Origin of the sequence: Bradyrhizobium manausense (genome assembly GCF_018131105.1) — a bacterium.
GTDB classification, from domain to species: domain Bacteria; phylum Pseudomonadota; class Alphaproteobacteria; order Rhizobiales; family Xanthobacteraceae; genus Bradyrhizobium; species Bradyrhizobium manausense_B.
Map to the genome: position 1 here is coordinate 4,106,528 of NZ_JAFCJI010000001.1, position 54,483 is coordinate 4,161,010.

Sequence of the window (54,483 nt, forward strand, 5' to 3'; positions counted from 1 at the left end):
CGCGTGTGCATCGGCGCGCCATTCGCGCAGGCCGAATCCGTTCTGGCGCTGGCGCGGCTGATCGGCGCGTTCCGCGTCGAGCTGGCGGAGACAACACCTGTCATCCCGTATGGCGTCGTCACGACCCAGCCGGACCACTCACCCATGTTCCGTATCACGCGCCGGTGACGGACGGTCGTCTGGCCTTCGGCGTGATCCACCCCACATAGAGTTGCGCCATGAGCGATATCCAGGCCCAGTTTTCCGTTCTGAAGCAGACCGCCGATGCGAAAGTGGTCGATGCGATCGCGCGTCTCATCAGGGATGGTGAGGATCACGAGCTCAACCGCGTCAATGTCCTCGACTTCGCGACGCGGAATGGGGTCGATGAAGAGCGCGCCATCTCGGCCTTCCTGCATTCGGCGCGGCTCGGGCTGTTCGATCTCGGCTGGAACGTGCTGTGCCCGGGCTGCGGCGGCGTGCTCGGCGCTCATACGACGCTGAAGGCGCTCAAGCCGGACGATTATCACTGCGCGCTCTGTGCCTGCGGCTACAAGGCCTCGGTCGACGATCAGGTCGAAGTCTCCTTCACCGTCAATCCGCGCGTCCGGCGCATCGCCGCCCACGATCCCGATACGCTTCCGGTGTGGGAGTATTTCAAGCAAGTGTTCTGGAGCTCCGGCGTCGACTTCAACAAGGAGTCGTTCGCAACGCTCGCCAACGAGGTGACGCTGGACACGATGGAGCTGCCGGCCGGCGAGAAGGCGACCATGTCGCTGCAGTTGCCGAACGATTTCATCATCATCTTCGAGCCGGTGACCCACGCTGCCCAGTTCATCGACGTCCAGGGCGAGCCGACCAAGGATCGGCAGCAGCTCGCGATCATGTACAACAAGGTCCATGCGCCGACGGGGACCACGACGCTGCGGCCGGGTCCGCTGCGGCTGTCGCTGGAGAACCAGGCCGGCGTGCGCGTGCTGCCGTCGGTGTTCATCGCGGCCGAGGCACTCCATCATCTGATCGGCCAGCGCAAGCCGTTCCTCACCGCCAAGCGGATGCTGTCGAACCAGACCTTTCGCGACGTCTTCAAGGCGGACAATCTCAGCCTCGACCAGCGGCTCCAGATCACCTCGCTGACCTTCCTGTTCACGGACCTCAAGGGCTCGACAGCGCTCTATGAGCGCGTCGGCGATCTCGCCGCCTTCGATCTCGTGCGCGCGCATTTCCACGCGCTGCTGGAGATCATCTCGTCCGAGAAAGGCGCCGTGGTGAAGACCATCGGCGATGCCGTGATGGCGACCTTCGTCCGTCCCGAGCATGCGATCGTCGCGGGTCTGCGGATGCGCGCGGCCATGGACGCGCTCAACAAGCAGCGCGGCACCACGGATCTGATCGTCAAGATCGGCATCCACGAAGGTCCGTGCCTTGCCGTGATGCTCAACGAGCGGCAGGATTATTTCGGCCAGACCGTCAACATCGCCGCGCGCGTGCAAAGCCTGTCGACCGCGCAGGAGATCCACATCACCGGGCCGGTGCTGGATGCGCCGGCGGTTGCCGAGATCCTTCAGCGGCGTGAGATCACGCCGATCCAGAAGCAGGCGGCCTTGCGCGGCATCGCCGACAAGATGGTGGTGTACGAGATACCGTGAGTGATCGCGACGGCCGCCATATTCTTCGTCGTCAAGCCCGGCCGTGACGGCGAGGCAGATTGCCGAAACGTAATGCAGCGCGCGGAACTGACGCACGTTGCGTCGGTTGAGATTCCCACTCATATAATGCTGGTAGCGGCCGCGCTTCTTGCGGCTTCATCGATTTCGGTAGGATCTTATGCTCGACGGCCTGCGCCAATTCATCGCCGACATGGTTGCCCCCCAAGCCCAGGACCGCGCCTTTGGCGACAGCGATTACCGGCTGGCGGCAACCGCGCTGCTGGTCCACGTGGTTTCGCTGGACGGGCAGCCGACGGCAGCCGAGCGGAGCAAGTTGCACAGCCTGATCGAAAGTCATTTCAAGCTCGATCCCGGTACCGCGGATCGGCTGATCGCGGACGCGACCCAGGTCGAGGGCGAGGCGGTCGACCTCTACCATTTCACCAGCGTCATCATGCGCTCGCTCGACGAAGAGAGCCGCAAGCGCATCGTCCAGATGATGTGGGAGCTGGTCTATGCCGATGGCCAGGTGACCGAGTTCGAGGATAATGTCGTCTGGCGCGCCTCCGACCTGCTCGGGATTTCCCAGCGCGACCGGATTGATCTCAAGCACGCCGTCGCGGATCGCGCCGGCGGCCAGGTCAAGGATAGCGCTGTCGGCGGTTGAGCGATCGCCGGCGCGGCATGATTGCCGGTTGTATCGATCACATGACAAAACTTTAATGTAGCTGCCAAATTTCCCGGTTCCGAATTCCTCTGTAAATACGCGGTTTTTCCGCTTACCCCTGTCACCCGCTCAGGCTGCCATGCTGCCGGCGCCGCTTGCTTGTCGCGAGCGGCCTATGCTCCAGTTCCATCATTACGGGGCAAAAAACTTCATACAAGAGATAGCGATCGTGACTGAGCGGGTAACGTTGATCACCGGTGCCTCGGCGGGTATTGGCACGGAGCTGGCGCGTGTATTTGCCGCGAACGGGCACCGGCTCGCGCTGACGGCGCGACGTGCCGACCGGCTCGAGGCGCTCGCCGACGAGCTCACCTCCAGATGCGGCAAGAAGCCGATCGTGATCGCCTGCGATCTCCAGCAAGCCGATGCCGGCGAGCGGATTGCCGCCGCGCTCGCTGCCGAAGAGGTCGAGCTCGACAATCTCGTCAACAATGCCGGCTTCGGCGTGTTCGGTGACGCGATCGAGCGCGACCGCGACGAACAGGTCGGCATCGTCGATGTCAACGTCCGGGCACTGACCGACCTGTCGCTGCGCTTTGCCGATCAGCTCATCAGGAACAAGGGCGGCCTGCTCAATGTCGGCTCCGTCGCGGGCTTTCTGCCGGGTCCCGGTATGGCCGTCTATTACGCATCGAAGGCCTATGTGATCTCGCTCACCGAGGCGTTGCGGGCGGAGCTCGCGCCGCGCGGTGTTCGTGTCACCGTGCTCTGCCCGGGACCGGTGCAAACCGAATTCCAGGGGCGCGCCGGCGTTGGCTCCGGGCATGATACCGCGATGCTCAACGTCCCGGCCGCCGACGTCGCGCGGCAGGCTTATCGCGGCTTGATGGCGAACAAGCGGGCGGTGCTGCCGGGTCTCGGCATCAAGATTGTGCCGTTCGCACTCCGTTTCTTCCCGCGCGGCTTCATCCTGTCCGCCACCAGCCGGTTCCAGCGGCAGCGACACTGAGGAAAGCTGGCGGCATCCGTAGTGGCCCGGAGTGTGCTTCAGCATTGGCGCGTGTGTGCGCAAACTCACACGATGTTAACCACCGTTTAGCTATGCTGTCGGCTTGAACCGATAGCACTCGCAGAGACCATGTCGTTTCGGACGAACAGGTTTGGTGGCGCAAAATTGGTGCCCTTCCCCGGAAGGACGCCGAGCGCGACCGCCCCTGAACCTCAGCTGCCGGTTCTGATCGTCCTGCACCAGGAATCCTCCACACCAGGCCGCGTCGGCAATGCGCTGCGCGCTCTCGGCCATCGACTCGACATTCGCAGGCCACGCTTCGGCGATCCCTTGCCGGATACACTCGACCGGCACGCCGGTGCCGTCATCTTCGGTGGCCCGATGAGCGCCAATGATCCCGACGATTACATCCGCCGCGAGATCGACTGGATCGAAATTCCGCTCCGCGAACAGCGGCCGTTGCTCGGCATCTGCCTCGGCGCGCAGATGCTGGCGATGCAGCTCGGCGCGCGCGTCGCGCCGCATCCGGAGGCGCTGACCCAGATCGGCTATTACCCGGTCCGCCCGACGGCGGCGGGTCATGCGCTCTGCCCGTCCTGGCCGGCGCAGGTCTATCACTGGCATCGCGAAGGGTTTGAGTTGCCGCGCGGCGCGGAATTGCTGGCGGAAGGCGATGATTTCCCGATCCAGGCCTTCCGTGCCGGCAATGCCTTCGGCGTACAGTTTCATCCTGATGTGACCTACGCCATGATGCATTGCTGGACCACGCGCGGCTATGACGGCCTCAGCGCGCCCGGCGCGCGCGAGCGGCATCATCATTTTGCGGACCGCGCCGTTTACGACACCGCGGAACGCGCCTGGCTCGATCATTTCATCGGCGGCTGGCTGGCGCGCCGGCCAGTGCTGGCACAAGCCGCCGAGTGATCGCGCCTTCGCGCAAGTCGTTGCTCCATTCCCGGATATGCTAGGCTCGCTGCCAACGAGCGCGCGCGAACGCGTGCCGGCAAACAGGGAGAGCGCGATGGCTTACGAGCATATTCTCTATGAGGTGAGCGACAAGATCGCGACCATCACGCTCAATCGCCCCGATCGCATGAATGCGTGGACGCCGACGATGGAGCGCGACGTGCGCCATGCGATGGAGGCGTCGAGCGCCGATGACAATGTTCGCGTCATCGTGCTGACCGGCGCGGGCCGCGCCTTCTGCGCCGGCGCCGACATGGATGCACTGAAAGGGCTCGATCCCAACGACGTCAGGCGCGCTTCGAACCTGCCGCCCTTCGACATGAATCGCCGCCCGGACTGGCAGACGCGCTACGGCTTCTATCCGTCGATCGGCAAGCCTGTCATCGCGATGCTCAACGGCGCAACCGCCGGCATCGGTCTTGTCCACGCGCTCTATTGCGACCTGCGCTTTGCCGCCGACAACACCGTATTTACGACGGCCTTCGCGCGACGCGGCCTGATTGCCGAGCACGGCATCAGCTGGATGCTGCCGCGCATCGTGGGGCACGCCAACGCGATGGACCTGCTGCTCTCGGCGCGTCGCGTTTCGAGCGACGAGGCGCTGCGAATCGGCTTGGTCAACCGGCTTTGTTCACCTGAAAAGCTGCGCGAGGAAACCTACGCCTATGCGCGCGACCTCGCCGATTTCGTCTCGCCGAGCGCGATGGCCACGATCAAGCGGCAGCTCTACGACGTGCCGTTCCAGACGCTGGCCGAGGCCACGATCGAGGCCAACAGGGAAATGATGGTGGCACTCAACGGGAGTGATTTCCGGGAGGGGGTCGCGAGCTTCATGGAGAAGCGGCCGCCGAGGTTTACGGGGAAGTAGGGGATCTAAGTCCGTCTTCGCCCTCTGGGCTTCGCCGGATGCCACGCTTCGTCCTTCGGGCTCTGCGCGACTGCGCCACGCGTAGCCCGAAGGGTGAAGCGTGGTGGAGCCAGGCGGGATCGAACCGCCGACCTCGTCATTGCGAACGACGCGCTCTCCCAGCTGAGCTATGGCCCCTTTGCTGGCCGCTCTGGTAAACGCGGCCGACAACCGGGCGCCATTTAAGTCCCCGCCAAGGTCAAGTCAAGGACGGGTGTAAGGGGGTTTTAGCCATCCGGGCACCGACTTCCCTTGTTTGGGCCGGGGGGAACCGATATCTAGCGATAATCATCCCACGACACAGGCTCAGAGAGTGTTTCGCTGATGCGCCCGATAGTCTTCATCCTGATCCAGATCATCAATCTGTACATCTACCTGCTGATCGCATCGGCAATTCTGTCCTGGTTGATCGCATTCAACGTCGTGAACACCCGCAACCAGTTCGTCGGTGCGGTCGCGGAGTTCCTCTATCGAATTACCGAGCCGGTCCTGGGGCCGATCCGGCGCAGGCTGCCCAGCATGGGCGGGCTGGATATGTCTCCGATCGTTGCGTTCTTCGTGCTTTGGTTGATCCAGCTTTATCTCGCCGAGTACGTTTATCCGAACGTGCCTTAGGCCAGAGGAACCGCGGCGGAGCCTTGATCGAGCCTTGGCGAACCTCCATCACGGGCGTCACCATTGCATTGCGGGTGACGCCGCGTGGCGGGCGTGACGGCATCGACGGGATCGAGCAACTGTCCGACGGCCGCAGCGTGTTGAAGCTGCGCGTGCGAGCCATTGCCGATGGTGGCGAGGCCAATCGCGCGGTTCTGGCGTTGCTGGCCAAATCGCTCGGTGTGCCCAAGGCCAGCGTCAGCCTCCTCTCAGGGGCGACGTCGCGGTTGAAGCAGGTCGCCGTCGCGGGCGATCCGGCGCGACTTGCCGAATCGTTGCGCGAGTTAGCACCGGCGAAATCGACAGACTAAGGGAACCGATATGACGGCCAAGATCATCGACGGAAAAATCATTGCCGCAGAACTTCGCGCTCGCGTCGCCGACGAAGTCGCCCGTGTCAAGCGCGAGCACGGTCTGGTGCCTGGCCTCGCAGTGGTCCTGGTCGGCCATGATCCGGCCAGCGAAGTCTATGTCCGCTCGAAGCATACGCAGACCCAGGCTGCGGGCATGGCCTCGTTCGAGCACAAGCTGCCCGCGGACGTCTCGCAGGCTGACCTGCTGGCGGTGGTTGCGAAGCTCAACCGCGATCCCGCCGTACACGGCATTCTCGTGCAGTTGCCGTTGCCCAAGGGCTTGAACACCGAGGCCGTGATCAACGCCATCGATCCCGCCAAGGATGTCGACGGCCTGCATCCGAACAATGCCGGACGGCTCGCCGGCGGCTTCGAGGCGCTGTCGCCCTGCACGCCGCTCGGCTGCATCATCCTGACCAAGAGCGTGCACGGCTCGCTGGAGGGCATGAACGCCGTCGTGATCGGCCGCTCCAATCTGGTCGGGCGCCCGCTGGTGCAATTGCTGCTGAACGAGAACGCCACGGTGACGATCGCCCATTCGCGCTCGCGCGACCTGCCCGGGATCGTGAAGCAGGCCGACCTCGTCTACGCCGCAGTCGGCAGGCCCGAGATGGTGCGCGGCGATTGGCTGAAGCCGGGTGCGACCGTGATCGACATCGGCATCAACCGCATTCCGAAGGCCGATGGAAAGACCCGTCTCGTCGGCGATGTCGCCTACCAGGAAGCGCTTGGCGTTGCCGGTGCGATCACGCCGGTGCCGGGAGGCGTCGGCCAGATGACGGTCGCCTGCCTGCTCGTGAATACGCTGCGTGCGGCTTGCGCGATCGCCGGCATGCCGAAGCCGGCGGTGTAGCCGCGCTCCGTGCCCCGGACGCAACGCAGCGCAGCGCTTCTTCAGCGGTGCGCGGCTGAGCCGGCCAAGTCGCGGCATGGGTCCCGGCTCAGCGTCGCGTCATTTCATGCCGCGCCGCGTCCGGGACACGGATGCCTCACACCTTCTTTTTCTTCTCGCGCTCGATGCCTTCGAGGATCAGCTTCTGCGCTTCCTCGGGACCGCCCCAGCGCGTGATCTTCACCCACTTGCCCTTCTCGAGATCCTTGTAGTGCTCGAAGAAGTGCTGGATCTGCTGGAGCGTGATGTCGGGCAGGTCGGAATACGACCTCACCTTGTCGTAGCGCTGCGTCAGCTTTGACGACGGCACCGCCAGAATCTTCTCGTCGCCGCCGGCCTCGTCTTCCATGAACAGCACCCCGACCGGGCGCACGCTCATGACCGCGCCGGGAATGATCGCGCGGGTGTTCACGATCAGCACGTCGCAGGGGTCGCCGTCGTCGGACAGGGTGTGCGGAATGAAGCCGTAGTTACCGGGGTAACGCATCGGCGTGTAGAGGAAGCGATCGACCACCAGCGTGCCGGCCTCCTTGTCCATCTCGTATTTGATCGGTTCGCCGCCCACGGGGACTTCGATGATGACGTTGACATCCTGGGGGACGTTTTTTCCGATCGAGATCGCATCGATACGCATTAGAAAGGCTCCGTTATTGCCGAAATTAGCTCTCGCCCGGCAGCGATTTTCGGCGCTGTCATACGCGGGCTTGTGCCGCCGATCCATGGTGTTTTTGTGAAAAAATGAATCCGGCGACCACCGGAGCAAGCGCCTGGTGGTATTGACGGATGGGAAGCGGTGCCGATTAAGGTTTCAGCAGCTCAATGGGTCCGAACTTAGTTCGTCCAGGCGAAGGCAACCTTGTCGAGCGCCTTCGGCCCGAAGCGCTCCGAGGAGCGGGCCACCATGCGGCCGCCCAGGGCGCGGTAGAACTCGGTCGCCGGATCGTTGTCCGAGAGCGCCCACACCACCATGCTCTTCAAATTGCTCTGCATGAGGTCGCGGCGGGCGGCGGCGAACAGGCGGCGGCCGAAGCCGAGGCCCTGGAATTCCGGACGCAGGTAGAGCTCGTAGATTTCGCCGTCGAAATGCAGGCTGCGGGCGCGGTTGCGGCCGTAATTCGCATAGCCCGCGATCTTGTCGCCGAATACGAGCACACTGACACGGCTGCCCTTGCGGATCGCGCTATCCCACCACTGCGGACCGCGGCGGTTGATCAGCTTCTCCAGCTCGGCACCGGGAATGATCCCCTGATAGGCGGAGCGCCAGGCTTCGTCATGGGTGGACGCCACCGCAGTTGCATCTGCAGCTTTGGCCGGCCGGACCTCGATCAGGGTTGTGCTCATGAACGCGATCAAACCAAGTCGCCGCGCCGGCGGCAAGACCTATCGTTAATTATCGGTTAACGTGTGGATTTTCTGCATCAGTTTTTTAACCATGTTGTGCCGAAAAAAGACAAGGCGCCATTTCGGACGGCACCGACATGCCATGCGTCGGTGCAAAACTGCTTTGCGACAACGAATGAACGGTCATGGCAGCGCAGAAAGTCCGCCCCAAATGATTCGTTCCTACTAGTGTGACCGTCGCCATCCGTGCTCGCCCCGGCAAATCATGCGGCTCCCTGACACTCTTGCAGTCCTGTTTCTGCTGGTCCTGCTGACCGCGTCGCCTGTGTGCGCGCAGGTCACGTTTGGGCCATCGGGACCGGAGGGCGAGCCGTTGCGCCGCCAGGAATGGCGCGTTCCGTCGCCGGATACCGACATTGCCGCGCGCGCACTGTTGTTTCGTCCAGTCGGCGCCGGTCCATTCCGGCTTGCGGTGATCGCACATGCGTCGACGCAGAACGTGCTCCGTCGTACGCAAATGCCGCAGCCGGAATATCGCGCACTCGCCGCGTTTCTCGTCGCACGCGGTTTTGCCGTGCTGGTGCCCGAAAGGCTCGGCCATGGCGCGACCGGTGGCCGCTATGTCGAGGATCAGGGCGGCTGCGACGAAGCCGATTATGCACGCGCTGGCCGCGCCACCGCGGAGGAAATTTCACGCGCTCTGGATTATCTGCAAAAGCAGGATTTTATTCGCAAGGATGCTGCCGCCGTGATCGGTCATTCGGCGGGCGACTGGGGCGCACTTGCGCTTGCGAACGGTGATCCGAAGGTTATTTCCGCGATCATCGCGTTTGCGCCGGGGCGCGGCGGCCACGCCAATGACGAACCGAACAAGGTCTGCGCGCCACATACGCTTCTTGCCGCCGCTGCCGAATTCGGCAAGACGGCGCGCATTCCCGTCACTTCGCTGGTCGCGGCCAATGACAGCTATTTTGCGCCGGCGTTCTCCAAGGCTTTGGCGGACGCGTTTCGCGGCGGCGGCGGCAGGGACGATTTGCGCACGCTGCCGGCGGTGGGCAGCGAGGGCCATTGGATGATCGAGACCGAGGCTGGCGTCCAGGCCGCAGGCAGCGAACTCGCGCGCGCGCTGAATCTGCCGAAACCTGCCGCGCCCAGGAAGCCATGACGCTGTATTTCGTGGTCAAATATCTGCACGTGCTCGGCGCCATCGTCATTCTCGGCACCGGGACCGGCATCGCGTTCTTCATGCTGATGGCGCATCGCACCGATAACGCGGAGTTCATCGCACGCACGGCGTCGATCGTGGTGATTGCGGATGCGATCTTCACGCTCTCGGCGGTGATCCTGCAGCCGGTCACGGGCGGCCTGCTGATGATGCTTTCTGCAACGGCCATCACCGAACATTGGGTCCTCGCCTCGCTCGCGCTTTACGCAGTCGCTGGCCTGTTCTGGATTCCCGTCGTCGTCATGCAGATCGAGATGCGCGATCTCGCGCGCAAGGCTGCCGAGCAGCACGCCGCGCTGCCGGAGCGCTACTTCATCCTGTTCCGCCGCTGGTTCGCGTTCGGCTTTCCCGGCTTCGGTGCCACCATGCTCATCCTCTGGCTGATGATCGCAAAACCGTTTTGAAAGACGCGATGACCCAGCGAACCATTCTGGTACTCGGCGCCTCCGGTCTGATCGGCCGCTTCGTGACTGACGATCTGCGCGCGCGCGGTTTGCGCGTGGTCGGTCTCGCGCGCAGCCTGTCACCGGCGCAGCAGCTGAGCGCACTCGATCTCGAGCTTCCAATCTTGTCGCTCGATACGACCGCATTGACGCGCCTGTTGAGTGAGCATGCGGTGGATGTCGTCGTGAACTGCCTCGGCGTGCTCCAGGATGGCCCCGGCAGCGACACCAACGCAGTTCATCGCGACTTTGTCATGCGCCTGCTTCAGGCCATCGCCACCAGCAGCCGCGCGATCCGGCTGGTTCACATCTCGATTCCCGGAGCCGCCGAAGCCGATCGCACCGCGTTCGCCATGACCAAGCGCCAGGCCGAGCACCTGATCGCGGAATCAGGCGTTCCTCATGCGATCCTGCGACCCGGTTTTGTGGTCGCACCCTCGGCTTATGGCGGCAGCGCCATGCTGCGCGCGCTCGCCGCCTTCCCGCTCGACTTGCCGGGCAAGGAGATGGCGACGCCATTCCAGCCCGTCGCAGTCGAGGATATCTCCGCGACCATCGCTTGGCTCGCGGCGCGCGAGATCGGCGATGCGTCCGTGAAGGCGGTGAGCTGGGACCTCATGCAATCCGAGCCGATCACGATGGCCGGGGTCATCAAGCAGTTCCGCTTCGCGTTCGGCACGGCCGGCTGGCCGTGTGTCACGATGCCGTCTTTCATGCTCGATCTCGGCGCGAAGGTCGGCGATCTCGCGAACTATCTCGGCTGGATGCCGCCGATGCGCTCCACCGCGATCGCCGAGCTCCGCCGCGGCGTGCAAGGCGATCCCTCGGCATGGGTCGCCGCCACGGGCATCGTCCCGAAGACGTTGACGGAAACGGTCGGGCGCCACCCCGCCACCATCCAGGACAAATGGTTCGCCCGGCTGTTCCTGATCAAGGCGCTGATTGTCGCGAGCCTGGTCACATTCTGGCTCATCTCCGGCTTGATCGCCCTGGTCGTGTCCTACCGGGCCGCCGCCGGCATCTTGACCGCGCACAACTTCCCGCCCGCGCTGGTCGATCCCGTCACCATCGGCACCAGCCTGATGGATATGAGTATCGGCGTGCTGATCGCCTTCCGTCGCACGGCTGCGATCGGGCTAGTGGCAGGCATCGTCGCCTCGCTCGGCTACATGTTCGGCGCGGCGATCCTGACGCCCGACCTCTGGATCGAACCGCTCGGTGCGCTGGTCAAAACGGGACCGGCAATCGTGCTGATGCTGGTCGCGCTGCTGATTCTGGACAATCGCTGATGAGTAAATGGCCCGATGATGACGTGATCCTGTTCGACGGCGTCTGCATCTTCTGCTCGCGCTGGGTGAGGTTCGTCGCACGGCGCGACGCTGCAAAACGGTTTCGCTTCACGCCGATCCAGTCGGATTATGGTGCGAGGCTGGCGCGAACATTCGGCATCGACCCGGATGATCCCGATACGAACGCTGTCGTCCATGGCGGGGAAGTGTTCATGAAGTCGGATGCGGCGCTGACCGTACTGTCGCTGCTTCCGGGGTGGGGCTGGGTACGCGCATTGTTCGCCGTACCAAAGCCGCTGCGAGATCCGGTCTACAGCCTCATCGCGCGCAATCGCTATCGCATCTTTGGCAAGTACGATGCGTGCTTCGTGCCGGATGCCGATCTGCGGGCACGGGTGATTGAATAGTATCTCCTCGTCATTGCGAGGAGCGAAGCGACGAAGCAATCCAGACTACCTCCGCGGAAAGATTCTGGATTGCTTCGCGGCGCTCGCAATGACAGAGCATGGGGCTTATCGTTTGCCCCAAACCGCCAGCACTTCCTTCGCCGCCCGCTCGCCGCTGTCCCGCGCCCCATGCGCCGTCGTGAAGAAATTCGGCGACGTCGCTTCGCCGGCGAAGAACAACCGTCCATCCACCGGCGCTGCCAGCACGGCGCGGTCTCCTGCATGCCCCGGCAGCGCGTGCGAGTAGGAGCCGCGGGCAAATGGGTCTTGTCCCCAGCGAGACTCACGCAGCGGCTTCAGCTTGCGGCGGATGTCGTTGCCGAGGAAGCCTGCGATCTCGTCGATGCTGTGCGCGGCGATGGCGCCGTCGCCGGCGGCTTCCAATTGGCGGGCAAAGCTGCCGCCGAAGAAGCCTTCGATGCAGGGTTGGCCGAAAGGACGGATGTGGTAGGTGCCCATCTCGGTGCGCATGGTGGCACCGCGCAGATTGCCTTCCTTCGGGAAGGTTTCGGCGCCGTCGAGCGCCAGCGTCACCTTGTCGTCGACGCCGAGCGGCAGGCCGGCTGCGGCATCGACCTTGGCGGGAAGCGGCGGGGAGAAGCGGATCGCTTCGTCGGCGATCAGATTGGTCGGCACGGTGACGATCACCTTGTTCGTGGTCAGCTTGCCCCGCGATGTCTCGATGCGGATGCGCTTGTCTGAATGATCGATCAGCGTGACGTTGCAGTTCAACGCGACAGGACATGCCGTCCCATAGGCCGCGACCAGTGCGCCATAGCCGCGGCGGACGCGCCAGTTGAGCTCGCTGTCCTCATAGGCGTCCCAGTCCAGCGTCGACATGTCCTTGAGTTCGCAGCCGTTGATATAGGTCGAGATCGCGTCGATCATCGGATTCCAGCGATTGCCGGGCTCGAGGCTGCGGCTCGCGGGCTCGTCCTTGCCCTTCTGCGCGGTGTGCCACAGGCGTTCATAGAACGCGTCCATCGCGCGCATGAAATCGTCGCGCTCGCTCTGCGGAAACGCATTGCCGTAGGCGCGTTCGCGCCAGGGCGGCAGATCCTTGTTGAGCTCGAAATCGAGTTTTCGCGCGATCGGGACGAAGGAGTTCTTGTCCGCCGAATGCAGCCAGCCGCAGCCGACGTCGAAGGTCACTTCAGGAGAGGCCTGCACGGTCCAGGCGCGGCCGCCGAGGCGGTTGCGCGCCTCCAGCACGATCACGGAGAGGCCGGAGCCTGCCAGCGCATGCGCCGCGCCGAGGCCGGCTGCACCGGCACCGATGATTGCGACGTCGACGGAGGAGGGGAAGGACATGGGTGGGCTCTAGCACGTCTCTGATACGCGCTAAAGGCACCACAAAGTGAGTGTCGTAGGGTGGGCAAAGGCGCTCTTGCGCCGTGCCCACCATCGTCTATTGGGAATTCAAAGTGGTGGGCACGCTTGCGCTTTGCCCACCCTACGGCGCTGTGGCGTGCGGCAGCCTTACGCCACCGCTTCCTTGGACTTTTCCGCGCGCTTGCGCTCGTTCGGGTCGAGGTGCTTCTTGCGCAGGCGGATCGACTTCGGCGTGACCTCGACGAGCTCGTCGTCCTCGATATAGGCGAGCGCCTTTTCCAGGGTCATGCGGATCGGCGGGGTCAGGCGCACCGCTTCGTCCTTCGACGTCGTGCGGATGTTGGTGAGCTGCTTGCCCTTGAGCACGTTGATCTCGAGATCGTTGTCGCGGGTGTGCTCGCCGACGATCATGCCCTTGTAGACCTTCCAGCCCGGCTCGATCATCATCGGGCCGCGGTCTTCCAGCTTGAACATGGCGTACGCCACCGCTTCGCCCTGGTCGTTGGAGATCAGCACGCCGTTGCGACGGCCCTGGATCTCGCCCTTGTACGGGGCGTAGCCGTGGAACAGGCGGTTCATGATCGCGGTGCCGCGGGTGTCGGTCAGCAGTTCGCCCTGGTAGCCGATCAGGCCGCGGGTCGGCGAGTAGAACACCAGGCGCTGACGATTGCCGCCCGAGGGCTTCATCTCGATCAGCTCGGACTTGCGCTCGCTCATCTTCTGCACGACGACGCCGGAATGCTCCTCGTCGACGTCGATCACGACTTCCTCGATCGGCTCCATGGTGGCGCCGGTCGCTTCGTCCTTCTGGTACACGACGCGCGGGCGCGACACCGAGAGCTCAAAGCCCTCGCGGCGCATGGTCTCGATCAGGATCGCGAGCTGCAATTCACCGCGGCCGGACACTTCCATCGCGTCCTTGTCGGCGGCTTCGACGACGCGCAGCGCGACGTTGCCTTCGGCTTCGCGCAGCAGACGGTCGCGGATCATGCGGCTGGTCACCTTGTCGCCTTCAGTGCCGGCGAGCGGTGAGTTGTTGACGATGAACGACATCGACACGGTCGGCGGATCGATCGGCTGTGCCGGCAGCGGCACCTCGACGGTCGGATCGCAGAAGGTGTCGGCGACGGTGCCCTTGGTCAGGCCCGCGATGGCGACGATGTCGCCGGCTTCGGCTTCATCGAGCGGGGTGCGCTCGAGACCGCGGAACGCCAGGATCTTGGTGATACGGCCCGTCTCGACCAGCTTGCCGTCGGCATGCAGCACCTTGACCTGCTGGTTCGGCTTGAGCACGCCGGACGAGATGCGGCCGGTGATGATGCGGCCGAGATAGGGGTTGGCTTCCAGGATGGTGCCGATCATCTTGAACGGACCTTCCTCGACCGTCGGCGGCGCGACGTGACGCAGGATCAGGTCGAACAGCGGCTCCATGCCCTTGTCCTGCGGACCCTCGGGGCTTTCCGCCATCCAGCCCTGCTTGGCCGACCCGTACAGGATCGGGAAGTCGAGTTGCTCCTCGCTGGCGTCGAGCGCCGCGAACAGGTCGAACACTTCGTTGATGACTTCGGTCGGGCGCGCGTCGGGACGGTCGACCTTGTTGATGACGACGATCGGCTTCAGGCCGACCTTGAGCGCCTTGGAGACCACGAACTTGGTCTGCGGCAGCGGGCCTTCGGCAGCGTCCACCAGCACCAGCGCGCCGTCCACCATGTTCAGGATGCGCTCGACCTCACCGCCGAAATCGGCGTGGCCGGGGGTGTCGACGATGTTGACGCGGGTGTCCTTCCACTGCACCGAGGCCGCCTTGGCCAGAATGGTGATGCCGCGCTCGCGCTCCAGATCGTTGGAGTCCATGGCGCGATCCGTCACCTTCTGGTTCTCGCGGAACGTGCCGGACTGCTGGAGGAGCTTGTCGACGAGGGTCGTCTTGCCGTGGTCGACGTGGGCGATGATGGCGACGTTACGAAGATTCATGGGTGAGCTTCTTTTGCGGTCGGACAATGGGTTAAGCGCGATCTCGCCGGTCGAGCCGGGACCTCTTCACGGACAACGCTGAAACGTGGAAAACGGGGCCTAGTACACCCAAAAAGGAAACCCGGCCATCTCGACCGGGTAGCCTATGCGTTTGCGGCGCAATATAGGGAAAAAACGCCAAAAAACAATGCGTTCTTTCGAGGTTGGTTGATTGATTTTTGCCCGGGAATCCCCGGGGCTTAGCGGTATCCCGGGCCAAACCGGCCCTTTATTCGCGGGACAGCGGCTCCTTCTAGCCCTGAGCGGAGCTGAGGTCCGGCTCCTCGGTCGGATAGACCCCGCGCAGCACCTCCTCGAAATGCATCTTCACGGCGTCGTTGCAGAGACAGGCGCGCAGGCGCAGGCCGTCATGGTTGCGGACCAGGATCGAGCCGCGCCGCGTGTCGAGCACGCCTTCGGCCTTGAACGATTGCAGCACGCGGCTCGCATAGCTTCGTCCCACGCCGAGCAATGTGGCGAGTTGCTCATGCGTCAGCGGCACGCTGCGTTCGTCGCCGGTCCGCTCCATCGCGGCGATGATCCATTTCGCCGTGCGTTGCTCGATCGAGTGGATCGCGTTGCAGGCGGTCGACTGGAAAATCTGCGCCAGCATGCAGTCGGCATAGCGGGCGAAGATGTTGCGCAACGATGGCGAGCGCGCTTTGGCCGTTTCCAATTTGCCGACGTGAATGCGGGCAAACGGTCCGCCGAATTTCACGCAGATGCGGGTATAGGCCGGGAGAAATCCTTCACTGACGATGCCACCCACGGCGCCTTCGCGGCCGACCAGAATGGTCTCGACGTCGCGGCCGTCTTCGTTGGGCACGAGAAATGTCGCGAGTGACGGCCCGCAGGGAAAATGCACGACCTGGACATCGTCGCCGGGACTGTAGAGCAGATGGTTGGCGCCGACGTCGTCGACGGCAACATACGGTGCGAGCAGCGCATAGTCCGCCGGGTTCAGCCGCCGCAGCAGATTATTGGCGGGGCGGCTCTCGATCTCGTTGGTCTTGCTGATCCGCGCATCCATCGTGAACTCCCCATCCTCCTCCCCACATTAGCGAGTTCCGTTCGTTGGCTGTGTGCACATGTGGACAGACGTCAAAACTGTTCTGTGGTGAGTTTCGTTCCGGGAACCCTCCGATGCGCTGGGCGCAGGCGTCGGCCTGAGGCCACCCTGATCGGTGACACCATGCAGCCCTCGATAACCAGGATCATGATACCTGCCTCCCCGGACGGCTCGGCCGATATCCCTGTCGATGTTCTGATCGTCGAGGACGATCCGATCATCGCCATCGATTTCGAGGATCGTCTGCTCGGCTTCGGCGTGAGAAAGGTGCGGACCGTGGGCTCCGTGGCGCAGGCGCTGAATGCGATCAATGCGCGCGCGCCCGATTTCGCGCTGCTCGACGTCGAGCTGATCCGGGAGAAGAGCTTTGCGATCGCCGAACGGCTCGCGGCGCTCGAAATCCCCTTCGTCTTCGTCACCGGCTACGGCGCGGAGACCAGCATTCCCGCGCAGTTTGCCGCACGGCCGCGGCTGCAGAAGCCGTGCTCCAGCGATGCGCTGGAGATGGCGCTGCAGGCGCGCAGCCGCTAAGTCAGCTCAGGCGAATTTCGGATCGAGTGTGGTCGACCACAGCGCGACGTCGGCGCGGTCGCGCAGCGTCACCGTCATCTGGCCCGAGGCACCGTCGATCCTGACGTGGCCGAAGAACTGCATGCCGGCGGACGGGGGCAGGTTCTGCTTGTCGCTGCCCGGTGCTTTGACGAAGCGCACCTCGGGACCGAACGTGTTGTCGAGCTCGTTCGGGCCGAACGTGCCGGCGTGCAGCGGCCCCGAGACGAATTCCCAGAACGGTTCGAAATCCTGGAAATGCGCCTTGTTCGGATCGTAGTAGTGCGCGGCGGCGTAGTGCACGTCCGCCGTCAGCCACACCGTGTTCTTGATCGGCGCCATCTTGATGAAGCGCAGGATGTCGGCGATCTCGAGCTCACGGCCACGCGCCGGGCCATCGCCTTGCGCGAACGCTTCCGAGCCCTTTTTGTTGGCGCCATCGTCATAGACGATCAGGCTGAGTGGCATGTCGGAGGCGATCACCTTCCAGGTCGCGCGCGAATTGAGCAGTTCGCGCTTCAGCCACGCCATCTGCTCCGGGCCGAGGAAGTAGCTGGCCGGGCCGTAGTCGGTCTCGAGATTGGCTCCGTTCGGGCCGCGATAGCTGCGCTCGTCGAGCACGAACACGTCGAGATGCGGGCCGTAGGAGATCTTGCGATAGACCCGGCCCGGCTCGACGATGCTCTCGCGCATCGGATACATCTCGTGGAAGGCGCGCCCCGCGCGGGCCGCAAGCATCGAGATGTCGCGCACCTTGTAGGTCGACGGCAGGTCCTTCGACAGCGACCAATTGTTGGTCACTTCGTGATCGTCCCACTGCACGAAAACAGGCACCTCGGCATTGAAGGCGCGGACGTTGTCGTCGGTGAAATTGTATTTGTGCGCGGCGCGATACTCGTCCAGCGTCTCCGCAACCTTGGCCTTCTCCGGGATCGTGACGTTCTTCCATATCCTGCCGTCGGCAAGCTTGACCTCGGCGGGGATCACGCCGTCGGCGTAGATGGTGTCGCCGGAATGCAGCAGGAAATCCGGCCGGTGCTTGCGCATGGCTTCGAACGTGACCATGCCGCCGTCATCGGGATTGATGCCCCAGCCTTGGCCAGCGACGTCGCCGCCCCAGACGAAGCTGACGTCGCGGCGGTCGGCGGGCGCAGTGCGGAAGCGGCCGACCACCGGCTCGCCTTCGATCGCGGTGTGGGAGAGATCGCGGAAGCGGACGCGGTAGAAGATGTCCTGGCTCGCCGGCAGATTCGCGACCAGCATCTTCGCGGTGAAATCGCTCTCGGGCAGCGCCGCGATCGGCGGCAGCGCGCGGGCGTCCTTGAATGACTCGGTCGTCGCCACCTCGACCAGCATCTGCGCGGGCCGGTCGGCACGCGCCCAGACCACGCCGCCGTCGACAGTGACGTCGCCGGATTGCACGCCATGGGTGACTGCAGGCCGGTCGGCCGCGCGCGACAGATGCGGCATCGCGATCGCGCCGAGCGCGCCGGCACTCGTGCTGAGGAATTTGCGGCGGGAGAATTTGATCTTCATGGCGATTGCTCTCGATATCGCGCAGGCGCCCGCCGAGGCGGCGGTCGCGAGGATGAAGTCGACGCTATATTGAGACAATGTGACGCGGCAATTACGCGCGCACGCGTTTATGCGTTGCCGGCAGCCCGGAATTGCGCGCCTGTCCGTTGCAGGCTCTGCGGCAGGGCGAACAGCACGGCCTTGCGGTCGGCGACTGCGGCGTGGAATTGCTCGAGCGCGATGTTGAAGGCAGTCAAGGCACCTTCCTCAATCGCCCCGTGATCGTAGCAGCGTAGCGTATCTCGCAAGATATCGTCGGCCTCCGCCTGCATCTGGTCGAGCTCGTCGATCGTCTCGCTCTTGCGGGCCGCGGCGAGCATGTCGAGCAGGCGTTCGCGCAGATGGCTGTTGGTGTCGCGCTCGTCCTTCTTCAGGTAGCCCGCGAACCATGCGCCGAGCGAGCCCGTGGCCGAGAGCGCCATCAGGCTCCACCAGATGTAGTCGCTGTATTTGTCGAGGAAGGTCTTCTCCTCGCCGTCGACGAAGGCGGCCGCGCCCGGATGCACGGGGATCACGGCGTCCTTGTCGGTATCGGGCGTTTCGATCTTCGCAGCCTGCGGGAAGTCGGCCAGCAATTGCTGGCGTACTGCGAAGAGCTGACGGGTGAAGGCCGCGACGGTGGTCTCGGACAGGCCTTTGCGCGCCACGACGTGGTGCGAGAAGCTGATGGTCTTGACCTCGTCGTCGGGACGATCGGGCGAACCGCCATAGGTGCCGGCGGGAATCTCCGAGGCTTCATAGACCGGATGATTCTGCGCGATGGCATCGGCCGAATCGATTGCGAGGAAGGTCGGCGCGCCGCCATCCTTGGCGGAGGCTGCGATCGCGTCGGCGGTGATCTTGCTATTGACGGGGCCGGCCGCGAGATAGACGTCGGCCTTCTGAGCCTTGATCGCTTCGGCGACTTCGCTCGCGGGGAATTGCACGATCTCGACCTTTGCGGGATCGACGCCGTATTGCTGCAGGATCACCTTGAGCAAATTGACGTTGGCCTGCGTCTTGCCGACCACGCCGACACGATGGCCGGCGAGTTGCGCGATCTTGGTGATCTTCGCGCCCTTCTTCTTACCCTTGCCGGGTACCGACCACAGCACCACGACGTTCTTGCGCAACGTCGCGACGGCTTGCGCGTTCTTGGGAACATCGAGATCGCCGCGCACGATGGCGAGGTCGGCCTTGCCTTCGGCGATCAGCGCCGCGCTGGCGGTGGCACCCTCGGTCTGGATCGGGCGCAGCCGCACGATGCCTTTGCTCTGCGCGAAGGCCTGCGTCAGTGTCTGCACGATCTTGAGGTCGTCGCTGTTGGCAGGGCCGACCGCGATCTTCAGCGTCACCGGCCGCATCGCGAAATAATAGCCGCCTGCGAGCGCGCCGATGATGGCAAGCACCAGCGCCAGAGTCACGAGTGCCGTCTTCCGCGCCGCGGATCGCGGCGAAGGCGGAGAGGGCGTTTCGGCCAGGTTCGATCCCCCGGTCATCGATCTCCCAAACAGGCGCTTCAGGCTCAGTTTCATCTTGGCCGGCGATTTACGCCCGCAATTGTAGCAAATTTCTTGTCCGACAGGGTTACATCTCCGTCATGGTTAGCGGATCGGCGCAATCCCGGATGAACCTCGGCCGTATGCACGGTGTTAAGGTAAAGTTCCCCTCGGAAATGGAGGCCATCATGGCAGAACGGCTATCGGCAGACGCACGCAAGCAGGCGCTGGGTGGTATTCCGGGCTGGACCGACGTTCAGGGCCGCGACGCCGTCGGCAAGACCTTTGTCTTCAAGGACTTCAACGAGGCCTTCGGCTTCATGACCCGGGCCGCGCTGGTCGCCGAGAAGATGGATCACCACCCCGAATGGCGCAATGTCTACAAGACGGTCGAGGTTGTGCTGTCGACCCATGACGCCGGCGGCGTCACCAAGCTCGATATCGAGCTCGCCACCGCGATGAACGCCATCGCCAGGCTGACATCAGGCTGACACCTTGCAGGCCGAATGCGCATCCCCATGTTGTGATCGGCACCGGATGCGGCGATCCGCCGCGCCGGCTCAACGGGAGTTTGCTAGACATGGCTGCCGAACACAGCGTCGGCTTCGAACCGGCCGATCGGCTCGCGGAAGATCGTGACAGCGTGCGCCGTCGCTTCTGGCGCAAGCTGAAGCGCGTCGCCGCGTATCTGCCGTTCACGGAGGATCTGCTCGCCGCCTATTACTGCGCGTTCGACCGGCAGACCCCGCGCCACGTCCAGGCATCGCTGCTGGGCGCGATCGCTTACTTCATCCTGCCGTTCGACTTCATCCCCGACGTGATGCCGGTGCTCGGCTTCACGGATGACGCCGCCATTCTCGCCACCGCCATTCGCATGGTCGCCAGCCATATCACGTCGGAGCATCGCGAAGCCGCGCGTGCCGCGCTGAAGCGCGGGGTGGATGAGGCGGAAGCGGCGTAGCGCCTCCGCACGCATCTCTACGGATGCAGGATCACCTTGCCCATGGCCTGGCGTCCTGCCAGCACCTTCAGTGCGTCGGCGGTCTGCGCCAGGGGGAAGGTGCGGTCGACATGCGAGGAGATTTTTCCTTCCGCGGTCCACTTCACCAGCTTCTCGAGATTGGCGCGGTTCTTCTCCGGGTTGAGCCGTGTCCAGGCGCCCCAGAACACGCCTCTGATATCGCAGCCCTTCAGCAGCGCGAGGTTCAGCGGCATCTTCGGAATGTCGCCGGCGGCAAAGCCGATGACGAGGAAGCGGCCTTCCCAGGCGATCGAGCGCAGCGCCTGCTCGGCATAGGTGCCACCCACGGGATCGAAGATGATGTCGACGCCCTTGCCGCCGGTGAGTTTGCGCAGACCCTCCTTGAGGTCTTCGTTGCTGTAGTTCAGCGTCAGCTCGGCGCCGTGAGCCTTGGCGAATTCGAGCTTCTCGTCTGACGAGGCGCAAGCGATCACCTTCAGGCCCATCAGCTTGCCGAGTTCACAGGCAGCGAGACCGGTGCCGCCGGCCGCGCCGAGCACTGCGAGCGTCTCGCCGGGCTTCGGGCTGGCGCGATCTTCCAGCGCATGCAGCGCGGTGCCGTAGATGATGATGATGCCGGCCGCGCGGTCGTAATCGAGATTGTCAGGGATCTTCACGATTCCTGCCGCCGGCAACGCGATCTTTTCGCGCGCGCCGTTGTGGCCGCACGAAGCGACGACGCGATCGCCGACCTTGAGGTCGGTCACGCCAGGCCCGATGCTTTCGATCACGCCCGCGACTTCGGCTGCCGGCGAGAACGGGAACGGCGGCTTGATCTGGTACTTGCCCTGGATCATCAGGATGTCGAAGAAGTTCAGCGCCGCCGCCTTGATCGCGATCACGGCTTCGCCGGGACCTGCCACCGGATCCGGCACGTCTGCGAGCACGAGGTCGTCGGGCTGGCAATATTGCGAGCAGAGAATGGCTTTCATGGCGGCACCTTGAGGCGTTTCGAGTGGAGTTATGGTTGAGGTCGGTTTTGCCGGATTTACTGCAGCCGGACAATCCGGATTCTTTGCGAGAAGCTACGTTCGGCCTATCCTCGTCATTGCGAGCGCAGCGAAGCCATCCAGACTATTTCCGCAGGACGGATTCTGGATTGCTTGGCTGCGCTCGCAATGACGGAGTGTGGGGAAACAGCGAGGATTCAAACGATGTTTGAAACAGGTCTGCTCAGGAACAAGCGCATTCTCGTCACCGGCGGCGGCTCGGGCCTCGGTGCTGCGATGGGGCGCCGCTTCCTCGCGCTCGGCGCAGAGCTCGTGATTTGCGGTCGCAAGATTGACCGGCTCGAAGCCACTGCGAGCGAAATGCGTGCGCAGATCGGCGGCAAGGTCACGACGATCGGATGCGATGTTCGCGACGGCGCGGCGGTCGACGAGATGATGGACGCGATCTGGCGCGAGGCGCCGCTCGACGTCCTCGTCAACAACGCTGCTGCGACCTTCATCGCGCAGAGTGAGCATCTGTCGTTCCGCGCGGCTGATGCGATCCTGGCGCCGACACTGCACGGTGCAATGTATTGCACGCTCGCTGCCGGCAAGCGCTGGATCGACGGCAAGCACAATGGCGTCGTGCTCTCGATCCTGTCGACCTCGACCATCACCGGCCGTGCCTTCACCGTTCCCTCCGCGATGGCGAAATCGGCGGTGCTGGCGATGACTAAGAGCCTCGCGGTGGAGTGGGGCCCGAAGGGCATCCGCACGGTCGCGATCGCGCCGGGCCCGTTCCCGACGCCGGGTGCTTCCGGGCAGTTGCGGATCCAGGGGCGGGATGACAGCCTGACGCGCAACCCGATGGGCCGCAACGGCGAGCACGGCGAGCTCGCCGACCTCGCCAGCTTTCTGGTCTCGGACCGCGCCGGCTACATCAATGGCGAGATGGTCGTGATTGACGGCGGCGCGCATTTGCGCAGTTCCGGCGCCGAGGACCTGTTGCGGTGGACCGACGCGCAATGGGCCGAGCAGCGCGCTGGACGCACCAAAAGCTAGTCGCGCTCACCCGCTAACTGCCTTCCCAAATTGGACTTTCCCGGCTATCCCTGACTCGGGGACAAAGCGCGACCGGGCCATCTTCCAGTCACAATATTGAGGGAACCACTCCGGCATGTGGCGGGTGCTGATTTTAGCTTTGATGACTGGCGTGGCGGCCGGCGGAATCGCTGATTCTGCACGGGCACAGACGGCGCAACCGGCGCCCAAAGCCGCACCGAAGGCGGCTGCGCCGGCCCATGCAACTGCAAAGACGGCAGCCAAGCCCGAGGGTAAGCCGGTCGCCCCGCCCGCGGCGGTGGCGGGCGGCGCGGAGCCGACCTTGATCGGTCAGTTCGGCACCTGGGGCGCCTATTCGGCGATGCCCAACGGCAAGAAAGTCTGCTTTGCGCTGGCCAAGCCGTCGTCGTCGAAGACCAATCCGCCGAACCGGCCGCGTGATCCGGCCTATGCCTTCGTCTCGACCCGCCCGGCCGAGAAGGTGAACAACGAAGTCTCCGTCATGATCGGCTATGCGCTGAAGCCGGGGTCGGAATCGACCGTCGAGGTAGGTGGCGCCTCCTTCGCGATGTACACGCAGGGCGACGGCCTCTGGATCAAGAATGCGGCCGAGGAGGATCGGATGGTCGAGGCCATGCGCAAATCCGCCGATCTCGTGGTCAAGGGCGTCTCGGCCAAGGGCACGGAGACGACCGACACCTTCTCGCTGAAGGGCCTCGCCCAGGCGCTGGACCGGATTTCGCAGGATTGCAGGCGTTAAGGCTGCGGGCGCGATCACGGTCGCAATCGGCGATTCCAGTTGCTATATAGGGGCATCCCTAAGGTGTAGCCGTCATGGCCGGGCTTGTCCCGGCCATCCACGCGCTGGCAGCGGGCGGAACAGAACGTGGATGCCCGGGACGAGCCCGGCATGACGAGAGATTTCAGGCAGCCAATGCAACCGACGACCGAGCCGCGCGACGCAATCCTGGTGGAGAAGACTCCGCTTGAAACCTATGTGCCGCCGGCCAAGCCGTCGCTCATCGGGCTGTCGCGCACCGAGCTGGCCGATCGCCTCGGCGAGATCGGCGTCGCACCGGCGCAGCGCAAGATGCGTGTGCAGCAGCTCTGGCACTGGCTCTATTTCCGCGGCGCCCAGAGCTTCGACGATATGACGTCGATTTCGAAGGGCATTCGCGCCGAACTCGCGCAGCACTTCACAGTCGACCGACCCGAAGTCGTGGCCGAGCAGATCTCGAACGACGGCACCCGCAAATGGCTGCTGCGCCTGCCGAGCGGCGACAACGTCGAGCGCGCCCATGAAGTCGAGTGCGTCTACATCCCCGAGACCGATCGCGGCACGCTCTGCGTCTCCTCGCAGGTCGGCTGCACGCTCAACTGTTCCTTCTGCCACACCGGCACGCAGCGACTTGTGCGCAACCTCACTGCCGGCGAGATCGTTGGCCAGATCATGGTCGCGCGCGACCGCTTGAACGATTGGGCCGATCGCGAGGACGGCACGCGCCGCGTCACCAACATCGTGATGATGGGGATGGGCGAGCCGCTCTACAATTTCGACGCGGTGCGCGATGCGCTTTTGATCGTCGGCGACAATGAAGGCATCGGCATTTCCCGCCGCCGCATCACGCTGTCGACCTCGGGCGTGGTGCCGAACATCGTGCGCGCCGGCGAGGAGATCGGCGTCATGCTCGCGATCTCCCTGCATGCGGTGCGCGACGAGCTGCGCAACGAGCTGGTGCCGCTCAACCGCAAATATCCGATCAAGGAGCTGCTGCAGGCCTGCCGCGACTATCCCGGCGCCTCCAATGCGCGCCGCATCACCTTCGAGTACGTGATGCTCAAGGGCGTCAACGATTCGCTCGATGATGCCAAGCTGCTGGTGAAGATGCTCAAGGGCATTCACGCCAAGATCAATCTGATCCCGTTCAATCCCTGGCCCGGCACGGCCTACGAATGCTCGGACTGGGACCAGATCGAAAAGTTCTCCGAATACATCTTCAATGCCGGCTATTCCTCGCCGGTGCGTACCCCGCGCGGCCGCGACATTCTCGCCGCCTGCGGCCAGCTCAAGTCGGAGACGGAGAAGCTCAGCGCGCGCGAACGCCAGGCGCTACGCGCCATGGCGATGACGGATTGAGGATCATGTCTGCCCTCTCGCGACTTCGTCATTGCGAGGAGCGCAGCGACGAAGCAATCGAGATTGTCTCCACGGACGCATTTCCGGATCGCTTCGCTGCGCCCGCAATGACGGTGAGGGCGCCATGTCCCTGATCGGCCGCCTCATCGTCATCTTCATCGGCTTTCTCGCCGCCTGCTTTGTCGGCGGCATGATCGTCGTCGGTGCGCTGCTGTTTCCGGAATTTTCCGATCTTGGCGCCGGTCCCGTCGATCAGGGCACGATCGACATCCTGCTCGGCTTCGGCTTCATCTTCGTCTCCGGTTTTGCGCTGGTGCCGGCGATGCTGATCGCCGCGATCACCGAGGCGCTCTATATCCGCAGCGCGCTGGCCTATGCCGTCGGTGGCGGCCTGGTCGGGCTCGCCTGCTATCTAGGTCTTGTCCCGTTCCATCCTGATACGTTTCAATTCGAAGGCATCGTGCGGCGTCACCTCGAAATCATGACCGGTGCGGGCATCGTTGCCGGCGTCGTCTACTGGCTGGTCGCCGGCCGCAACGCCGGCGCCTGGCGCATCCCGCCGCCCCCGCGCAAGCCGCCTCCGCCGCTGCCGTCGAATTCAAGGCCGGATGCACGGTAATTCGTGTTGCCTTCCAGGGTTTCCATCCCCGTCCCACTCCGCTAAACCGCGCGCCATGAACCGGACTGGACTCTTCATCGCCCTGGCGCTGTGGCTCGTGATCGGCGTCGTTTTCGGCCTCTATCCCGAGCTCGATCTCAAGCTCGCCGCGCTGTTCTTCGATCCCGCGACAAAAACCTTTCCACTCAAGCTGAACGAATGGGCCGGAATCGCGCGCGACGCTGCAATGTGGGTCTCCTGGGCGTTCGTGCTGCCGGCGCTGGTCGCGCTCGTGGTCAAGATGATCAGGCCCGACCGGCCCTTGATGGTGTCGGGCCGCGCGATCGTGTTCCTGCTGGTCACGGTCATCCTGTCGGCCGGCATTCTCACCAACCTCACCTTCAAGACCTACTGGGGCCGGCCGCGTCCGGTGGTGGTCACGCAATTCGCCGGCGACCAGAAATTCGTGGCGTGGTGGGATCCGCGCGGCGATTGCGCGCGCAATTGCTCGTTCTTCTCGGGCGAAGGCGCGACGGCATTCTGGACACTGGCGCCGGCCGCGCTGGCACCGCCGGCGTGGCGGCCGCTCGCCTATGCCGGTGCAGTCGTGTTCGGTGCCGTGACCAGCGGGCTCCGCATGGCCTTCGGAGGCCACTTCTTCACCGATGTCGCGACCGCCGGCCTCGTCACCTTCGTGGTGATCTGGTTCGGCTACGCGATGATCTACCGCTGGCCCCGGACCCGGTTTTCGGACGAGGCGATCGATGCTGCCCTGACCCGGCTGAACATGCCCGCCTACCGGCTCCGCAAGCGCCTGTTCGGCCGCAAGACCGGTCCGGCAGCGTCGATTTGAGCCATTAAATGCGTGCCGAGTCCTGCGAAATTTGATATTCGCGCGGTCACACCTCATCAGCCATCAGCCACTTGAGCCCCGATTGGAAGCGCCATGACCACGATCCTGAAAAGCCTGCCCAAGGGCGAGAAAGTCGGCATCGCTTTTTCTGGCGGCCTCGACACCTCGGCGGCGCTGCTCTGGATGAAGCAGAAGGGTGCGCGCTGCTACGCCTATACCGCCAATCTCGGCCAGCCCGACGAAGCCGACTACAACGAGATCCCGCGCAAGGCGGAAGAGTTCGGCGCCGAGAAGGCCGTGCTGGTCGACTGCCGCACACAACTGGTCCACGAGGGCATCGCCGCGATCCAGTCGGGCGCGTTCCACATCTCGACCGGCGGCATCACCTATTTCAACACCACGCCGCTCGGACGCGCCGTCACCGGCACGATGCTGGTCGCGGCGATGAAGGAGGACGGCGTCAACATCTGGGGCGACGGCTCGACCTTCAAGGGCAACGACATCGAGCGCTTCTACCGCTACGGCCTGCTGACCAATCCGAGCCTGCGCATCTACAAGCCATGGCTCGACCAGCAGTTCATCGACGAACTCGGCGGCCGCGCCGAGATGTCGGCATTCATGACGGCGCAAGGCTTTGCCTACAAGATGAGCGCCGAGAAGGCGTACTCGACCGACAGCAATCTGCTCGGCGCCACGCACGAAGCCAAGGATCTCGAAAGCCTCGACAGCGGCATCAAGATCGTCAACCCGATCATGGGCGTGCCGTTCTGGCGCGACGATTGTACCGTGAAGGCCGAGAAGGTCGTCGTGCGTTTCGAGGAGGGCCAGCCGACGGCGCTGAACGGCAAGACCTTCTCGGACCCCGTCGCGCTGTTCCTCGAAGCCAATGCCATCGGCGGCCGTCACGGCCTCGGCATGAGCGACCAGATCGAGAACCGCATCATCGAGGCGAAGAGCCGCGGCATCTACGAAGCTCCGGGCATGGCGCTCTTGCATATTGCTTATGAGCGCCTCGTCACCGGCATCCACAACGAGGACACCATCGAGCAGTACCGCATCAGCGGCATGCGCCTAGGGCGTCTGCTCTATCAGGGCCGCTGGTTCGACTCGCAAGCCCTGATGCTGCGCGAGACCGCGCAGCGCTGGGTCGCGCGGGCCGTGACCGGCGAGGTCACGCTCGAGCTGCGCCGCGGCAACGACTATTCGATCATGAACACCGAGAGCCCCAACCTCACCTATGCGCCGGAGCGGCTCAGCATGGAGAAGGTCGAGGACGCGCCGTTCACGCCGGCCGACCGCATCGGCCAGCTCACCATGCGCAATCTCGACATCGCCGATACGCGCACCAAGCTCGGTCTCTATTCCAAGACCGGCTTGCTGTCGGGCAGCGAAGGCTCGCAGATTTTCAAGCTGGAGAGCGACAAGGGTTGACGTAACCCGCGACTGTCGCCCGATTCGTCATTGCGAGCGAAGCGAAGCAATCCAGAATCTCTCCGCAGCGACAGTCTGGATTGCTTCGTCGCTTCGCTCCTCGCAAGGACGAAGAAAATGGCCGGGATCGCTCCCGGCCATTTCTTTTTGCGATGGTCTTACTGGCGCGGCGGAGGCGGTGCCGCGTTGGCCTGGCCGCCATTGAGCAGCGGCGTGATGCGACGGACGGTGACGCGCCGGTTGATCAGGCTCGGGCCGTCGGTCTGCTCCTTCAGGTACTGCTTGCCGTAGCCCTGCGAGGTCAGGTTCTCCGCTGGGACGTTGAACTGCTGGGTCAGCAATTCGGCCGCGGCCTGCGCCCGGCGATCCGACAGCGACAGATTGTCGACGTCGTTGCCGACCGCATCGGTGTGGCCCTCGATCAGGAACACTTCCTGCGGGTTGGCCTGGATCGCCTGGTTGATGCCGTCGGCGATCACCTGCAACCGCGCCGCCTGGTCCGGCGGAATGGTCCACGATCCCGTGGCGAAGTTGATCGTGTTGACGTCGACGCTCGGCATCGCCATGCGGACGTTCGGCGAGTAGCGGATCTCGTCGAGCGAGTAGCGCCGATCGATCCGCTGCACCGGCGGGGCCCGCATCGTGTCGTAGATCACCTGCGGCGAGGCCTCCTGGGCATCGACGATGTAGCGATCGTAGGGGATGCTGACCACCGGCGGCGGCACGTCGACATAGAAGCCGCCGACCGCACGCGGATCGCGGTAGGTGTTGTCGATGATCACGATCTCGCGCCCGCGCGTGTCCCTGCGGATACGGCGCATCAAGCTCCCGTCCGGACCGACCACCGTGATGATCTCGGTGCCATCGGGACGGATCACGACCGTGCGGGTTTCGCCGCCGACCGTCTCGGTGCGGATGTCGCGCGCACCATAGCGGAAGCGATAGAGATCGTTGCCGCGCACGTACTCCTGGCCGCTCGGATCGCGGACGATGATGCGATCCGGCTCGGTGTAGATGGTGCGACCGCCTTCGACGACCTCGTGCCGCTGATTGCGGTAGTCGGCAATGGTGGCGCCGATCACGGCGCCGGCGACCACGCCCGCCCCGATCGCAAGTGGCGTCAGGTCACGTTGCTGCGGACGCGGCGGCGGCGGCAGCGGTGCTGCAACTGTCGGCGCGGCGCGGAAGGCCGGTGCAACCGTCGGCGGCGCGTATTGCGCCTTGTTCGGCGGCGGTGCGGCGGCCGGCGTGGCAGGGACGACGGTCGGCGCCGCGGCGCCGGGTGGCGGAGCCGGGGGACGCGGCACGGCACCCGCCTGCGGGGCCGCAGGCGGCGTTCCGGCAGCGGGTGCACCCGCGGCGGGCGGCGTTCCACCCTGACGTCCGGGAGGCGACGTCACCGCCCCGCCGGGTGCGGGCGTCGCGCCCGGAGCCGGCGATCCTGCGGCGGGAGGAGCGCCGGGACGTCCGTGAGGCGTGGTGCCGGGTGCCGGCGTTGCCGTCGGAGCCGGCGTTGCACCTGGAGCCGTTGTTCCTGCGGCCGGCGGCGCGCCGGGACGTCCGGGCGGCGTGGCGCCAGGTGCCGGTGTCGCGGACGGTGCTGGCGTGGCTGAGGGCGTCGCCGGGCGAGCTGCCGGGGCGGGAGGCGTCGGAGCCGGCGTTGCCGTCGGAGCTGGTCGGGCCGCGGACGGCGGTGTGGCTGCGGGCGGTGGAGGTGTCGGCGTGGCAGCCGGACGTGCGGGCGCTGCCGCGGGCGGCGGGGGTGGCGGAGGCGGCGCATGCTGCTGCGGAGCCGGGGGTGGTGCATGTTGCGGGGCGGCTGCGGGAGGCGGCGTCGGTGGCTTCGGTGCAGCCGGCGGTGATGGGGGCGGCGGCGGAGCCTGACGTGCCGCGGGCGGCGGGGGTGGCGGCGTCGGGCGTGAAGGTGCGGCTGCCGGCGGAGGTGCGGCGGGCGGATGCGGGGGGGCAGCCGTCGGCGGGGGAGCGGTCGGGCGAGCAGGAGCCGCGGGCGGCGGTGCGGCCGGGCGCGCAGCGGGAGGCGGCCCCTTCGGCGCTTCCTTCGGAGGCTGCTTCGGTTTTCCGTCAGGGCCCGTCTCTTGGGCCTGCGCGACCACGAGCGGCGCGCTTTGCGCATGCGATGCGGAGCTTGCGAATTGCATCGCGGTCAGAGCCGTCGTGGCAAGCAGCACGAAGCGAAGATTGGTCATGTCGTGAAATTCCCCGGAAGGTTCTTTGACGAAGTGAAGTCGGATGATGAACAGCTACGCGTTAGGCCGGATTGTGGCGGGCAAAGACATTGCGTCGCGATTTATTTCTGCATGCAAATCATGTCACACAAACAACGTTCATTGCGCATTCAGGCGCATGTGGCAATCGCCTCACATGTGTCGCTCTCGTCTCACATGTGATCCTGCGACGAATTGGTATCCGTCGCGGGATTCGGCGCAAGCGGGCCGTTTGGTCCGCGTGATGGAATCTCTTCGGGAATGCGACCCGGCAATTCATCGGGCCGTGGCGATTCGCCGGGCTCGCGCACCGGCGGCGTGATCTCCGGCTGCGGATTGCCCGGCGGGATTCCGGGCGGCGGCTCGCTCGGCGTGCCGGGTGTCGACGGCGGTATCTCTGGCGGTTCGATCGGCATCGGCATCACAAAGATCAGTTGTCTGGAGAGCGACAACGATGATCCGGCACCGATGTTCCCCGTCGCGCCGTCCTATTCCGGCGCGTGACAGACCGCCTCGATGTTGTGGCCGTCGGGGTCGAGCACGAAGGCGCCGTAATAGTTCGCGTGATAATGCGGGCGAAGGCCGGGCGGCCCGTTGTCGCGGCCACCGGCCGCCATCGCAGCCTTGTAGAACGCATCGACCGTGGCGCGGTCTTTCGCTGATATTGCGACATGCACCGGCTTGTTCATCGCGCCTTCGCCGCCGATCCAGAAATCCGGCTTGCCGCCGGCGCCGAAGCCTGCCGCGGGGCCGTGGCCGGTCTGCTCCGCCGTCACTTCCATGATCAGGCTGTAATCGAGCGGCGCCAGCGCCTTGGCGTAGAACGCCTTCGCGCGCTCATAGTCGGAGACGGACATGCCCAGATGATCGATCATCGCAACCTCCGTTGTTCAGCGTGACAGGAACGTATTGCTTCGCGTCTTGCGCGCGATCGTAAAGCCGCGCGCAACCATGTCAGCGATACAATCTTCTCGCCATTCGTTTTGTGACAGATGTTCGATCACCACCGCGCGCGGCCACAGCGATGGCGACGCGTCGCGGAAGAAGCCGATCAGCACGCGGTCTTCAAAGCCCTCGACATCGATCTTGAGCGAATCGACCTGGCCGACGCCGGCCTCTTCGAGGATGCGCGTGAGCCGCAGCGACGGCACCTTGATGGCTTCAGCGCTGGCCGTGCCGGTGACGACATGCGTGGCGCCGAGATTGCCGCCGCCGCTCTCGATCATCAGCTCGCCGTCGGCGTCGCCCGCAGCGGCCTGCACCAGGCGCACCTGCGCTGCCTTCGATGCGGCATGGTTGAACGAGAGCCGTCCAAAGGTGAGGGGATGCGGTTCGATCGCGATCACCTTGCCTGACGTCCCGACATGCCGCGCCATCACCAGCGCAAAGGTGCCGACATTGGCGCCGACATCGACGAAGCTGCCGCCGGCCGGTGTGTGCTGGCGCAGGAAGTCGAGCTCGTCGATGTTGTAGTCGGGGTTGAACAGTGCGCCGCGTTCGGTGGCGCTGCCCTGGTGATAGAAGCGGAACGAGGCGCCCTGATACTGCACGTCGACCGGGCCGCCGCGCAGCAGATTGACCAGCCGCGACATCCACGGACGGAATGCGCCGCGCTTCAGCCCCGATTGTTGCGCGAGGCGGATGATCGCGGCCTGCGCTGCGTTCGGCGCAAACGCACCGAACGGCGCGGTTGAAGGGGTGTTGTCGGGCGTCAAGCAGGCGGTCCTCGTTGCAGGCGGCGCATGCATAGCCGGTTTTGGTGGGGACTCCAACGCCGCTTACGCCGCCTTTTTCACCGTCGCCTTCCGTTGGCGCAGGAATCGCCCGAGCAGCTTGCGTTTGCCTTTGCGCGGGATCAGGTCGATGTCGCTGACGAGCTTGGCGCCGCCCTTGCGGCGCTCCAGCACGATCTTGCGGCTATGGAAGGCTTCCAGCTCGACACGATGCGCCACGCTGACGATGGTCGCCTTCGGCAGTTCGTCGGTGACCATCTGCATCATCTTGTCCTGGCTCTTCTCGTCGAGCGCCGAGGTCGCCTCGTCGAGCACGACGATATCGGGGTTGTGCAGCAAGAGCCGCGCGAAGGCGAGGCGTTGTTTCTCGCCGCCTGACAGCGTCTGGTCCCACGGCCCCTCGTCCTCGATTTTCTCCTTGAGGTGGTCGAGGCCGACCTTGTGCAGGGCCTCGCCGATCTCCTCGACGGTCCAGTGGTCAGCCGCGCCGGGATAGGCGACCGCGCGGCGCAGGTTGCCGGAGGGCACGTAGGGCCGCTGCGGCAGCATGAACAGGCGCCTGTCAGGGTGGAAATTGACGCCGCCTCCACCCCACGGCCACAGGCCCGCAATGGCGCGCACCAGCGTGCTCTTGCCGGTGCCGGATTCGCCGGCGACCAGCAGCCGCTCGCCGGGCTCGATCACCACTTCGGTCTCGCCGACCACGGCGGTGCCGTCGTCGAGCGTGACGGCGAGATCGTTCAGCTCCAGCATGGCGTCGTTGCCGGTCTCGCCACGCTTGATGCGGCCAAGGCCGTTGCCTTGCTCGGCACGCTCGAGGCCGTCGAGCGACATCATCAGCGAGGCGATACGGCGCGCGCAGGCGTTCCAGTCGGCGAGCCGCGGATAATTGTCGACCAGCCAGCCGAATGCGCTCTGCACGATGGTGAAGGCGGAGGCCGCCTGCATGACCTGTCCGAGGCTCATGCTGCCGTCGAGGAATTTTGGCGCGCAGAGCAGCAGCGGCACGACCGGCGCAATGAGGCTCGAGCCCTGCGACACCAGCGTGGTGCGCATATGCTGGCCCGCGAGCCGCGCCCATTGCCTGAGCACGCCGGTAAAATTGCGGTCGATGCCGCCGCGTTCCTCGTCCTCGCCGCCGAGCAGCGCGATGCTCTCGCCGTTCTCGCGCACGCGCGTCAGCGTGTAGCGGAATTCGGCTTCGGCCTGGTTCTTGTCCTCGGAGACCTGCACGAATTGACGGCCGATCACCAGGATCGAGCCCGATGCGATGCCCGCGTAGAGCATCGCGGCGATCACGAGGAAGCCGGGAATGGTGATGGTCGATCCGGCGATCGTGACGGTGAGCGCGCCGCCGATGGTCCAGAGCACGACGATGAAGGTCGCGGCCGACAGCAACGCGGACGTCACGCCGGCGAGAAAATCGACCGGCGAGTCCGTGGCGACGCGCAAATCCTCGGCGATGCGGTATTCCGGATTCTTGTGGTCGCCGGCGACGAGGTTGAGCTGGTAGTAGCGTCCGTTGGCGAGCCAGCGCGTCAGCACGCTGTTGGTGAGCCAGGCACGCCAGCGCCGCTGGATGCTCATGCGGACGAATACCTGGGCGACGCCGAGCACGATGCTGCCGATTGCGAGCGGAAAGAACACGGCCGAGAGATGGAAGACGGTAGTCGCATCGCGCTTCTCGATCGCGTCGAAGATCGCGCGATTCCAGACGTTGATGCCGTATTGGAAGCCGACGGTCAGGACGATCAGCACGACGAGGCCGATCGAGAACGGCCAGGCAAGGCGGTCGCCATTCCGGCTCCAGAAGCCGCGCGCGCTGATCCAGAAGCGGGTGAGGAGATAATCCTTGCGCGCCTGCTCGACTTCCTCTGGCGTGAGTTCAGGATCGGGCTCGAGCACTTCCGGCGGCGGCGGTGCGACGTCATCGCCGTTCTCGCCGGTGATCTTCACGATGGGCGGCGTCTTGCCCTGGTCATTGTTCGGGACCGGCTTCTGCATGAGGCGATAACGCGAACCGGTTTCCTCGGGTTCCCGGCCTCACTCCGCAGCGCCGTCCCGCACCCGCCTCAGCCGCGCGGCCCGGTGCAGCACACGCGACAACTCCTCGATCGAATAGGGCTTTTGCACGAGCTCGAAGCCGGCGACGCCGTCCTGGGACAAAGCCTGGCTATAGCCCGTGGTCAGCACGACAGGGACGCCGATGCAGCGATCGCGGATCGCCTGAGCGAGATCGAGCCCCGTCATTCCGGGCATGACGACGTCGGAGAACACGACGTCGAACCGATCCGCGTTGCCGACCAGCTCAGCGAGTGCGTCGGTGGCGTTGTCGACCAGCGTGATGCTGTAGCCGAGTTCGGTCAGTCCGTCGGCGGCGAAATTGCCGAGCTCGATATTGTCCTCGACGACCAGCACCGACATGCCGCTGCCGGCGACGGCAGGTGGGTGGTCGGCGCCTGGCTTCGGGGCAGCAGAGCCGCCGGCACGCGTGGCAGATAGAGCGAGAAGGTGCTGCCTTGGCCGACCTCGCTCATGACGGCGACTTCGCCGCCGGATTGCCGCGCGAAGCCGAACACCTGCGACAGGCCGAGACCGGTGCCCTGGCCGACCTGCTTGGTGGTGAAGAACGGCTCGAATATGCGCCCTAATTGTGCCGCGGGAATGCCGATTCCTGTATCGCTGACGGCAACGCAGACAAAGCCGTGACTGCCTGAAAGGTGCGTCAGCGTGTCGGGAACGGCCGTCGCCGGGTGCACCGTGAAGACGATCCGGCCTTTGCCCTGCATGGCGTCGCGCGCATTGGTCGCCATGTTGATCATGGCCGTCTCGAACTGGCCGGCATCGGCGTTGACGAGACAGGGCTCGGCCGGCAATTGCGTGACGATCTCGATCGCCGGGCCAAGCAGCGTGGCGAGCATGTCGCGCAGCGACTGCATGCGATCGCCGATGTCGAACACTTCAGGCTTCAAGGTCTGGCGCCGCGCAAAGGCAAGGAGTTGCGAGGTCAGCTTGGCCGCGCGCCCGACCGCCTCCGCGATCGCCGTGATGTAGCGCTGTCGCCGTTCCTCGCTCAGCTGCGGCCGGTTCAGGAGGTCGACGGAGGCGCGGATCACGGTGAGCAGATTGTTGAAATCATGAGCGACGCCGCCGGTGAGCTGGCCCAGCGCCTCCAGCCGCTGGCTGTGCTTGAGCGCGTCCTCGGCCTCGCGCCGTTTGGCAGCTTCGAGCTGCAGATGCTGGGTGCGCCGGAAGGCGACGGCGAGCAGGACGAACAGCAGGGCGGTCGCGGGAGCGCCGAATACGAGATGCTGGCTGATGGTCGCGAGCCAGCGTGCGCGGATCGCCGAGGTCTCGAGGCCGGCGCTGACATAGATCGGATATTCGGCGACGCGCCGGTAGCCGATGCGCCGCTCGATCCCGTCGGATGGCCAGGCGATGGTCATCAGCCCATGATCGGGATGGTTTGCGATGGCCCGGCCGACCTCGCCGTTCGGATCGAGCCGGAACTCGTGGTCGAGCCGCGGGAAATGCGCCAGCAGCACGCCATCGGCGCGCCCCATCGCGAAGAAGGCGCCCGGATCGGTCCCGATCCGCGCGTAGAAGCTCTCGAAATATTCCGGCAGCACGGACGCCTGGATCACGCCGGTGAAGCTGCCGTCGTCGGAGTTGCGGCGGCGGCTGACGCCGAAGAAGCGCGCGCCCTGATAGGGCTGACGCGGGGTCAGCGAGGTGCCGATGAAGGTGCCGATGCTCTGGTCGATATGTGCATAGAAATAGTCGCGGTCGGCAAAGGTCAGTTCCGGCGGTGGCGAGGCCAGGCTGTTGACCAGCGACTTTCCGTTCGCATCGAAGATCCAGGCCGATTTCAGTTGCGGCAGCGTGTCGGTGAGCTGTTTCAGGCGCTTGTGCAGCGCGCCTTCCCGTGACCGGATCACATCGTCAGGCAGGTCGCGCACGACCTCGTTGATTTCGGCGAGGCTGCGGTCGATGGTCTCGAACACCTTGAGCGCGTGCTCATGCGCGACATCGAGCGTGCGCTCGATCTCCCGGTCGGCAATATCCAGCGTCGAATTGTAGGAAATCGTGGCGGCGATGGCGAACAGCGCAATCGGCAGCGCCAGGGATGCAGCCATCATCCACTTCAGCAGTCTCAGCGAATTGCGTTGCGCGCCCTGCACGGTCGCTCCGGTCCCCCGACCGGAGAGCTTACTTGAATCTGGCGCCGGGAAGGAAGCAGCTTGTGGCGGAACCGGAGGTTGTGGGCCGCTGATTCGCCCGCGACGCGGGATGGGTCAATTTTGCCCAAAAACGCACCCCCGGCCGCTCGGGCCGGGGTCGCTGCATGAAAAAGGCCCTAGATCTGGCGCTCGACCATCTTGAGCTTGAGCTCGGCGATGGCTTCGGCCGGGTTCAGGCCCTTCGGGCACGCCTTGGCGCAGTTCATGATGGTATGGCAGCGGTAGAGCCGGAACGGGTCCTCGAGATTGTCGAGCCGCTCGCCGGTCGCCTCGTCGCGCGAATCGGACACCCAGCGGTTCGCCTGGAGCAGCGCGGCGGGACCGAGATAGCGGTCGCTGTTCCACCAATAGCTCGGGCAGGAGGTCGAGCAGCAGGCGCACAGGATGCACTCGTAGAGACCGTCGAGCTTCTCGCGGTCCTCGTGGCTCTGGCGCCATTCCTTCTGCGGCGTCGGCGAGGTCGTCTTCAGCCACGGCTCGATCGAGGCGTATTGCGCGTAGAAATTGGTCAGGTCGGGGACCAGATCCTTCACCACCGGCTGGTGCGGCAGCGGATTGATCTTCACCGCGCCGTCCTTCACGTCGTGCATCGAGCGCGTGCAGGCGAGCGTGTTCTGGCCGTCGATGTTCATGGCGCAGGAGCCGCAGACTCCTTCGCGGCAGGAGCGGCGGAAGGTCAGCGACGGGTCGATGTGGTTCTTGATCCAGATCAGGCCGTCCAGCACCATCGGACCGCAATCATGGGTGTCGACGTAGTAGGTGTCGACGCTCGGATTCTTGCCGTCATCCGGATTCCAGCGATAGACGCGAAACTCGCGAGTCTCGGTCGCGCCCGCGGGCTTCGGCCAGGTCTTGCCGCCGGTGATCTTGGAGTTCTTCGGAAGTGCGAATTCAACCATTTCGATAAGGCTTTCGCTGTTCGATCAGTAAACGCGCGCTTTGGGCGGGATGTACTGCACGTCGTTGGTCATGGTGTAGTCGTGAACCGGGCGGTACTCGATCTTGACCTTGCCCTTGTCGTCGAGCCAGGCCAGCGTGTGCTTCATCCAGTTCTTGTCGTCGCGCGCGGAGAAGTCCTCGCGCGCATGCGCGCCGCGGCTCTCGGTGCGGTTGGCGGCGGAGTCCATCGTCACCACCGCCTGCGAGATCAGATTGTCGAATTCCAGCGTCTCGATCAGGTCGGAATTCCACACCAGCGAGCGGTCGGACACGGCAATGTCGGTGATGCCGCTGTGGACCTTCTCGATCAGGTTCTGGCCTTCGCTCAGGATGTCACCGGTGCGGAACACCGCGCAGTTGTTCTGCATCACGTGCTGCATGCCTTCGCGCAGCTTCGCAGTCGGCGTGCCGCCGGAGGCGTAGCGATAATGATCGAGGCGGCCGACCGCGAGGTCGGACGAGTTCGCCGGCAGCTCGGGCTGCTTGGCGTTCGGCGTGAGCTTTTCGGCGAGACGCAGTGCAGCAGCGCGGCCGAACACGACGAGATCGATCAGCGAGTTGGAGCCGAGACGGTTGGCGCCGTGCACGGAGACGCAGGCGGCTTCGCCGATCGCCATCAGGCCGGGGATGATCGCGTTGTCGTCGCCGTCCTTCTTGGTCAGGACTTCGCCGTGATAGTTCGTGGGGATGCCGCCCATGTTGTAGTGCACGGTCGGCACGATCGGGATCGGCTCGCGCGTCACGTCGACATTGGCGAAGATCTTCGCGGATTCGGAGATGCCCGGCAGGCGCTCGGCGAGCACAGCGGGATCGAGATGGTCGAGATGAAGGAAGATGTGGTCCTTCTTCTTGCCGACGCCGCGCCCCTCGCGGATCTCGATGGTCATCGCGCGCGAGACGACGTCGCGGGAGGCGAGGTCCTTCGCCGAAGGAGCGTAACGCTCCATGAAACGCTCGCCCTCTGAGTTGACGAGATAGCCGCCTTCACCGCGCGCACCCTCGGTGACGAGACAGCCCGAGCCGTAGATGCCGGTCGGGTGGAACTGCACGAACTCCATGTCCTGCATCGGCAGGCCGGCGCGCAGTACCATGCCGCCGCCGTCACCGGTGCAGGTGTGCGCCGAGGTGCATGAGGCGTAGGCACGGCCGTAGCCGCCGGTGGCGAGGATCACGGTCTGGGCACGGAAGCGGTGCAGCGTGCCGTCGTCGAGCTTGAGCGCGATGACGCCGCGGCAGGTGCCCTGATCGTCCATGATCAGGTCGATGGCGAAGAACTCGATGAAGAACTCGGCCGCGTGGCGCAGCGACTGGCCATACATCGTGTGCAGCATGGCATGGCCGGTGCGGTCGGCGGCGGCGCAGGTGCGCTGCGCCTGGCTCTTGCCGAACTCGGTGGTCATGCCGCCGAACGGACGCTGATAGATCTTGCCGTCCTCGGTGCGCGAGAACGGTACGCCCCAATGCTCGAGCTCGTAGACCGCGTCGGGCGCGTTGCGCACCATGTATTCGATCGCGTCCTGGTCGCCGAGCCAGTCCGACCCCTTCACGGTGTCGTACATGTGCCAGCGCCAGTCGTCCTTGTGCATGTTCCCGAGCGAAGCGGAGATGCCGCCCTGCGCCGCGACCGTGTGCGAGCGCGTCGGAAACACCTTGGTGATGCAGGCCGTCTTCAGGCCGGCCTCGCTGCAGCCGACCGTGGCGCGCAGACCCGCGCCGCCGGCGCCGACCACGACGACGTCATAGGTGTGGTCTTCGATCGGATAGGCTTTGCCGTTGGTGGCGGGAGCGCCGTTGCCCTTGCCATTGGTCTCGCTGGCCATGGGTTACACTCCGGATGAGATCTTGATGATCGCGTAGGTCGAGGCGAGCGCGACGGCGATCGAGAAGAAGTTGTTGAGCATGATCGAGACGAGCTTCAGCTTCTCGTTATGGACGTAGTCCTCGATCACGACCTGCATGCCGATCTTCATGTGCCAGGCGCTGGCGAGGATGAAGAGCAGCATGATCACTGCGACAGGCAGCGAGCCGAGGATCACCTTGGCGCCGGCCTGGTTGCTGCCGAGCGTCATCATGACGACGACGATCACCGGCAGCATCAGCAGGGTCATCGCGACGCCCGTGAGGCGCTGGCGCCAGAAATCAGAGGTGCCCGAATGCGCGGCGCCGAGATTGCGGACGCGGCCGAGCGGAGTGCGCATGCTGCGCTTGGGCGTATCGGCTGTGCTCATCGGACACCTCCGACCGCGTAGGCGACGATCCAGATCAGGATCGTCAGCACGATGCCGCCGATCAGCGCGCCCCAGGTCAGAGCCTCACGCTCGTTGGCCTTGAAGCCGAAGCCGAGGTCCCACACGAAGTGGCGGATGCCGCTCAGCATGTGATGCATCAGTGCCCAGGTGTAACCGAACACGATGAGCCGGCCGATGATGCTGCCGGTGAAGGCCTGCACATTGGAATAGGCCGCGGCGGAGCCGGACGCCGCTGCGATCAGCCACCAGGCCAGCAGCAGGGTCCCGACGTAAAGCGCGATGCCGGTGGCGCGATGGACGATGGACAGTGCCATCGTCAACGTCCAGCGGTAGACTTGCATGTGTGGTGAAAGCGGTCGTTCGATCCGTGCTGTCATGGGCTTTTGATGTTTATTGCGGCCCAGCAGCGGGCGCGCGAGGATCGCGAAGGGTCGGCTCTATTTACGGAGTCGATTTGGCCTGCGCAATCACCAAATCGCCATAAATCGAACCGGCGTTCAGCTCTAGACCCTTGATGAAGCAAGGCCAATCAGGGGCTTGGTATACCAGAGGGATGGTGCACCGACAAAGAATAGAATGTGAAATCATTCTTTCACATGGAAGTCGAGGCGCATTGAAATCACTATTGGAACGGCTCTAACCCCTCGGCCAGCCGCCCCGGATCGAACTAGTCAGTTCATGACGGCCGGCACCGCTCGGCCAGCCGAGATGTCATCTCCAAATTCCGTCACGCGCACCGATTTTTCGTGTGACGGCGGATATGCGCAACCCGCAATCCACCCACGACGACAGGCGCGGCGTGTCGACCGCACCAGACAGATCGCCTACAGCTTGGCGCGCAGCCGAATCCGGGCAGACGTCTCGGCGGTGATGCGGCCAGTCGCGGGGGCAGGTCAGAGGTGATCGCAGGTCTTGATATCAAGGAGATCGCCGAGCTCGCGCTGCTGCTGGTCGCGACCGGCGCGCTCTCCGGCTTTCTCGCGGGCGTGTTCGGCATTGGCGGCGGTGCGATTCTCGTGCCGGTGTTTTACGAATGCTTTCGTATCGCCGGTGTGCCGCTCGAAGTGCGCATGGCGCTCTGCATCGGCACGTCGCTCGCCGTGATCATCCCGACCTCGATCCGCTCGTTCCAGGCGCATCACAAGCGCGGCGCCGTCGACATGACGATCCTGCGCATCTGGTGGCTGCCGATCATCATCGGCGTCGTCTCCGGCAGCGTGATCGCGCGCTACGCGCCGGAGAAGCTGTTCAAGATCGTGTTCGTCGCGGTTGCCTATTCCGCTGCGGCACGTCTGATCTTCGCGCGCGAAGGCTGGAAGTTGGGCGACGACCTGCCAAAGGGCCCGCTGATGCGGGTCTACGGCTTCTGCGTCGGCCTTCTCTCGACGCTGATGGGCATCGGGGGCGGATTGTTCTCGAACCTGCTGATGACGTTCTACGGTCGCCCGATCCATCAGGCGGTCGCGACCTCGTCAGCGCTCGCGGTGCTGATCTCGATCCCCGGCGCGCTCGGCTACATCTATGCGGGCTGGCCGGCGGCGACGACCTATCCTGGCGTTGCGGTACTGCAAGTGCCGTTCGCGCTAGGCTACGTCTCGCTGATCGGCGCCGTGCTGGTGATGCCGATGAGCCTCGTGACCGCGCCGCTCGGTGTGCGGGCTGCGCACGCGATGTCGAAGCGGACGCTGGAAGTCGCGTTCGGGTGCTATCTGTTTATCGTCGGCAGCCGGTTTGTGATGAGCCTGATGGGTGGGCAGTAGCGCCACACATTCCGTCATTGCGAGCGCAGCGAAGCTATCCAGAATCCTTGCGCGGAGGCAGCCTGGATTGCTTCGTCGCAAGAGCTCCCCGCAATGACGGCGAGGGAGCAGCCGCCTCACTTCTTCGCGTAAAGATCCTTGTAGGTATCGCGCAGAATGTTCTTCTGCACCTTGCCCATGGTGTTGCGCGGCAGCTCGTCGACGACGAACACGCGCTTGGGCATCTTGAACTTCGCGAGACGCCCGTCGAGGGCCTTCAGCACGGCGGCTTCGGTCACGTCGGCGCCCTTGCTGCAAACGAGCACCGCCGTGACACCCTCGCCGAAGTCCGCGTGCGGCAAGCCGATCACGGCGGATTCGATCACGCCGGGCATGGCGTCGATCTCGCTCTCGATTTCCTTCGGATAGACATTGAAGCCGCCTGATATCACCAAATCCTTGCCGCGACCGAGGATGTGGACGTAGCCCTTGTCGTCGATCTTGCCGAGATCGCCGGTGATGAAGAAGCCATCGGGCCGGAATTCCGACTTGGTCTTCTCAGGCATGCGCCAGTAACCCTTGAACACGTTCGGGCCCTTGACCTCGATCATGCCGATCTCGTCGCGCGGCAGCTCCTTGCCGGTCTCGGGTTGGGTGACGCGCACGGAGACGCCGGGCAGGGGGAAGCCAACCGCGCCGGGCACGCGCTCGCCGTCGTAGGGGTTCGACGTATTCATGTTGGTCTCGGTCATGCCGTAGCGCTCGAGCACGGCGTGGCCGGTGCGGGCCGACCATTCGCGATGGGTTTCGGCGAGCAGCGGCGCAGAGCCCGAGATGAACAACCTCATATGCTTCGTCGTCTCGCGCGACAGCGCCGGGTTCTGGAGCAAGCGCGTGTAGAACGTCGGCACGCCCATCAGCACGGTGGCGCGCGCCATCAGCTTGATGATCAGATCCGGATCGAGCTTCGGCAGGAAGATCATCGACGCCCGCGCAAACAGCGTCACGTTGGTCGCCACGAACAGGCCGTGAGTATGATAGATCGGCAGCGCGTGGATCAGCACGTCCTTGTCGGTGAAGCGCCAGTAGCCGACCAGCGAGAGCGAGTTCGACGCGAGATTGTCGTGGCTGAGCATCGCGCCCTTGGAGCGGCCGGTGGTGCCTGAGGTGTAGAGGATCGCGGCGAGATCGTCGTTTTCGCGCGGCACCGTGGTGAATTCGGGGCTCGCCTTGTCGGCGGCCTCGGTCAGCGAGCCCTTGCCGTCAGATCCAAGCGTCTCGACCTTGGCCTTCACCTTGGCGGCGATCGGGGCGAGGCCTTCGGCCTTGGAGGGATCGCAGACCACCAGCGACGGCTCGGCATCGCCGATGAAGTAATCCAGCTCGTTCAGCGTATAGGCGGTGTTGAGTGGCAGGTAGACCGCGCCGGCCCTGACCGTGCCGAGATACAGCACGATATTGGCGACGGATTTCTCCACCTGCACCGCGACGCGATCACCGGGCTTCACGCCGCGCGCGGCCAGCACATTCGCCATCTGCCCGGCCCGCGCGATCAGATCGCCGTAGCTGATGTGGCCGCCGTCCTGCGTCTCGATCGCGAGGCGTTTGGGATCGTCGAGGCCGTCGAACAGGCGGGAAAACAGATTGGCGTTGGCTGCGTGGTTCATGCAAGATTTCCTCGACCGCAAGGCTGACAAGGCCGGTCAAAACCGAGGGCTGGATTAGCAAAAACCGCCCCAATGAAGCAACGGAGACAGTTGGCATGGCAAAAAACGGGAAACGCGTGGCCTGGGTCACGGGCGGCGGCAGCGGGATCGGGGAGGCCGGTGCCGAGGCGCTGGCTGCCGACGGCTGGACGGTGGTGGTTTCCGGCCGCCGCAAGGACGCCCTGGATGCCGTGGTTGCGAAAATTACCGGGACGGGCGGGGCCGCCGAGGCGCGGGCACTGGACGTTTCCAATGCTGCTGAAGTCCAGAAGGCAGCCGATCACATCGGCGCGAAGCATGGCCGGATCGACCTGCTTGTGAACAATGCCGGCATCAACGTTCCCAGGCGCAGCTGGAAGGACATGGAACTGGAGGGCTGGGACAAGCTCGTCCAGGTCAATCTCAACGGCGTGCTCTATTGCATGCGCGCGGTGCTGCCGACGATGCGCAAGCAGCAGGACGGTTCGATCATCAACGTCTCGTCCTGGGCCGGCCGCCATGTTTCCAAGATGCCCGGCCCGGCCTACACCACCACCAAGCATGCGGTGCTGGCGCTCACCCATTCCTTCAACATGGACGAATGCGTCAACGGCCTGCGCGCCTGCTGCCTGATGCCGGGCGAGGTGGCGACGCCGATCCTGAAGCTGCGCCCGGTGGTGCCGAGCGAGGAGGAGCAGGCCAGGATGCTGCAATCCGAAGATCTGGGGCGCACTATCGCATTCATCGCCAGCATGCCGCCGCGCGTCTGCATCAACGAGCTCCTGATCAGCCCGACGCATAATCGGGGATTTATTCAGACGCCGCAGAGCAGGGATTGAGTGACCTTACTCAATACCTTCGTCGGGGTGCGCGCGTTCGCCCACACGGACACGCCGCCCCATAGTTTCACGCATCACAAAGAATTTTTGTTCGAAACCGCTTCGCAAACCCTCCCGTAGTTCGGACCAACGACGGCGCTGCGACCTCACGCCAAACTGTCGCCAGCTGCCGTTGTTGCCCCAACGCAAACGCCGGTCATCACCGGTCATCATCGAAATCGGGAGTGTCTCCATGTCGAAGCGCATTGCCTATCTCACCGCCGCAGCCTTCAGCGCCCTGGCCATCACCGCGACCGTCATCGCGCCCGCCCGCGCCGAGGAAAAGACCGTCATGGTCGGCGGCGCCGCGATGTTCCCCTCGAAGAACATCGTCCAGAATGCCGTCAATTCGAAGGACCACACCACGCTGGTGGCGGCGGTGAAGGCGGCCGGCCTTGTGCCGACGCTGGAAGGCAAGGGGCCGTTCACGGTGTTCGCGCCGACCAACGCCGCCTTCGGCAAGCTGCCGGCCGGCACCGTCGACACCCTGGTCAAGCCCGAGAACAAGGCGACCCTGACCAAGATCCTCACCTACCATGTCGTGCCCGGCAAGCTCGAGGCCTCCGCCCTCACCGACGGCAAGAAGCTCAAGACCGTCGAGGGCGAGGAACTCACCGTCAAGAAGCAGGACGGCAAGGTCTGGATCGTCGATGCCAAGGGCGGCACCTCGATGGTGACGATCCCCAACGTCAACCAGTCGAACGGCGTGATCCATGTGGTCGACACCGTGCTGATGCCGGCGACGTAACACCGCATACCCCTGTTTCATCCCTTGCAGGATGCGGCGAAACAGCGAGCCGGGGCGACCCGGCTCGCTTTATTGTGACTGGCATGGCCGGCGATTCGATTCGCCGCCTGGCGTAACGAAAGCGGGCTTAACGGCGTATAATCTCTGACACAGGACGTTCAGGACGGAACCATCATGTCGAGCCTCACAGTGACCGACGAGCAAATCAGCACCACCAAGGGCAAGGTGATCCAGCCGGCCTGGGTCCGGGTGATGCACTGGACCAACGCCGTCGCCATGATCCTGATGATCCTGTCGGGCTGGCAGATCTACAACGCCTCGCCGCTGTTCAATTTCAGTTTTCCGCGCGAGTACACGCTGGGCGGCTGGCTCGGCGGCGCCCTGCTCTGGCATTTTGCGGCGATGTGGCTGTTGATGATCAACGGCCTCGCCTATCTCGTCACTGGGTTCGCATCCGGCCGGTTCCGCAAAAAGCTGCTGCCGATCACGCCATCGGGCGTGCTCCACGACGTCAGGGCCGCCCTGACCTTCAAGCTCGGCCATGACGATCTCACCGTCTACAACTACGTGCAGCGCCTGCTCTATGCCGGCATCATCGTGGTCGGCGTGCTGATCGTGCTCTCCGGCCTGTCGATGTGGAAACCGGTGCAGCTCTATTATCTCGTGATGCTGTTCGGCGATTATCCGACCGCGCGCTACGTCCATTTCTTCTGCATGGCCGCGATCTGCGCCTTCCTCGTCATTCACGTGCTGCTCGCGCTGCTGGTGCCAAAGAGTCTGCGCGCGATGATCATCGGTCGGTGAGGAGAGAAACATGGCAAAGCGTTCATTCCTGATTCCCGGCGTCGACAAGCGGCTGCTGATCAAGGACTCCCTCAAGGTGATGCCCGATCTCACCCGCCGCCGCTTCATCGCGGGTGGCGCCAGCCTCGGCGCGCTGACGCTGCTCACCGGCTGCGACGTGGTCGATTCGTCCTCGGCCGATGCCCTGCTCACAAGGATCTCGAAGTTCAACGACGCCGTGCAGGATTTCATCTTCAATCCCGACGCGCTGGCGCCGACATTTCCCGAGAGCGCGATTACCAAGCCGTTTCCGTTCAACGGCTATTACGATCTCGACGAAGCTCCCGACGTCGACGGCGACGACTGGAAGCTCGAAGTGCGCGGTCTTGTCGACAACAAGAAATCGTGGACGCTGCCGGAGCTCTACAAGCTGCCGCAGTTCACGCAAATCACCCGCCACATCTGCGTCGAAGGCTGGAGCGCGATCGGCAGCTGGACCGGCCCGCCGCTGCGCGATTTCCTGAAGCTGATCGGCGCCGACACCCGCGCGAAATATGTCTGGTTCCAGTGCGCCGACAAGGACGGCTACAACTCGCCCCTGGACATGCGCACCGCGCTGCATCCGCAGACGCAGATGACGTTCAAATACGCCAACGACATCCTGCCGCGCGCCTATGGTTTCCCGATGAAGATCCGTGTGCCGACAAAGCTCGGCTTCAAGAGCCCGAAATACGTGATCTCGATGGAAGTCACCAACGACTACAAGGGCGGCTATTGGGAAGACCAGGGGTATAATTCGTACAGCGGGAGCTGACGGCTAGGCGGGCCCTACCTTGCGCTGGCACAACGCTGCCACGGCCCCCAGCGCCAGCAGCGCCGCCGACACATTCAGCGCATAACTCAAACTCCCCAGCGCATCCGTGATCGCGCCCACCACGATCGGGCCGAGTGTCTGCCCGACGCCGAACGAGATCGTCATCGCCGCGATGGCGGTCGGCCACATCCCGCTCGGATAGTTGAAGCGGACGAAGGCGGTGGTCGAGCCGACCACGGCGAAGAAGGCGACGCCGAACACGACGGCCGAGATTCCGAGCCACGCGGGCGAATGCCCGAGGATCGGCAATGCCGCACCGATTGCGTTGGTGCCGAGAATGATCGCGGTGGCGAGGCCGCCGCGATCGAGCGCGAGCACGCGGCGCCAGGCCCAAGGCGTGACGAAGGCGCTGAGGCCGATCAGGCCCCAGAACGCGGCCTGCGCCGTGGCGCCGCCGCCGCCGTCGCGCACATAGGCGATCATGAAGGTCATGTAGGCGATGTAGCCGGCACCGAACAGGAAGTAGGCGGCGAGATAGATCAGCACGGGCAGAACAGCGAAGGCGGCGTGGCTGCCTTCGCTGAAGCGCGCGCCGCTCTCGATCCGGACCAGAAACAGCGGCACCGTCATCACGGCCGAGAGCAGCGTCATCGCCCACCACACGATCCACCACGAGCCCGGGCCGAAATGCTGCAGCGTGAACGGGGCGATCAGCCCGGACGAGAGAATGCCGATACCGGGTCCGGCATAGAACAGGCTCAGCAGGAAATTGGCCCGCTCCGGGCGCGACTGTGCGACGGTCGCCGCCAGCGCGCCGCCGGCGACGAAGCCGGCTGCCGCGCCCAGGCCCAGCACGAGACGCGCGAGGCTCAGCGCGATGAAATTTCCCGTCAGCGCGCAGACCGCCAGCGCGGCGACGCAGGCCACGGTTCCGCCGCGGATCGCCGCCGACCAGCCGACGCGCTGGATCAGCCGGGACGCCACCAGTGCGCCCACGAGATAGCCGACGGCGTTGATGGTGTTCATGAAACCGGCCGCCGAATAGGACCAGCCGAGGTCCTCCCGCATGTCGGGCAGCACCAGCGCATAGGCAAAGCGGCCGATGCCGAGCCCGACCGTCGCGGCCAGCGACAGGATCAGGATGAGCCGCGCGGGATGTGCGTCAGGCGGGGGTCGATCTCGAGAAGAACGGTTTTGGGCGAGCAAGGGGTACTCCGGCCCGCGCACTGTGGCAGGCCCTGCCCGGCTTGCACAGCCGCGCGGCGGCAATGGTGTCTTGCCAAGCGCGCAACGCCGCTCTAGCACTCCGGCCGAAATTCACGAGATGCCGCCATGCCCGGCCTTGTGCCGGGCATCCACGCCTTCAGGGCTGTCGAGGCAAGACGTGGATGGCCGGGACATAGGCGAGCGGAAGCGACGCCGTCCCTTAGGCCGGCTATGCCGGCCATGACGAAACGGAGGAAGGACGACCATGGCGACCCACAAATTGCTGCTGCTCCCCGGCGACGGAATCGGCCCCGAGGTGATGGGCGAGGTGAAGCGGCTGATCGATTGGCTCAATTCGGCCGGGATCGCCAAGTTCGAGACCGACACCGGCCTCGTCGGCGGCTCGGCCTATGACGCCCACAAGGTGTCGATCTCCGAAGGCGACATGGCCAAGGCGATGGCTGCCGACGCCATCATCTTCGGCGCCGTCGGCGGCCCGAAATGGGACGCGGTGCCTTACGAGGTGCGCCCGGAAGCCGGCCTGCTGCGGCTGCGCAAGGATCTCGCTTTGTTCGCCAATTTGCGTCCGGCCGTCTGCTACCCGGCGCTGGCCGAGGCTTCGAGCCTGAAGCGCGAGGCGATCGAGGGCCTCGACATCGTCATCGTGCGCGAGCTGACCGGCGGCGTCTATTTCGGCGAGCCCAAGACCATCACCGATCTCGGCAACGGCCAGAAGCGTGCTGTCGATACCCAAGTCTACGACACCTATGAGATCGAGCGCATCGGCCGCGTCGCCTTCGAGCTTGCCAGGAAGCGCAAGAACAAGGTGACCTCGATGGAGAAGCGCAACGTCATGAAGTCGGGCGTGCTCTGGAACGAGGTCATGACGGCGCTCCACAAGCGCGAATATGCCGACGTCACGCTCGAGCATCAGCTCGCCGATTCCGGCGGCATGATGCTGGTGAAGTGGCCGAAGCAGTTCGACGTCATCGTCACGGACAATCTGTTCGGCGACATGCTGTCCGACATCGCGGCGATGCTCACGGGTTCGCTCGGCATGCTGCCCTCGGCCTCGCTCGGCGAAGTCGACGTCAAGAGCAAGAAGCGGAAGGCGCTGTACGAGCCCGTGCACGGCTCGGCGCCTGATATCGCCGGCCAGGGCCTCGCCAATCCGATCGCGATGATCTCGTCCTTCGGCATGGCGCTGCGCTACTCCTTCGACATGGGCGCGCTCGCCGACAAGGTCGATGCCGCCATCGCCGCGGTTCTTGCGAGCGGCCTGCGCACTGCCGACATCAAGTCGGAAGGCACCACCGCCGCCTCGACCACGCAGATGGGCGAAGCGATCCTGAAGGAACTGCAGAAGCTGCACGCGTAAGCGGGCACAGCTGTCGTAATGGAGTTGTCGGGTGGGTTAGCCATGCGGACTGCGCGAAGCGCAGTTCGCTAGGCGTAATCCACCTCTTCTGTCTCTGCGGAAACCAAAGCGGTGGGTTACGCCTTCGGCTAACCCACCCTACAAACTCGCCAAAACAAAAAGGCCGGGCGGGAGCCCGGCCTTTTGATTCGGTCGCGACGTCCGCTCAGTACAGCGGGAAATTCTGCGGATAGCCGCCGACATCGGCCGGGGTCGCCAGCGGCTGGCGATCGATCGGACGGTTGAGGTTCTCGCGGGCGAAGGACGGATAGCCGACGGCCGGCGGGAAGGCGTAGTCGGTGAACTTGCGGTCGCCCGGATTGACCTCGGTGCCGCCGTCGAGCCAGGAGCGCTTGCTCACATAGATACGGGTGCGGCCCTGCTGGTAGACCGCGTTGGGGCCGCTCGGGCCGTAATAGTGACGGCCGCGATCGTCATAGCGCGGCTTGGTCTTGTTGTCGGCCGATGCCGGCGCAGCAAAGCTCACGGCGATGACGGCGCCCGCCGCAAGCCACGTCGCCAATTTGGTCGCCGGAAAGAAATTCGAGCTCATCACGTCCCCTTCAGGCGGCAGGCCGCCAGTCGATTTCACCCCATACTAGCCCGGCCGGGGTGGGTGCAACTAGGTCAATTCAGTCACACCAGAACGGAATAATCGGGCGTGCCGGCAAAAGTTGCATGGATACCAGCCACTTGAGCTTGATGCGCCTAGAGCGCTCCGCGCAATTGCGCATTCGCTGCGCCCAGCAACCAATCGGCTGAGCCTCCTGCGTCGCAGGAGCGGCGTTTCAACTCCGCATGGGCGAACAATTCCGCCAGCTTCGGCTCGTTGCCGGACGTCAGCAGTGTCAGCCGGTTCAGCGTGCAGGCGATCGCCGCGCGCCGGGCCGGCATCGTGTCGCCCTGGCAGGAGAAGCCGGAGATCTGCAGCGCCGGCTCTTCGTTGCGCTTGAGGTAGCCGAGGCACGCCGGCGACCCGTCCGTTGTGCCTGATGGCCGGAACAGGGCGACGGGACCGAATTTGGTGTCGATCAGGCCGGCCTGCTCGAGCGTGGTGGCCGGGCCCAGGCCCATCTGGACGGCGAGGCCGGATGTTGCCGGCCGCGTCACGTCGAATTCGCCGCCTTCCCGATAGATCTCGATCTCGGCCACGGGCTTGTCGGCGTCGCCGGCCCAGCGCATGACGTCGCGCCGGCCGCCCTCGGGATGCCGCAGGATGGTGTAAGAGGCTGTTTTTTCTGATGAATCGAGCCTACTGAGAGCAAACGCCGGATGCGACCGGTCGGCAACGGCCCAGCCGGGCTTTTCCGTGGGCTCGTCGTCGCGCACATCAGGCAGCTGGCCGAGCCCGGCCAGCGCAAGGATGGCAAACAGGGCCAGCGCCCCCACATAGAGAAACAGGCGGGCGAGCGTGCCGACCACTTCGTCGGCGAAGTTGGCGAGCGCCAGATGGATCTGGGTGGGGCTAACGGCCGTGCTGGCCTCAGGCGACTGCATCCATGGCCTTCAGGCATGGTCCAACGTTGTCTTGAGGGCGGTTCTCGCATAGAAGCGCTGCTCTTCCTGTTTAAGCGTCAGCTTCAGGAACGGGCTTTTTCATCGGAGAGTGAACGATGGGTTACAAAGTCGCAGTCGTCGGCGCGACCGGCAATGTCGGACGGGAAATGCTCAACATTCTGGATGAGCGCAAATTTCCCGCGGACGAGGTCGTGGCCCTGGCGTCACGCCGCAGCGTCGGCGTCGAGGTGTCCTATGGCGACCGCACCCTGAAGTGCAAGGCGCTCGAGCACTATGATTTCTCCGACGTCGACATCTGCCTGATGTCGGCGGGCGGCGAGGTGTCGAAGGAATGGTCGCCGAAGATCGGCGCCGCCGGTGCGGTCGTGATCGACAATTCCTCGGCCTGGCGCATGGATCCGGACGTGCCGTTGGTCGTGCCCGAGGTGAACGCGGCTGCGACCGAAGGCTTCAAGAAGAAGAACATCATCGCCAACCCGAATTGCTCGACCGCGCAGCTCGTGGTCGCGCTGAAGCCGCTGCACGACAAGGCGACCATCAAGCGCGTGGTGGTCTCGACCTATCAATCGGTGTCGGGCGCCGGCAAGGACGGCATGGACGAATTGTTCTCGCAGACCAAGGCCGTCTACACCAATAGCGATCTGATCGCGAAGAAATTCCCCAAGCGCATCGCCTTCAACGTCATCCCCCACATCGACGTCTTCATGGAGGACGGCTACACCAAGGAAGAGTGGAAGATGATGGCGGAGACCAAGAAGATTCTTGATCCCAAGATCAAGCTCTCCGCGACCTGCGTGCGGGTGCCTGTGTTCGTCGGCCATTCCGAGGCCGTCAACATCGAGTTCGAAAATCCGATCACGGCCGACGAAGCGCGCAACATCCTGCGCACGGCGCCCGGCTGCCTCGTCATCGACAAGCAGGAGCCCGGCGGCTACGCCACGCCGTACGAAGCGGCCGGCGAAGACGCGACCTATATCAGCCGCATCCGCGAGGACGCGACGGTGGAGAACGGTCTCGTGCTGTGGTGCGTGTCCGACAACCTTCGCAAGGGCGCAGCGCTGAACGCGATCCAGATCGCCGAAGTGCTGATCAATCGCAAGCTGATCAGCGCGAAGAAGAAGGCGGCGTAACTCCGCTGCCGTAGGGTGGGCAAAGCGAAGCGTGCCCACCACCTGTGTGTCATCGGAAGAGACGGTGGGCACGGCGCGTTGCGCCTTTGCCCACCCTACGAATTCAAGCCAGGCCGCGAGAGGCCTACCCCAATTTCCGCGCGCTCTTGAATTCCTTGCTCGCCTTGTCCAGCACGAACAGCGTTCCCTTGGCGACGCCGAAATAGGCTCCGTGCAATTGCATCTGGCCGCTCTCGACGGCCTTGCTCACGAACGGGAACGTCATCAGGTTCTCCAGGCTGCGGAACACCGCGGCCTTTTCGATGCGCTCGACGAATTGCGCCATGGTCTCGTGGTCGCGCTGCTCCACCACTTCGCCGGGCTTGACGAACATCTGCATCCATTTGCCGATGAAGTCGCCGGGCGTCAGCGGCTCGATCTTGTCGACGAAAGCGCGGATGCCGCCGCATTGCGCGTGGCCGAGGATGACGATGTGCTTCACCTTCAGTACGGTGACGGCATATTCCAGCGCGGCCGAGACGCCGTGTGCGTTGGCGTCGGGCTGATAGGTCGGCACCAGATTGGCGATGTTGCGAACGACGAACAATTCGCCCGGTCCGACATCGAAGATCGCTTCGGGTGAGACGCGGCTGTCGCAGCAGCCGATCACCATCACTTCCGGCGATTGGCCCTTCACCGACAGTTCGCGATAGCGGTTCTGCTCGGCCGGCAGCCGGTGGGTGGCGAAGGCGTTGTAGCCGTCCAGTAAGGACTTCGGGAATGTGATCATGACCTATGCCTAATCATATACCGCAGGGGCGAACAAGCCTTTCGAATAGGCAGGCTAGGTGCTATCGCCTCCAGCAAGAGCCTGCTTGAGGAAACCGGAAGGAACGTCAGCATGACCCGCCCGCGCCGCAGCCATCTGTTCATGCCTGGCTCCAATCCTCGCGCCCTTGAAAAGGCGAGGAATCTCGCCGCCGACGGCCTCATTCTGGACCTCGAAGATTCCGTCGCTCCCGACGCCAAGGCCGCGGCGCGTGACGGCATCGCCGCCGCGATCGCTGCAAAAGGATTTGGCCAGCGCGAGATATTGATCCGAACCAACGGTCTCGACACGCCATGGTGGGCCGACGACGTCGCCATGGCCGCGAAGGCCTCGCCTGATGGCATCCTGGTTCCAAAAGTTTCAAGCATCGAAGATCTCCGGACCATCGGCCGCGATCTCGCCGGCCTCGGCGCCGCGCCGACCGTGAAGGTCTGGGCGATGATCGAGACCGCGCGTGCCGTGCTGCATGCCGAGGAACTGGCCGAGGCCGGTCGCGATCCCAAAACGCGCCTGTCAGGTTTCGTGTTCGGCCCGAACGACATCTCGCGCGAGACGCGCATCAAGATGATGCCCGGCCGCGCCGCAATGATCCCGATGATCACCCATTGCATCCTGGCAACGCGCGCCGCCGGCCTCGAGATCCTCGACGGCCCCTACAGCGACATTGCCAATCCCGACGGCTTCGCCACCGAATGCGCGCAAGGCCGCGACCTCGGCTTCGACGGCAAGACGCTGATCCATCCCTCGCAGATCGAGGCCTGCAACGCGATCTTCACTCCGCCCGAGGAGGAAGTCGCGCGCGCGCGAAAAATCATCGCCGCGTTCGAGCTTCCGGAAAACGTCTCGCGCGGCGCGATCCGCCTCGACGGCGCGATGGTGGAACGCCTGCACGCGGACATGGCGAGGCGCACGATCGAGATCGCGGATGCGATCGCGGCAATGGCGAAGGGCTAGGGTTCGCTTTTGGCTTGGCTGGCAATGCCGTGCCACACGGCATCTTTCAGGGCAATGAGAGAAGGCGGCGGGATGGTTGGCGGATCGGCAGGTCCATTGGCCGCTCCTGGCACGAGGACGGCAACATGGATCTCGCCGTCGGTGTAGTAAGGGTCGCCACCACCATTTCGACCGAACAGTGTCGGGCCTATGCCCGAGATCTGAAAGAAATGGCCGACGACCTTTGCGTTGCGCAGGTCGGTCATGAGGAGATCTCGCTCAGCATCGATGTTGGCATCGATGTGATGGGTCACTTGTCCTGTGTCGTGGCTTAGACCGACACCCCGGTCGAAGGTTGCCGAGCCGAGCCAGACCGGACGACCGTCGTCGCCCTTGTCGAGGGCCTTCCAGAACCGAACGTGATGCCGTCGATCCGCACTGCGTCCGACGGCTTTCTCGAAAGCGTATTGCTCCTTCTTTCCCAGATAGTACAGCGGGCTGACCGGAGCGCTGTGATAGGGGCGATCCAGCACCACGCTTCCGGCGATCTCGATGCTCGAACGCAGCGTCACGGCATCGGCCGCAGACCATCCGGCCGCATGCATGGCACGAACAATGTCTTCGTCGCTGCCGACGATTCCAACGTTCAGTGGGTCGGCAGGTATGTCGTCCGATGTCCTGGTGATCATTGGCAACGAAGCAAGCCCGGCTTCGTGCTCGTGATGGATCCACAGCATGGGTAGAAGGAAGTACGCCAACGCCAGATAGGCGAGCAGCACGATTGCCAAACGGAAAGGCCACCGTCGTTTCTTCCTGTTCTCGGCAGAGTCGACCATGCGATATCGCTCGAACCGGGATGCTCAACACCATACCGATCCAGTGCCCGGCCACAACGTCATTAAGGATATCTGAACCGGAGCCTCAGCGCGACGCGATTTCGGTGCGACCAAGCGATTCCATCGTGGTCGCGTTGCCGCAATAGCCGTGAAAGTTCTCGGCGGCGGTGCCGTGGGCTAGCTCGCGGTGGCATTTTGCCTTGTGATGGCAGAGCGAGCAGACCCGCTCCATGTCGCGGAGCAGCAGCGGCTGCGCCTGTCCGAGCCGCGCTGCGCTGATGCCGAGCTGCTCCAGCATTTTCGGCAGCTCGTCGGTCGCGTGCTGGCCGTGACGCACCAAATCTTCGAGATCATCGGGCGCGATCCTGAGATCGTTGGCGATCCGGTCGAAGTCGAAACGATCGAGCTGCCGCAACTCGTTCAGCTCGCGGCGATGCTTCAGCCAGCGGGCGAAGGATTCGATGAGGTCCTGGACGATGGGATAAGGCCTGCTTGCGGTGCTCATTTCCAAGCTCCATTGGCATCGTGCGATAGGAGCGAGACTAGGCACAATGGTGCAGGCGCGCGTTGCGCTGGATCAAATTGGAGTCGCTTGGCCTCCGCGTGGTCGGTGCATCGTGAGACGCCCAACTTTCCCCATCGTCATGGCCGGGCTTGTCCCGGCCATCCACGCCTTGCCTCGTGGCACAAAGAACGTGGATGCCCGGGACAGGCCCGGGCATGACGACCTCTTA

General features: G+C 64.5%; 55 protein-coding genes, 1 tRNA gene and 1 pseudogene (1 of these 57 running past the window's edge). 30 read left to right on the forward strand and 27 right to left on the reverse strand.

The window, feature by feature from the left end; translation table 11 throughout:
* The 6 genes from JQ631_RS19590 to JQ631_RS19615 all read left to right on the forward strand — a co-directional run.
* Positions 1-168 carry the end of a cytochrome P450 gene (locus JQ631_RS19590; RefSeq protein ID WP_212328297.1) on the forward strand. The gene continues 1,200 nt to the left of window position 1, outside the view, so 168 of the gene's 1,368 nt are visible here — the last part of the coding sequence; its start codon lies off the left edge, out of view; it ends in the stop codon at positions 166-168.
* Positions 169-218: 50 nt separating this feature from the next.
* On the forward strand, positions 219-1,628 hold the full coding sequence (locus tag JQ631_RS19595; protein WP_212328298.1) for an adenylate/guanylate cyclase domain-containing protein: 1,410 nt from the start codon (positions 219-221) through the stop codon (positions 1,626-1,628).
* A 178-nt stretch (positions 1,629-1,806) separates the two neighbouring features.
* Positions 1,807-2,295, forward strand: a complete 489-nt coding sequence (locus JQ631_RS19600) for a tellurite resistance TerB family protein (protein WP_212328299.1) — start codon at positions 1,807-1,809, stop codon at positions 2,293-2,295.
* Between the two features lie 229 nt (positions 2,296-2,524).
* Entirely contained in the window at positions 2,525-3,304 is a 780-nt protein-coding gene (locus JQ631_RS19605) for an SDR family NAD(P)-dependent oxidoreductase (protein WP_212328300.1), read from the forward strand.
* Positions 3,305-3,433: 129 nt separating this feature from the next.
* Positions 3,434-4,228 carry a glutamine amidotransferase gene (locus tag JQ631_RS19610; protein ID WP_212328301.1) on the forward strand — a complete coding sequence of 265 codons (795 nt, stop codon included), beginning with the start codon at positions 3,434-3,436 and terminating at the stop codon, positions 4,226-4,228.
* A gap of 97 nt (positions 4,229-4,325) precedes the next feature.
* On the forward strand, positions 4,326-5,138 hold the full coding sequence (locus JQ631_RS19615; protein WP_212328302.1) for an enoyl-CoA hydratase: 813 nt from the start codon (positions 4,326-4,328) through the stop codon (positions 5,136-5,138).
* Positions 5,139-5,239: 101 nt separating this feature from the next.
* On the opposite strand, the gene JQ631_RS19620 is transcribed toward JQ631_RS19615, so the two are convergent.
* A tRNA-Ala gene (locus JQ631_RS19620) sits at positions 5,240-5,315 on the reverse strand.
* A gap of 186 nt (positions 5,316-5,501) precedes the next feature.
* Here JQ631_RS19620 and JQ631_RS19625 point away from each other — a divergent pair.
* The 3 genes from JQ631_RS19625 to folD are packed head-to-tail and all read left to right on the forward strand — an operon-like array spanning position 5,502 to position 7,037.
* Positions 5,502-5,792 (forward strand): YggT family protein, encoded by a 291-nt coding sequence (locus tag JQ631_RS19625; protein ID WP_045004511.1) that lies wholly within the window; start codon positions 5,502-5,504, stop codon positions 5,790-5,792.
* A 26-nt stretch (positions 5,793-5,818) separates the two neighbouring features.
* The gene (locus JQ631_RS19630; protein ID WP_212328656.1) at positions 5,819-6,142 is read left to right on the forward strand and encodes a DUF167 domain-containing protein; all 324 of its coding nucleotides are present in this window, start codon (positions 5,819-5,821) and stop codon (positions 6,140-6,142) included.
* Positions 6,143-6,152: 10 nt separating this feature from the next.
* The gene (folD, locus tag JQ631_RS19635; protein WP_212328303.1) at positions 6,153-7,037 is read left to right on the forward strand and encodes a bifunctional methylenetetrahydrofolate dehydrogenase/methenyltetrahydrofolate cyclohydrolase FolD; all 885 of its coding nucleotides are present in this window, start codon (positions 6,153-6,155) and stop codon (positions 7,035-7,037) included.
* Between the two features lie 136 nt (positions 7,038-7,173).
* Here the strand turns inward: folD and ppa are convergent, their stop codons facing one another.
* Entirely contained in the window at positions 7,174-7,710 is a 537-nt protein-coding gene (gene ppa, locus JQ631_RS19640) for an inorganic diphosphatase (RefSeq protein ID WP_212328304.1), read from the reverse strand.
* 197 nt (positions 7,711-7,907) lie between these two features.
* Complete coding sequence (locus JQ631_RS19645; RefSeq protein ID WP_128949012.1) at positions 7,908-8,417, reverse strand: GNAT family N-acetyltransferase; 510 nt, start codon at positions 8,415-8,417, stop codon at positions 7,908-7,910.
* Positions 8,418-8,682: 265 nt separating this feature from the next.
* Between JQ631_RS19645 and JQ631_RS19650 the strand changes: the two genes are divergently transcribed.
* From JQ631_RS19650 to JQ631_RS19665, 4 genes are read left to right on the forward strand one after another with little or no spacing between them, the layout of a single operon-like run.
* Entirely contained in the window at positions 8,683-9,582 is a 900-nt protein-coding gene (locus JQ631_RS19650; protein ID WP_212328305.1) for a dienelactone hydrolase family protein, read from the forward strand.
* Positions 9,579-10,046, forward strand: a complete 468-nt coding sequence (locus JQ631_RS19655) for a DUF2269 family protein (protein WP_212328306.1) — start codon at positions 9,579-9,581, stop codon at positions 10,044-10,046. Before JQ631_RS19650 ends, JQ631_RS19655 begins: the two co-directional genes overlap by 4 nt.
* Before the next feature lie 8 nt (positions 10,047-10,054).
* Entirely contained in the window at positions 10,055-11,374 is a 1,320-nt protein-coding gene (locus JQ631_RS19660; protein WP_212328307.1) for an SDR family oxidoreductase, read from the forward strand.
* A complete protein-coding gene (locus JQ631_RS19665) occupies positions 11,374-11,781 on the forward strand; it encodes a thiol-disulfide oxidoreductase DCC family protein (RefSeq protein WP_212328308.1) in 408 nt (135 codons plus the stop codon). The genes JQ631_RS19660 and JQ631_RS19665 overlap by 1 nt, the downstream gene beginning before the upstream one ends.
* A 105-nt stretch (positions 11,782-11,886) precedes the next feature.
* Here the strand turns inward: JQ631_RS19665 and JQ631_RS19670 are convergent, their stop codons facing one another.
* From JQ631_RS19670 to JQ631_RS19680, 3 genes are all read right to left on the reverse strand, one after another.
* Positions 11,887-13,131 (reverse strand): flavin monoamine oxidase family protein, encoded by a 1,245-nt coding sequence (locus JQ631_RS19670; protein ID WP_212328309.1) that lies wholly within the window; start codon positions 13,129-13,131, stop codon positions 11,887-11,889.
* Positions 13,132-13,299: 168 nt separating this feature from the next.
* Entirely contained in the window at positions 13,300-15,126 is a 1,827-nt protein-coding gene (gene typA, locus JQ631_RS19675) for a translational GTPase TypA (protein WP_212328310.1), read from the reverse strand.
* A gap of 292 nt (positions 15,127-15,418) precedes the next feature.
* Complete coding sequence (locus JQ631_RS19680; protein WP_212328311.1) at positions 15,419-16,195, reverse strand: Crp/Fnr family transcriptional regulator; 777 nt, start codon at positions 16,193-16,195, stop codon at positions 15,419-15,421.
* Positions 16,196-16,381: 186 nt separating this feature from the next.
* Between JQ631_RS19680 and JQ631_RS19685 the strand changes: the two genes are divergently transcribed.
* Positions 16,382-16,765 (forward strand): response regulator, encoded by a 384-nt coding sequence (locus JQ631_RS19685; RefSeq protein WP_212328312.1) that lies wholly within the window; start codon positions 16,382-16,384, stop codon positions 16,763-16,765.
* A gap of 6 nt (positions 16,766-16,771) precedes the next feature.
* Here JQ631_RS19685 and JQ631_RS19690 read toward each other — a convergent pair whose 3' ends face one another.
* On the reverse strand, positions 16,772-18,319 hold the full coding sequence (locus JQ631_RS19690; RefSeq protein WP_212328313.1) for an alkaline phosphatase D family protein: 1,548 nt from the start codon (positions 18,317-18,319) through the stop codon (positions 16,772-16,774).
* A 107-nt stretch (positions 18,320-18,426) separates the two neighbouring features.
* Complete coding sequence (locus JQ631_RS19695; protein WP_212328314.1) at positions 18,427-19,872, reverse strand: TAXI family TRAP transporter solute-binding subunit; 1,446 nt, start codon at positions 19,870-19,872, stop codon at positions 18,427-18,429.
* A 152-nt stretch (positions 19,873-20,024) separates the two neighbouring features.
* Between JQ631_RS19695 and JQ631_RS19700 the strand changes: the two genes are divergently transcribed.
* Positions 20,025-20,327 (forward strand): 4a-hydroxytetrahydrobiopterin dehydratase, encoded by a 303-nt coding sequence (locus tag JQ631_RS19700; protein ID WP_212328315.1) that lies wholly within the window; start codon positions 20,025-20,027, stop codon positions 20,325-20,327.
* 89 nt (positions 20,328-20,416) lie between these two features.
* Positions 20,417-20,797 carry a YkvA family protein gene (locus JQ631_RS19705; RefSeq protein ID WP_212328316.1) on the forward strand — a complete coding sequence of 127 codons (381 nt, stop codon included), beginning with the start codon at positions 20,417-20,419 and terminating at the stop codon, positions 20,795-20,797.
* Between the two features lie 17 nt (positions 20,798-20,814).
* On the opposite strand, the gene JQ631_RS19710 is transcribed toward JQ631_RS19705, so the two are convergent.
* A complete protein-coding gene (locus JQ631_RS19710; RefSeq protein WP_212328317.1) occupies positions 20,815-21,789 on the reverse strand; it encodes an NADPH:quinone oxidoreductase family protein in 975 nt (324 codons plus the stop codon).
* Positions 21,790-22,011: 222 nt separating this feature from the next.
* Here JQ631_RS19710 and JQ631_RS19715 point away from each other — a divergent pair, with 222 nt between their 5' ends.
* The 6 genes from JQ631_RS19715 (at position 22,012) to argG (ending at position 27,867) form a co-directional block, all read left to right on the forward strand.
* Positions 22,012-22,848, forward strand: coding sequence for an SDR family oxidoreductase (locus JQ631_RS19715; RefSeq protein ID WP_212328318.1), 837 nt, complete (start codon positions 22,012-22,014; stop codon positions 22,846-22,848).
* A gap of 115 nt (positions 22,849-22,963) precedes the next feature.
* Positions 22,964-23,608: an invasion associated locus B family protein gene (locus JQ631_RS19720; protein ID WP_212328319.1), complete on the forward strand. Its 645-nt coding sequence runs from the start codon at positions 22,964-22,966 to the stop codon at positions 23,606-23,608.
* Between the two features lie 174 nt (positions 23,609-23,782).
* Positions 23,783-24,985, forward strand: coding sequence for a dual-specificity RNA methyltransferase RlmN (rlmN, locus tag JQ631_RS19725; RefSeq protein ID WP_212328657.1), 1,203 nt, complete (start codon positions 23,783-23,785; stop codon positions 24,983-24,985).
* A gap of 124 nt (positions 24,986-25,109) precedes the next feature.
* The gene (locus JQ631_RS19730) at positions 25,110-25,604 is read left to right on the forward strand and encodes a hypothetical protein (RefSeq protein ID WP_212328320.1); all 495 of its coding nucleotides are present in this window, start codon (positions 25,110-25,112) and stop codon (positions 25,602-25,604) included.
* Positions 25,605-25,659: 55 nt separating this feature from the next.
* Entirely contained in the window at positions 25,660-26,436 is a 777-nt protein-coding gene (locus tag JQ631_RS19735; RefSeq protein WP_212328321.1) for a phosphatase PAP2 family protein, read from the forward strand.
* A gap of 93 nt (positions 26,437-26,529) precedes the next feature.
* Entirely contained in the window at positions 26,530-27,867 is a 1,338-nt protein-coding gene (gene argG / locus JQ631_RS19740; protein WP_212328322.1) for an argininosuccinate synthase, read from the forward strand.
* Positions 27,868-28,025: 158 nt separating this feature from the next.
* Here argG and JQ631_RS19745 read toward each other — a convergent pair whose 3' ends face one another.
* The 10 genes and pseudogenes from JQ631_RS19745 to sdhC form a co-directional block, all read right to left on the reverse strand.
* Positions 28,026-30,074, reverse strand: coding sequence for an OmpA family protein (locus tag JQ631_RS19745; protein ID WP_212328323.1), 2,049 nt, complete (start codon positions 30,072-30,074; stop codon positions 28,026-28,028).
* Positions 30,075-30,265: 191 nt separating this feature from the next.
* The gene (locus tag JQ631_RS32345; protein ID WP_249160787.1) at positions 30,266-30,508 is read right to left on the reverse strand and encodes a hypothetical protein; all 243 of its coding nucleotides are present in this window, start codon (positions 30,506-30,508) and stop codon (positions 30,266-30,268) included.
* A 72-nt stretch (positions 30,509-30,580) separates the two neighbouring features.
* Complete coding sequence (locus JQ631_RS19755) at positions 30,581-30,967, reverse strand: VOC family protein (RefSeq protein ID WP_212328325.1); 387 nt, start codon at positions 30,965-30,967, stop codon at positions 30,581-30,583.
* A gap of 15 nt (positions 30,968-30,982) precedes the next feature.
* Positions 30,983-31,807, reverse strand: a complete 825-nt coding sequence (locus JQ631_RS19760) for an FkbM family methyltransferase (protein ID WP_212328326.1) — start codon at positions 31,805-31,807, stop codon at positions 30,983-30,985.
* A gap of 63 nt (positions 31,808-31,870) precedes the next feature.
* Complete coding sequence (locus tag JQ631_RS19765) at positions 31,871-33,829, reverse strand: ABC transporter ATP-binding protein/permease (protein ID WP_212328327.1); 1,959 nt, start codon at positions 33,827-33,829, stop codon at positions 31,871-31,873.
* A 39-nt stretch (positions 33,830-33,868) separates the two neighbouring features.
* Positions 33,869-36,006, reverse strand: a pseudogene (locus JQ631_RS19770) (hybrid sensor histidine kinase/response regulator).
* 176 nt (positions 36,007-36,182) lie between these two features.
* Entirely contained in the window at positions 36,183-36,965 is a 783-nt protein-coding gene (locus JQ631_RS19775) for a succinate dehydrogenase iron-sulfur subunit (RefSeq protein ID WP_212328328.1), read from the reverse strand.
* A gap of 24 nt (positions 36,966-36,989) precedes the next feature.
* On the reverse strand, positions 36,990-38,825 hold the full coding sequence (sdhA, locus tag JQ631_RS19780; protein WP_212328329.1) for a succinate dehydrogenase flavoprotein subunit: 1,836 nt from the start codon (positions 38,823-38,825) through the stop codon (positions 36,990-36,992).
* A gap of 3 nt (positions 38,826-38,828) precedes the next feature.
* Complete coding sequence (gene sdhD / locus JQ631_RS19785; RefSeq protein WP_212328330.1) at positions 38,829-39,233, reverse strand: succinate dehydrogenase, hydrophobic membrane anchor protein; 405 nt, start codon at positions 39,231-39,233, stop codon at positions 38,829-38,831.
* Complete coding sequence (gene sdhC / locus JQ631_RS19790; RefSeq protein WP_212328331.1) at positions 39,230-39,631, reverse strand: succinate dehydrogenase, cytochrome b556 subunit; 402 nt, start codon at positions 39,629-39,631, stop codon at positions 39,230-39,232. The genes sdhD and sdhC overlap by 4 nt, the downstream gene beginning before the upstream one ends.
* Positions 39,632-40,153: 522 nt before the next feature.
* On the opposite strand from sdhC, the gene JQ631_RS19795 reads away from it, so the two are divergent.
* Complete coding sequence (locus JQ631_RS19795; RefSeq protein WP_212328332.1) at positions 40,154-41,014, forward strand: sulfite exporter TauE/SafE family protein; 861 nt, start codon at positions 40,154-40,156, stop codon at positions 41,012-41,014.
* A 116-nt stretch (positions 41,015-41,130) separates the two neighbouring features.
* Here the strand turns inward: JQ631_RS19795 and JQ631_RS19800 are convergent, their stop codons facing one another.
* On the reverse strand, positions 41,131-42,660 hold the full coding sequence (locus JQ631_RS19800) for a malonate--CoA ligase (protein ID WP_212328333.1): 1,530 nt from the start codon (positions 42,658-42,660) through the stop codon (positions 41,131-41,133).
* Between the two features lie 95 nt (positions 42,661-42,755).
* On the opposite strand from JQ631_RS19800, the gene JQ631_RS19805 reads away from it, so the two are divergent.
* Positions 42,756-43,517: an SDR family oxidoreductase gene (locus JQ631_RS19805; RefSeq protein WP_212328334.1), complete on the forward strand. Its 762-nt coding sequence runs from the start codon at positions 42,756-42,758 to the stop codon at positions 43,515-43,517.
* A gap of 6 nt (positions 43,518-43,523) precedes the next feature.
* Here the strand turns inward: JQ631_RS19805 and JQ631_RS19810 are convergent, their stop codons facing one another.
* Entirely contained in the window at positions 43,524-43,763 is a 240-nt protein-coding gene (locus tag JQ631_RS19810; protein WP_212328335.1) for a hypothetical protein, read from the reverse strand.
* Between JQ631_RS19810 and JQ631_RS19815 the strand changes: the two genes are divergently transcribed.
* The 3 genes from JQ631_RS19815 to JQ631_RS19825 all read left to right on the forward strand — a co-directional run bounded on the left by JQ631_RS19815 (position 43,750) and on the right by JQ631_RS19825 (position 45,901).
* Positions 43,750-44,304 carry a fasciclin domain-containing protein gene (locus JQ631_RS19815; RefSeq protein ID WP_212328336.1) on the forward strand — a complete coding sequence of 185 codons (555 nt, stop codon included), beginning with the start codon at positions 43,750-43,752 and terminating at the stop codon, positions 44,302-44,304. The two genes, JQ631_RS19810 and JQ631_RS19815, sit on opposite strands and share 14 nt — an antisense overlap.
* Before the next feature lie 174 nt (positions 44,305-44,478).
* Positions 44,479-45,108, forward strand: a complete 630-nt coding sequence (locus tag JQ631_RS19820; RefSeq protein WP_212328337.1) for a cytochrome b/b6 domain-containing protein — start codon at positions 44,479-44,481, stop codon at positions 45,106-45,108.
* Between the two features lie 10 nt (positions 45,109-45,118).
* A complete protein-coding gene (locus tag JQ631_RS19825; protein ID WP_212328338.1) occupies positions 45,119-45,901 on the forward strand; it encodes a molybdopterin-dependent oxidoreductase in 783 nt (260 codons plus the stop codon).
* 3 nt (positions 45,902-45,904) lie between these two features.
* Here JQ631_RS19825 and JQ631_RS19830 read toward each other — a convergent pair whose 3' ends face one another.
* Complete coding sequence (locus JQ631_RS19830; protein ID WP_212328339.1) at positions 45,905-47,107, reverse strand: YbfB/YjiJ family MFS transporter; 1,203 nt, start codon at positions 47,105-47,107, stop codon at positions 45,905-45,907.
* A 265-nt stretch (positions 47,108-47,372) separates the two neighbouring features.
* Here JQ631_RS19830 and leuB point away from each other — a divergent pair, with 265 nt between their 5' ends.
* Positions 47,373-48,485 (forward strand): 3-isopropylmalate dehydrogenase, encoded by a 1,113-nt coding sequence (leuB, locus tag JQ631_RS19835; protein ID WP_212328340.1) that lies wholly within the window; start codon positions 47,373-47,375, stop codon positions 48,483-48,485.
* A gap of 205 nt (positions 48,486-48,690) precedes the next feature.
* On the opposite strand, the gene JQ631_RS19840 is transcribed toward leuB, so the two are convergent.
* Together JQ631_RS19840 and JQ631_RS19845 are read right to left on the reverse strand one after the other, a co-directional pair.
* A complete protein-coding gene (locus JQ631_RS19840; protein WP_212328341.1) occupies positions 48,691-49,077 on the reverse strand; it encodes a hypothetical protein in 387 nt (128 codons plus the stop codon).
* A gap of 155 nt (positions 49,078-49,232) precedes the next feature.
* Positions 49,233-50,021, reverse strand: a complete 789-nt coding sequence (locus tag JQ631_RS19845; RefSeq protein WP_212328342.1) for a hypothetical protein — start codon at positions 50,019-50,021, stop codon at positions 49,233-49,235.
* A gap of 116 nt (positions 50,022-50,137) precedes the next feature.
* Between JQ631_RS19845 and JQ631_RS19850 the strand changes: the two genes are divergently transcribed.
* Positions 50,138-51,172, forward strand: coding sequence for an aspartate-semialdehyde dehydrogenase (locus JQ631_RS19850; RefSeq protein WP_212328343.1), 1,035 nt, complete (start codon positions 50,138-50,140; stop codon positions 51,170-51,172).
* Between the two features lie 124 nt (positions 51,173-51,296).
* On the opposite strand, the gene JQ631_RS19855 is transcribed toward JQ631_RS19850, so the two are convergent.
* Positions 51,297-51,941, reverse strand: coding sequence for a carbonic anhydrase (locus JQ631_RS19855; protein ID WP_212328344.1), 645 nt, complete (start codon positions 51,939-51,941; stop codon positions 51,297-51,299).
* 111 nt (positions 51,942-52,052) lie between these two features.
* Here JQ631_RS19855 and JQ631_RS19860 point away from each other — a divergent pair, with 111 nt between their 5' ends.
* The gene (locus tag JQ631_RS19860) at positions 52,053-52,934 is read left to right on the forward strand and encodes an HpcH/HpaI aldolase/citrate lyase family protein (protein ID WP_212328345.1); all 882 of its coding nucleotides are present in this window, start codon (positions 52,053-52,055) and stop codon (positions 52,932-52,934) included.
* On the opposite strand, the gene JQ631_RS19865 is transcribed toward JQ631_RS19860, so the two are convergent.
* Positions 52,931-53,749: an LssY C-terminal domain-containing protein gene (locus tag JQ631_RS19865; RefSeq protein ID WP_212328346.1), complete on the reverse strand. Its 819-nt coding sequence runs from the start codon at positions 53,747-53,749 to the stop codon at positions 52,931-52,933. The genes JQ631_RS19860 and JQ631_RS19865 overlap by 4 nt on opposite strands.
* 85 nt (positions 53,750-53,834) lie before the next feature.
* Positions 53,835-54,254 carry a hypothetical protein gene (locus JQ631_RS19870; protein ID WP_212328347.1) on the reverse strand — a complete coding sequence of 140 codons (420 nt, stop codon included), beginning with the start codon at positions 54,252-54,254 and terminating at the stop codon, positions 53,835-53,837.
* Positions 54,255-54,483: the final 229 nt, after the last annotated feature.

What these genes read in the sequence shown, in the direction of transcription:
- JQ631_RS19595 (WP_212328298.1), top strand. Translation starts at nt 219, where the DNA reads ATGAGCGATATCCAGGCCCAGTTTTCCGTTCTGAAGCAGACCGCCGAT.
- JQ631_RS19600 (WP_212328299.1), top strand. Translation starts at nt 1,807, where the DNA reads ATGCTCGACGGCCTGCGCCAATTCATCGCCGACATGGTTGCCCCCCAA.
- JQ631_RS19610 (WP_212328301.1), top strand. Translation starts at nt 3,434, where the DNA reads ATGTCGTTTCGGACGAACAGGTTTGGTGGCGCAAAATTGGTGCCCTTC.
- JQ631_RS19615 (WP_212328302.1), top strand. Translation starts at nt 4,326, where the DNA reads ATGGCTTACGAGCATATTCTCTATGAGGTGAGCGACAAGATCGCGACC.
- JQ631_RS19625 (WP_045004511.1), top strand. Translation starts at nt 5,502, where the DNA reads ATGCGCCCGATAGTCTTCATCCTGATCCAGATCATCAATCTGTACATC.
- folD (WP_212328303.1), top strand. Translation starts at nt 6,153, where the DNA reads ATGACGGCCAAGATCATCGACGGAAAAATCATTGCCGCAGAACTTCGC.
- ppa (WP_212328304.1), bottom strand. Translation starts at nt 7,710, where the DNA reads ATGCGTATCGATGCGATCTCGATCGGAAAAAACGTCCCCCAGGATGTC.
- JQ631_RS19645 (WP_128949012.1), bottom strand. Translation starts at nt 8,417, where the DNA reads ATGAGCACAACCCTGATCGAGGTCCGGCCGGCCAAAGCTGCAGATGCA.
- JQ631_RS19650 (WP_212328305.1), top strand. Translation starts at nt 8,683, where the DNA reads ATGCGGCTCCCTGACACTCTTGCAGTCCTGTTTCTGCTGGTCCTGCTG.
- JQ631_RS19655 (WP_212328306.1), top strand. Translation starts at nt 9,579, where the DNA reads ATGACGCTGTATTTCGTGGTCAAATATCTGCACGTGCTCGGCGCCATC.
- JQ631_RS19660 (WP_212328307.1), top strand. Translation starts at nt 10,055, where the DNA reads ATGACCCAGCGAACCATTCTGGTACTCGGCGCCTCCGGTCTGATCGGC.
- JQ631_RS19665 (WP_212328308.1), top strand. Translation starts at nt 11,374, where the DNA reads ATGAGTAAATGGCCCGATGATGACGTGATCCTGTTCGACGGCGTCTGC.
- JQ631_RS19670 (WP_212328309.1), bottom strand. Translation starts at nt 13,131, where the DNA reads ATGTCCTTCCCCTCCTCCGTCGACGTCGCAATCATCGGTGCCGGTGCA.
- typA (WP_212328310.1), bottom strand. Translation starts at nt 15,126, where the DNA reads ATGAATCTTCGTAACGTCGCCATCATCGCCCACGTCGACCACGGCAAG.
- JQ631_RS19680 (WP_212328311.1), bottom strand. Translation starts at nt 16,195, where the DNA reads ATGGATGCGCGGATCAGCAAGACCAACGAGATCGAGAGCCGCCCCGCC.
- JQ631_RS19685 (WP_212328312.1), top strand. Translation starts at nt 16,382, where the DNA reads ATGATACCTGCCTCCCCGGACGGCTCGGCCGATATCCCTGTCGATGTT.
- JQ631_RS19690 (WP_212328313.1), bottom strand. Translation starts at nt 18,319, where the DNA reads ATGAAGATCAAATTCTCCCGCCGCAAATTCCTCAGCACGAGTGCCGGC.
- JQ631_RS19695 (WP_212328314.1), bottom strand. Translation starts at nt 19,872, where the DNA reads ATGAAACTGAGCCTGAAGCGCCTGTTTGGGAGATCGATGACCGGGGGA.
- JQ631_RS19700 (WP_212328315.1), top strand. Translation starts at nt 20,025, where the DNA reads ATGGCAGAACGGCTATCGGCAGACGCACGCAAGCAGGCGCTGGGTGGT.
- JQ631_RS19705 (WP_212328316.1), top strand. Translation starts at nt 20,417, where the DNA reads ATGGCTGCCGAACACAGCGTCGGCTTCGAACCGGCCGATCGGCTCGCG.
- JQ631_RS19710 (WP_212328317.1), bottom strand. Translation starts at nt 21,789, where the DNA reads ATGAAAGCCATTCTCTGCTCGCAATATTGCCAGCCCGACGACCTCGTG.
- JQ631_RS19715 (WP_212328318.1), top strand. Translation starts at nt 22,012, where the DNA reads ATGTTTGAAACAGGTCTGCTCAGGAACAAGCGCATTCTCGTCACCGGC.
- JQ631_RS19720 (WP_212328319.1), top strand. Translation starts at nt 22,964, where the DNA reads ATGTGGCGGGTGCTGATTTTAGCTTTGATGACTGGCGTGGCGGCCGGC.
- rlmN (WP_212328657.1), top strand. Translation starts at nt 23,783, where the DNA reads ATGCAACCGACGACCGAGCCGCGCGACGCAATCCTGGTGGAGAAGACT.
- JQ631_RS19730 (WP_212328320.1), top strand. Translation starts at nt 25,110, where the DNA reads ATGTCCCTGATCGGCCGCCTCATCGTCATCTTCATCGGCTTTCTCGCC.
- JQ631_RS19735 (WP_212328321.1), top strand. Translation starts at nt 25,660, where the DNA reads ATGAACCGGACTGGACTCTTCATCGCCCTGGCGCTGTGGCTCGTGATC.
- argG (WP_212328322.1), top strand. Translation starts at nt 26,530, where the DNA reads ATGACCACGATCCTGAAAAGCCTGCCCAAGGGCGAGAAAGTCGGCATC.
- JQ631_RS19745 (WP_212328323.1), bottom strand. Translation starts at nt 30,074, where the DNA reads ATGACCAATCTTCGCTTCGTGCTGCTTGCCACGACGGCTCTGACCGCG.
- JQ631_RS32345 (WP_249160787.1), bottom strand. Translation starts at nt 30,508, where the DNA reads ATGCCGATCGAACCGCCAGAGATACCGCCGTCGACACCCGGCACGCCG.
- JQ631_RS19755 (WP_212328325.1), bottom strand. Translation starts at nt 30,967, where the DNA reads ATGATCGATCATCTGGGCATGTCCGTCTCCGACTATGAGCGCGCGAAG.
- JQ631_RS19765 (WP_212328327.1), bottom strand. Translation starts at nt 33,829, where the DNA reads ATGCAGAAGCCGGTCCCGAACAATGACCAGGGCAAGACGCCGCCCATC.
- JQ631_RS19775 (WP_212328328.1), bottom strand. Translation starts at nt 36,965, where the DNA reads ATGGTTGAATTCGCACTTCCGAAGAACTCCAAGATCACCGGCGGCAAG.
- sdhA (WP_212328329.1), bottom strand. Translation starts at nt 38,825, where the DNA reads ATGGCCAGCGAGACCAATGGCAAGGGCAACGGCGCTCCCGCCACCAAC.
- sdhD (WP_212328330.1), bottom strand. Translation starts at nt 39,233, where the DNA reads ATGAGCACAGCCGATACGCCCAAGCGCAGCATGCGCACTCCGCTCGGC.
- sdhC (WP_212328331.1), bottom strand. Translation starts at nt 39,631, where the DNA reads ATGACAGCACGGATCGAACGACCGCTTTCACCACACATGCAAGTCTAC.
- JQ631_RS19800 (WP_212328333.1), bottom strand. Translation starts at nt 42,660, where the DNA reads ATGAACCACGCAGCCAACGCCAATCTGTTTTCCCGCCTGTTCGACGGC.
- JQ631_RS19805 (WP_212328334.1), top strand. Translation starts at nt 42,756, where the DNA reads ATGGCAAAAAACGGGAAACGCGTGGCCTGGGTCACGGGCGGCGGCAGC.
- JQ631_RS19815 (WP_212328336.1), top strand. Translation starts at nt 43,750, where the DNA reads ATGTCGAAGCGCATTGCCTATCTCACCGCCGCAGCCTTCAGCGCCCTG.
- JQ631_RS19810 (WP_212328335.1), bottom strand. Translation starts at nt 43,763, where the DNA reads ATGCGCTTCGACATGGAGACACTCCCGATTTCGATGATGACCGGTGAT.
- JQ631_RS19820 (WP_212328337.1), top strand. Translation starts at nt 44,479, where the DNA reads ATGTCGAGCCTCACAGTGACCGACGAGCAAATCAGCACCACCAAGGGC.
- JQ631_RS19825 (WP_212328338.1), top strand. Translation starts at nt 45,119, where the DNA reads ATGGCAAAGCGTTCATTCCTGATTCCCGGCGTCGACAAGCGGCTGCTG.
- leuB (WP_212328340.1), top strand. Translation starts at nt 47,373, where the DNA reads ATGGCGACCCACAAATTGCTGCTGCTCCCCGGCGACGGAATCGGCCCC.
- JQ631_RS19840 (WP_212328341.1), bottom strand. Translation starts at nt 49,077, where the DNA reads ATGAGCTCGAATTTCTTTCCGGCGACCAAATTGGCGACGTGGCTTGCG.
- JQ631_RS19845 (WP_212328342.1), bottom strand. Translation starts at nt 50,021, where the DNA reads ATGCAGTCGCCTGAGGCCAGCACGGCCGTTAGCCCCACCCAGATCCAT.
- JQ631_RS19850 (WP_212328343.1), top strand. Translation starts at nt 50,138, where the DNA reads ATGGGTTACAAAGTCGCAGTCGTCGGCGCGACCGGCAATGTCGGACGG.
- JQ631_RS19855 (WP_212328344.1), bottom strand. Translation starts at nt 51,941, where the DNA reads ATGATCACATTCCCGAAGTCCTTACTGGACGGCTACAACGCCTTCGCC.
- JQ631_RS19860 (WP_212328345.1), top strand. Translation starts at nt 52,053, where the DNA reads ATGACCCGCCCGCGCCGCAGCCATCTGTTCATGCCTGGCTCCAATCCT.
- JQ631_RS19865 (WP_212328346.1), bottom strand. Translation starts at nt 53,749, where the DNA reads ATGGTCGACTCTGCCGAGAACAGGAAGAAACGACGGTGGCCTTTCCGT.
- JQ631_RS19870 (WP_212328347.1), bottom strand. Translation starts at nt 54,254, where the DNA reads ATGAGCACCGCAAGCAGGCCTTATCCCATCGTCCAGGACCTCATCGAA.